The organism is Xanthomonas sp. LMG 12461 (assembly GCF_009192935.1).
Classification (GTDB): Bacteria; Pseudomonadota; Gammaproteobacteria; order Xanthomonadales; family Xanthomonadaceae; genus Xanthomonas_A; species Xanthomonas_A sontii.
Map to the genome: position 1 here is coordinate 1 of NZ_NQYT01000048.1, position 55968 is coordinate 55968.

Below are 55968 nucleotides of genomic sequence, written 5' to 3' on the forward strand. Positions count from 1 at the left end.
GTGCAGCGGCATCGGCGGTGGTGGCCGCGGGCGCGGCCGGCGTCTCGGCGGGCGCAGCGGCGGCATCGTTGCCGGCGGCGGGCGCGGCAGCCGGGGCGGCAGCGGTGCCGGAGGCAGGGGCGACGGCGTCGGCAGTGCCGTCCTGGGCCTTGCATGCCACCAGGATCGGCAGCAGGGCCATCAGGGTCAGGGCGAAGCGGGTCTTCATCGGCGACATCTCCAGCAGGATGGGGGACAAATGCCGGACGCGCCGCAAGCGCGGTCCGGCCACCCCGTCATGATGCCATGGCGCGGATGAAGCGCCGTACGCCGATTACTTGCCTGCGCGCTCGCGGGCGATCAACGCGTCGGCGATGCGCAGCATGTCCTCGAAGTTCTTGCCCTTGACCAGGTACTTGCCGTCGACGATCAGCGCCGGGGTGCCGGAGATGTCGGCGTGCACGGCGAAATCGCGCGCGGCCTTCACCTGCGCGGCGACCTGCGGGCTCTGGTAGGCGGCGATGAAGGCCTGCGGCTTGACCCCGAAGCCGGCGTAGAACGTGGCCAGTTCCTCCGGCGCCACGTTCTGCACCGGCACGCTGCGCTTGTCGTGGATGGCCTCGAACATGGCGCGGTGGCTGCGGCTCTGCACGCCCAACTGCTGCGCGGCATAGAAGGCGCTGGCGAAGTTGTCCCAGTAGCCGCCGAATGCCGCCGGCACCAGGGTCAGGCGCACGTCCTTGGCCTGCTTGCCGGCCCACTCTTCCAGCAGCGGCTCGAAGTGCGCGCAATGCGGGCAGGTATAGCCGAACACTTCCACCACCTCGATCTTGCCGGCCAGCGGCGCGAACGGCTTGGGATTGGCGATCAGCGTGTAGTCCTCCCCTTCCACCGCGGTGGCGGACTTGGGTTGCGCGCAGGCGCTCAACGGCAGCAGGGCGAGCAGGCACAACAGCAGGCGGGGCAGACGGTTCATGCGATCTCCAATGGCAAAAAACGAACGCCGGTCGTCGGGACCGGCGCGAAGAGGAAACGGGCCGGCGCCGCCGCGGCGGCGCGCGGTCAGGATTGTTGCGCGGGCGTCGGCTGCTGTGGCGTCGCCGCGGCCGGTGCGGCCTGCGCGGCGGCCGCGTCGTCGGCGCGGTCGTGCAGGCCCTGCAGGTAGCTGCCCAGCGCCTTTATCTCCTGGTCGGTCAGCGGCTTGGCCACCTGCGCCATGATCTTGAACATCGTCGGATCGCGCTCCTGGGTGGTGCCGGCCTGGTATTCCTGCAGGCGCCGCGCCACGTAATCGGCGTGCTGACCGCCCAGATGCGGATAGGCCGGACCCGGATTGCCGGCGCCGGCCGGGCCGTGACAGGCCATGCACGCGGGAATGCCGCGGGTCGCGTCGCCGCCGCGATACAGCTGCTGGCCGACCTCGTAGAACTTCATGCCCGCGTAGGGACCGTCGGCGATCACCGCGTCGTCGGCGATGCCGGCGCCGGCCTTCTGCGTGGCGAAGTAGGCGCCGATGTCGCGCATGTCCTGCGCGCTCAGCGGCTGCACGAACGGCACCATCGCCGCGACCGCGCCGCTGGTGCGCTCGCCGTGGGCGATCAGCGCCATCTGCCGCGCGCTGTAGCGCTCCACCTGGCCGGCGATGCGCGGATACATGGCGATCGCGGGGTTGCCGTCCGCGCCATGGCAGGCGGCGCAGGCCGCGGCCTTGGCCTGGCCGGCCTTGGGGTCGCCCCAGGCGGCCTTGCCGATGTCGCCCTCCAGCGGCGTGGTGCGCACCGGCGCGTGGTCGGGAATGGGAACCACCGAGGTCTGCGCGAACGCGACCGCGGCGGCGACGGAAACCGCTAGACCGGCAAAGGCAAGAACGCGAGCGTGGCGCATTGCTGAAGCTCCGTATGACCCGACCCCGCGGCTGCCGGACGGCGACCGCACTCGCGCGATTATCGGCATGCCGCGGCCCGGCGGTCAACGAAGCCCGCCCGGGGCCCTGGACGTGCGATCCTAGGGGGATGTCGCTGATCCTCGAACGTGCCCACTATCTGTTGTCCGCCCACAATGCCCGCCAGTTGCCGGACGACGGCGGCTGGGAAGTGGCGTTCGCCGGCCGCTCCAACGCCGGCAAGTCCAGCGCGCTGAACGCGCTGACCCGGCAGAACGCCCTGGCCCGCGTGTCCAAGACGCCCGGCCGTACCCAGCAGTTGGTGTTCTTCCAGGTCCAGCCCGAGCGCTACCTGGTGGACCTGCCCGGTTACGGCTACGCCAAGGTGCCGCAGGAACTGCAGGCGCACTGGCAGAAGTTCATCGACACCTATTTCCGCACGCGCGAGGCCCTGCGCGGGCTGGTGGTGGTGATGGATATCCGTCATCCGCTGAAGGACTACGACCGGCAGATGCTGGGCTACGCCGCCCAGCGCGGGCTGCCCGCACACGCGCTGCTGACCAAGGCCGACAAGCTCGGCCGCGGCCAGCAGGGGCAGGTGCTGCAGCAGGTGCGCAAGGAGCTGACCAGCGCGTTCGGCGATACGGTCAGCGTGCAGACTTTCTCCGGCGAGACCCGCCAGGGCGTGGACGAGGCGCGTGGCATCGTCGGTGGCTGGCTGGGATTGGACACGGAGCCGACCGCCGCGGAGTGAGCGCGGCGGCGCTGGCGCCCAAGCTCCGCGAGACGCTTCGCGCCGGACCCTCACCCCAACCCTCTCCCGAAGGGAGAGGGGCTAGCCGTTCCCTTCTCCCATCGGGACATGGCCCCCTTTTCGGGGGAAGGTGCCCCGAAGGGGCGGATGAGGGTACGGGCGCAGCCTCGTGCACTCGAACTACGCAAGACGCTGCGCGCCGGACCCTCACCCCAACCCCTCTCCCGATGGGAGAGGGGCTTTGGCCTCTTCCTTCTCCCTCCGGGACCATGGCCCCCTTTTCGGGGGAAGGTGGCCCGCAGGGCCGGATGAGGGTACGGGCCAATCAAGGCGCCGCCGGCAACGGCGAGAATTCGGTCGGCACCCAGGCGAATGCCTGGCCCTCGCGACGCACGTGGCCCAGTCCCGGGAACGGCAGGTGCGCGCCGGCTACCCACCAGCCGTGGTCCGCGGCCTGCGCCAGCATGCGCTTGCGCGCGGCGATCGCTGCGGCGCGGTCGCTGTCGGCCTCGAACGACGCCTGCGGCTGCGCGAACTGCACCGCGTGGTAGTGCACCAGATCGCCCCACACCAGCAGTTGCTGCCCCGCACCACCGTCGAAGCGGTACGACACGTGCCCGGGCGTGTGTCCGTGGGTATCCAGCGCCACCGCGCCGCCGGGCAGCGCGTCGCCGGGACGGAAACGGCGCAGCCGCTGCGCGGACTGGTAGGGCGCCACCGCCGCCCGCGCCAGCGGGAAGGCGAAGCGCAGTGCCTGCGGCGCCCCGGCCTCGCTGGCCGGGTCCAGCCAGTACGCCGCGTCGGCGGCGCTCAGCCACACCGTCGCCTTGGGGTAGGCGGGCTGGCCCTGTGCGTCCAGCAGGCCGCACAGGTGATCGGGATGGGCGTGGGTCAGCAGCACGTCGTCGACCTGCTCGGGCGCATAGCCGGCCGCGCGCAGGTTGGCCAGCACCTGGCCCAGGCCAGGGCCGAAACAGGTCGCGGTGCCGGTATCGACCAGGGTGAGGTGCGTGCCGTCCTGGATCAGATAAGCGTTGACCGCAGTCTGCAGGCCCTTGTCGTTCTCCGGCACATAGCGGTGGTCGAGCAGGCGTGCGATCGCCTCCGGCGGAATGTTCGCCAGTTCCGCGCGCGACAGCGCCACGGTGCCGTCGAACAGGGCGGTGACCCGCAAGCGGCCGATCGCCTGGCGATAGACGCCGGGCACCTGCGTCTGGGCGCTGGCCGGCGCGGCGGCGCGGGCGGCGGATGGCAGCGTCAGCGCCGCGCTGGCGCTCAGGGCCAGCGCGCACAGCGCGCGCAACGGGAACACGGACATGGGATTTCCTGGCAATGCGGCAGGCGCCGCGGTACCAGAATGCTGCGCCGGCACCGCTGCGCGATTCGCTCATTCCGCTGCGCGCGGCGCTCAATGCCGACGTGGATCAGTTGCCGATGCTGGCAGGATCCAGGCCATAGCGCTGCTGGAAGCGTTGGCTGAAGCTGCGCACCGAGCGGTAACCGGCGTGCGCGGCGACCGTCTTCAATGGCCAGCGCGTGGTGTACAGCAGTTGCATCGCGTGCGCCAGGCGCGCATCGGTGAGCAGTTCGCGCAACGACGTGCGTTCGCCGGCCAGGTGCCGACGCAGGGTCGCGCCGCTGAAGCCCAGGCGCTCCTCGATGTCGCGCGAACGCCAGTCGCGTTGTGGCTGCGCGGCGATCAGATCGCGCACCTGCGCGGCCACGCTCGGCGCCGGCGGCAGCAGCAGGCCACCGTGGCCGCGCCGGCACAGCGCCAGCACCAGGGTCGCCAGCGCCAGCCGCGCCTCGGTGTAGCGGCCGTCCTGCAGCGCCTGCCGCCATTGCAGCAGGGTGCTGCCGAACTCCTCGGCGCGCAGACGCGCCAGTTCCGCGCCGGCGGCGGGCAGAGGCTCGTTCCACAGCACGCGTGCCGCGCTCAGCGCTTCCTCGCACAGCGGCACCAGCACGCTCAGGTACAGGCCGCTGTGCGGATCCGGGATGTTGACCACATCGATGCGGCAGCGCCGCGTCACCAGGAACAGGTCGCCCGGTACGAAGTCCAGGGCCTGTGTCGCGGTGCGCACCTGCTTGCGTCCCTGCAGCAGGATCGCCAGGTGCGGCTGCGGGATCTCCACCGAGCGCGCGCCGTGTTTGCGGCGCGCGGTGATGCAGGCGTAGCCCTCGGCCTGCGTGCAGTCGGCCAGGCTGGCCAGGCGTGCCAGCAGCAAAGCGTCGGGGGAAGTCGTGTCGGCCATGGCCGGTGATGCTAGCGCAGCGGCGGTCGCGTCCGCTCAGACATGCACGCCGAACACATGGCCGATCGCGCCGCTGGCGAGCATCGCCGCTGCGCCCCAGAACACCACCCGCACCGCGCCGCGCAGGCCCGAGGCGCCGCCGGCACGCGCGGCCAGCGCGCCGGTCAGCGACAGGCCGATCAGGGTCGCCGCGCCGGTCACCCACAGTTGCCGGCCGTCCGGCGCCAGCCAGGCGGCCACGATCGGCAGCGCCGCGCCGGTACAGAACGCAGCCGCCGACGCGGCCGCCGCCTGCAGCGGACGTGCGCGCAGGCTCTCGGTGATGCCGAGTTCGTCGCGCGCGTGCGCGCCCAGCGCATCGTGCGCGGTCAACTGCTCGGCGACCTGGCGGGCCAGGCCGGGTTCCAGCCCGCGCTGGCGATAGATCGCGGTGAGTTCGTCCAGTTCGCTCTGCGGGTCCTCGTGCAGCTCGCGGCGTTCCAGCGCCAGGTCGGCGCGCTCGGTGTCGGCCTGCGATTGCACCGACACGTATTCGCCGGCGGCCATCGACATCGCGCCGGCGACCAGGCCGGCGATGCCGGTGGTCAGCACCGTGGCCGCCGACGCGCCGCTGCTGGCGACGCCGACCACCAGGCCGGCCACGGACAGGATGCCGTCGTTGGCGCCGAGCACGGCCGCGCGCAGCCAGCCGGCGCGGTCGGTGCGATGGCGTTCGGAGTGGGTCGGGCGCATGGCGCTGCCTGCGGCGGAGCGGGAAGGAGACCGCAGCCTAGCCGAGCCGGCGCCGCGAACGCTTGCTGCGTCTCACTCTCGACGCCGTCAGTGGCGCGGCCATGGAATGCTGCAGTGCCGCCGGTAGCGACGCGGGCCCCGCCCCCGGCACGCTATAGTGCGGGCCTTGCGATGGCTGGGGATGGTCCCCACATCGCCTCACCCGCCGTGCGAGTCCTGCCCTTGTCGAGCCCCAGCCACGTTGCCGAGACGCCGATCACCGACCGTGCCGAACTGGTCGAGGTGCTTGCCTCCGGAGAAAAACCCGAAGCGCAGTGGCGCATCGGCACCGAGCACGAGAAGTTCGGCTTCCGGCTGGACGACCTGCGGCCGCCGACCTTCGACGGCGAGCGCGGCATCGAGGCCTTGCTGCTGGGCCTGACCCGCTTCGGCTGGGAGCCGGTGCGCGAAGCCGGGCACACCATCGCCCTGCTGCGCGACGGCGCCTCGGTGACGCTGGAGCCGGCCGGTCAGCTGGAACTGTCCGGCGCGCCGCTGCCGACCATCCACGACACCTGCGTCGAAGTGGGCAGCCACCTCAACGAGGTCAAGCAGGTCGCCGACGAACTGGGCCTGGGTTTCCTCGGCATGGGCTTCCAGCCGAAGTGGCGTCGCGACGAGATGCCGTGGATGCCCAAGGGCCGCTACCAGATCATGAAGCGCTACATGCCCAAGGTTGGTTCGCTCGGCCTGGACATGATGACGCGCACCTGCACGGTGCAGGTCAACCTGGATTACGCCAGCGAAGTGGACATGATCAGGAAGTTCCGCGTGTCGCTGGCGCTGCAGCCGATCGCCACCGCGCTGTTCGCCGACTCGCCGTTCGCCGAGGGCAAGCCCAACGGCTACCTCAGCTATCGCTCGCATATCTGGACCGACACCGACGCCGACCGCACAGGCATGCTCGACTTCGTGTTCGAGGACGGCTTCGGCTACGAGCGCTACGTCGATTACCTGCTCGACGTGCCGATGTACTTCTCCTACCGCGACGGCACCTACATCGACGCCAGCGGGCAGAGCTTCCGCGATTTCCTGCAGGGCAAGTTGCCGGCGTTGCCCGGTGCGTTGCCGACGCTGCGCGACTGGTCCGACCACATGACCACCGCGTTCCCGGAAGTGCGCCTGAAGAAGTACCTGGAGATGCGCGGCGCCGACGCCGGTCCGTGGGGCCGGTTGTGCGCGCTGTCGGCGTTCTGGGTCGGCCTGTTGTACGACGATGCGGCGCTGGGCGCGGCCTGGGACTTGGTCAAGGATTTCAGCCTGGTCGAACGCCACGCGCTGCGCGACGGGGTGCCGAAGCAGGCGCTGAAGCTGCCGTTCCGCAACGGCACCGTGCAGGACCTGGCTGCCGAGGCGGTGAAGATCGCCCTGTCCGGCCTACGCCGGCGCGCGCGCCTGAACCGCGACGGCCAGGACGAATCGCGCTTCCTCGAACCGCTGGTGGAAATCCTGCATGGCGGCGAGACCGCGGCCGAGCGCAAGCTGGCGCTGTACCACGGCGCCTGGCAGGGCGACATCGACCACGTGTTCCGCGAGTTCGCGTACTGAGTGCAGCGGCGCGCCCGCAGGCCAGCAGAACGATGACCGCGATCGGTGACATGGCGGGCCTGTTCCAGGACGAGCCGAGCAGATGGGGCGGCCGTGGCGATCCGTATCTGTGGGAAGAGATGGCGTCGACCCTGGGCGGCGTGCCGTTGCCGGCGACGGCCACGCAGTGCGAGGCACTGCTCGCCGACGCCTTCGCGCGCCTGGTCGGCACGGCGCTGGACGACGCATCCGTCGAGTCGGTCTTCGTGCCGCGCCTCAGCCATGGCGGCATGTCCTCGGGATACGTCAGCCTGGTGTTCTGGCGGGCGACCGCACTGCCGCTGTTGCTGTCGCGTCATGCCGAAGCTTTGGCGCAGCGACATGCGGCTGGCATAGCGCCGCAAACGCCGCCATGGTGGCGACGGTTATGGCCTTCGCGCTAGACACCTAGCCGCCGCCCATCCGCGCCCTGGTCACGTCCCAGGCCGGGCAGCCGCGCGCCGATGGAGTGCGGCTGTACGCCGCCACTGACCTGGCCGAACGCCATGCGACCTTCGAGGTCGCGCGCTGCCTGCCGCGCCATGTGCTGATCGGCGACGACAGCGGCGGCCAAGGCGTGCTGGTCGCGTTGGCCGGACCGGCGTATCCCTCTTTCTCTGCGATCTGGGCGCCGTGGCCGAGGTAGAGCGCGTGCCGCTTGCGGCGTCGTTGCCGGAATGGATGGCGGCGGGAAGCCCGCTTTTGCCGTAGTCCGCGGGCGGGTTGCGCAATGTAAGCTGGTATCACGCGCACTATGCGTGGTGGGGGAATGCCGTCGCTATCGCTATCGCTATCGCGATCCGAGCGAGAGGCGCTTGTGGTGCCGGAGAGAGCGTCTTTGGGGGGATGCATGAAACTGAAGATCGTTGGTGTGGTGTTGCTCGTTGCCTTTGCCGTTTCCGCCTGCGGTCTGCAGGAGCAGGCCGATGCCAAGTTCGGCGACCAGCATTTCAAGACAGTGGTGTCGTTGGTTGAACTGTACAAGCTGCGTACCGGGTCTTATCCCGCGTCGCTGGCCGACCTCACCTTCACCGGTGATTGGGATCAGATTGCCATTGCGTCGGTCCACTACCGGAAGCTGGACGAGGGCTACGAACTCGATCTTGTACGGGGATGGGTGGGGCGCCCGGATCTGCACTATCCGCCGGCATTCTGGAAAGGGCTTGGCCTGCGCAAATCCAATCTCAAGCACGCGCCGTGATGGCACCAGGCATGTCTTCGCGAGCGGTCGTAGAGCGCACGAGCGTTCGACGGCGTCTTTTCGAACGCATTGCGCTTGTGATGGTGTTGCTCGGCTGCATGGCATCCGCGCATGCGACCAGCCAATGCCCCGCCGACTTTGGTCCCAAGGATCCGCTCATCGATCTGCTCGGATGGGCGGTGGTCGCCAGCGGCGTGGTGCTGGGCGGCTGGCTGTGCGTGCACGTGGTGCGGCGTTCGCGCGGGCTGCGCCGATGGCGACGGGTGGCGGTCGTGCTGGCCGGCGTCGTGGCGATGCTGCTGCTATGGGGTGGCGGCCTGGTGCTGGCGATTGCGTGGTTCTTCATGCGGTGCTAACACTGCCGGCCTCGGTGCGTGCGCGCCGGGTCCGCGGTCCGCGGAGCCACGGGCCACGCCAGCAGGGGACACCGATGACCGATCCGTACAATTCCTCGCCGCCGCGTGCGGCGGTCTCGCCACTGAACGATGCGATGGTGACCACCGCGCTGGAACTTCCCGGCCACCGGATCGTGCGCAATCTGGGCATCGTGCGCGGCATCACCGTGCGCTCGCGCTCCATCGTCGGCAATTTCCTCGGCGGGCTGCAGACGCTGTTCGGCGGCAACATCACCATTTATACCGAGCTGTGCGAGCAGGCGCGCCTGGAGACCTATCGGGACATGCTGCAGCACGCGCGGCAGATGGGCGGCAACGCCATCGTCGCGGTGCGCTACGACGCCACCGAGCTGATGGCCGGCCTGACCGAAGTGCTGTGCTATGGCACGGCCGTGGTCGTCGAGCCGAACCAGCGCTGAGTCGATCGGCGTACGGCGGAACGCGGCGCGCCCGGCTCAGCCACCGACCGCCTGGCACGGCAGCCGCACGCTGACCCGCAGGCCGCCCTCTGGGCGGTTGTCCAGGGCGATCTGGCCGCCATGCGCCAGCACGATGCTGTGCGCCACCGACAGGCCCAGGCCGATGCCGCCGGTGTCGCGGTTGCGCGAGTTCTCGCCGCGGAAGAACGGCAGGAACAGCTTCTCGCGCTGTGCGGGATCGATGCCGGGGCCGTCGTCGTCGATCCACAGCACGCATTCGCCGGCCTCGTGACGCAGTTGCAGGCGCGCACGCTTGCCGTACTTCAGCGCGTTCTCCACCAGGTTCATCACCATGCGCCGCAGCGACAGCGGGTCGCCGTCGAGGGTGATGGCGTCGCCGAGCAGCAGCACCACGTCCGCGCCGGTGTCGCTGGCGTCGTCGACCACGCTTTCCACCAGCAGGCGAAAATCCAGCGGAGAGCGGGTGCCGCGGCGGCTGTCGTTGTGGATGAAGTCCAGCGCCGCGGAGATCATCGCCTTCATCTCGTCGATGTCGGCCATGGTCTTCTCGCGCAGCGGCGGTTGCAGGGTCTCCAGGCGGAACGCCAGTCGCGCCAACGGCGTGCGCAGGTCGTGGGCGATCGCCGCGACCATGTGCGTGCGCTCGTTGATCAGCCGGTTCAGGCGCGCCTGCATCGCGTTGAACGAATCGGCCGCCTGCACGATCTCGCTGGGGCCGCTGCGCCGCAGCGGCTGCGCGTCGGGATTGCGGCCGAGCTGGTCGGCGGCCTCGGCGAAGCGCCGGATCGGCGCCGACAGTGCGCGCGAGAACCACCAGGCCAGCGGCAGCATCGCCAGCATACCGACCAGGAACAGCATCACCACCTGGGTCTTGAATTCGTTGGAGAACCGCCGTGGCGGCGACATCACGCTGCGCCAGTGTCCGTCGGGCTGGCGCAGGGCCGCGGTGAAGCCGTCCAGCAGCGGTACCGCCGGGGCGAAGCCGCGTTCGCGCCACCCCACGGCGCGCATGGTCGCGCCGAAGGCGCCATTGCGCGGTGCCTCGCCCGGCGCGGGCGGCGGCTCCGGCGGCGGCGGTTGCTGCGCGGTGGCTGGGGGTGACGTCTCCGCGGGTGCGGGGACGTCGTCGTCGGCGGCCATGGCATGTGGCGGCGGTGGCGGGCGTTCGCCCAGGCGCAGGCGCAGGCGTTCCAGGCGGCCGTCGCTGTTGCGGTAGAAGCGCACCTGGTCCGGCGCGACTTCCAGCCAGTGCGCCATCAACCGTTCCACGTTGCGGTCGCGCACCTGGTCGCGCGCCGGCAGCGGCGCGTGGGCGGTGTCCTGCACCTTGAGGGTCTGGGTGCCGGCCGGCATGCGCGTGCTGAGCAGGGCGATCACCTCCGGCGGGTGCACCGGCATCTCGTAGACCGGCGTGCGCAGCACCAGAGCGATGCCGATCAGCTGCGCGGTGAGCAGCGCCACCACCAGCAGCAGGAAGGCGCGGGCGAAGATCGGCACGCCGCGGCGGGCGCGCGTGGGCCCGCTCACAGGCGGGCGACGCTCGGCAGCAGCATGTAGCCCTCGTTGCGCACGGTGCGGATCAGTTCGGTCTGCACGCGCTCGTTGATCTTGCGGCGCAGGCGGCTGATCTGGCTGTCGATGGCGCGGTCGTAGACCTCGGTATCGCGGCCGCGCGCGTAGTCGAGCAGCTGGTCGCGGCTGAGCACGCGCTGCGGATGCTCGACGAAGGTGCGCAGCAGCGCGAATTCGCCGTCGGAGAGATTGATGAAGATGCCGGTGGGATCGCGCAGGTCGCGGCGGATCACGTCCAGCCGCCAGCCGGCGAACTCGTAGACGTTGCCGCGCGCTTCCGGCGGCAGCGTCGCCGCCTGGCTGCGCCGCAGCAGGGCGCGGACCCGCGCCAGCAGCTCGCGCGGATTGCACGGCTTGGCCAGGTAGTCGTCGGCGCCGACTTCCAGACCGATGATGCGGTCGGTGTCGCTGCCCAGCGCGCTGAGCATGATCACCGCCGGCGCGCCGCGCTCGCTGGCGAGCTGGCGGGCGGCGCTGAGGCCGTCCTCGCCGGGCATCATCACGTCCAGGATCACCAGGTCCGGCTGGCGCTCGGCCATCCGCAGGCGCATCTCCGCCACGGTCTCGGCGGTGTCCACCTGATAGCCGTGGTCGCTCAGGAACTCGCTGATGAGTCGGCGCAGATCCGGATCGTCGTCGACGACCAGAATGAAGGATTTCATGTCCACGATCTTGAAGGGCGGCCACACGGGGATTCGCCCAGTCTAGACGTGGCCGCGGCTGCCTGGAACTGGGGGCGGGCAGGGACGTGGCCACCGGCACCGGGGCCCGCGCATGAACGCGTGGCCATCATAGGCAGCACCGGCGGCGCCAACATGGCGGTTTCGTGTCCTGGGCCGACACGCATTGCCATGCGCCGGCACCCGCGCGGCGGGGCGTCCGGCCGCGCCCGGGTCGGCCAGGATGGGTGGAGTAGCGGCGCGGGCGTTTTCTTTTTTCGATGGCAGGAATACTATCCCCCAGTATAGTTCCCGAGTCCCCGCCACATGCCGCACGCCCCGCACGAAAAGAAGCGCGTCCTCGCCCGCATCCGCCGCCTGCGCGGCCAGACCGAGGCGTTGGAACGCGCGCTGGAGGAGGGGACGGACTGCGCTGCTGTGCTGCAGCAAATCGCCGCCATCCGCGGCGCGGTCAACGGCCTGATGTCGGAAGTGATGCAGGCGCACGTCCGCGATGAATTCGGCCATGCCGCCACCTCCGATGCGCAGCGCGCCGCGCGCGTGCGCGAGATGGCCATGCTGGTCCGCTCCTACCTCAAATGATTCCCACCCCACGCCCATTCCGTCAGCCAGGAGAAATCGCATGAAGTCCCGAGCCGCCGTCGCTTTCGAAGCAGGCAAACCGCTGCAGATCGTGGAGATCGATGTCGAACCGCCGCGCCAGGGCGAAGTGCTGGTGCGCATCACCCATACCGGCGTGTGCCATACCGACGCGTTCACGCTGTCCGGCGACGATCCGGAAGGCATTTTCCCGGCGGTGCTCGGCCATGAGGGCGGCGGCATCGTCGAGGCGGTGGGCGAGGGTGTGACCAGCGTCAAGGTCGGCGACCACGTGATCCCGCTGTACACGGCCGAGTGCCGCAAGTGCAAGTTCTGCCTGTCCGGCAAGACCAATCTGTGCCAGGCGGTGCGCGCCACCCAGGGCAAGGGCCTGATGCCCGACGGCACCACCCGCTTCTCCTACAACGGCCAGCCGATCTACCACTACATGGGCTGCAGCACCTTCAGCGAGTACACGGTGGTGCCGGAGATCTCGCTGGCCGTGGTCAATCCCGAGGCGCCGCTGGAGAAGGTGTGCCTGCTCGGCTGCGGCGTCACCACCGGCATCGGTGCGGTGCACAACACGGCGAAGGTGAAGGAAGGCGACAGCGTCGCGGTGTTCGGCCTCGGCGGCATCGGCCTGGCGGTGATCCAGGGCGCGGTGCAGGCCAAGGCCGGGCGCATCCTGGCCATCGACACCAATCCGGGCAAGTTCGAACTGGCGCGCAGCATGGGCGCCACCGACTGCATCAACCCCAAGGACTACAGCAAGCCGATCCAGGAAGTCATCGTCGAGCTGACCGATGGCGGCGTGGACTTCAGTTTCGAGTGCATCGGCAACGTGCACGTGATGCGCTCGGCGCTGGAGTGCTGCCACAAGGGCTGGGGCGAGAGCGTCATCATCGGCGTGGCCGGCGCCGGCCAGGAAATCAGCACGCGTCCGTTCCAGTTGGTCACCGGCCGCGTCTGGCGCGGCAGCGCCTTCGGCGGGGTCAAGGGCCGCACCCAGCTGCCGGGCATGGTGGAGCAGGCGATGCACGGCGAGATCGACCTCGATCCGTTCATCACCCACACCCTGCCGCTGGACGAGATCAACGAAGCCTTCCACCTGATGCACGAGGGCAAGTCGATCCGCACCGTCATCCACTTCTGACCGCAGGTCAGTCCGGCGCGCGGCCGTTTCCGCGCATTGCAGCGACGCAACGAACCCGGGAGGGGGCAAGATGAGTACTGTGACGATTCATCCGTCGGTGGATGCCGGCGTGCGTGCCGGCGCGGAGCAGTTCCAGGGCGGTACCCTGGAATGCCATTGCGCCAGCGACAAGGTGGTGGTGGAAGTTGGCGCGCAGACCGCGCACAACCACGCCTGTGGCTGTACCAAGTGCTGGAAGCCGAAGGGCGCGACCTTCTCGGTGGTGGCGGTGGTGGCGCGCGACAAGGTCAAGGTGACGGCGCACGAGGAGAAGCTGAAGGTGGTGGACGAGAGCGCGACCATCCGCCGTCACGCCTGCACCGGCTGCGGCGTGCACATGTACGGCCGCATCGAGAACACCGAGCATCCGTTCTACGGCCTGGATTTCGTGCATACGGAACTGTCGCCGCAGCAGGGCTGGTCGGCGCCGGGGTTCGCCGCCTTCGTGTCGTCGATCATCGAGAGCGGCACGCGTCCGGAGGCGATGGACGGGGTGCGCAACCGCCTGCGCGAACTGAAGCTGGAACCGTACGATTGCCTGTCGCCGCCGCTGATGGACGCGATCTCCACCCACGTGGCGCGCAAGAACGGCGTGCTGCACTGAAGCCCGCTGCCGCGCGCGTCGCCGGTCGACGCGTCGCGGCACCCCGCCTGCGGCCGGTCGCGGCCGCAGGCCCTCTTCCCGGAACTGCCCATGGAACGTATCGAACACCACGCCTGCTGCGGCGGCTGGCAGGACGTCTATCGCCACGACTCGGCTGTGCTCGGCTGCCCCATGCAGGTGGCCGTGTACCTGCCGCCGCAGGCCGAGCACACCACGCTGCCGGTGCTGTACTGGCTCAGCGGCCTGACCTGCACCGAGCAGAACTTCATCACCAAGGCCGGTGCGCAGCGCTATGCGGCCGAGCATGGCGTGATCCTGGTCGCGCCCGACACCAGCCCGCGCGGCGAGAGCGTCGCCGACGCCGAGGGTTACGACCTGGGCAAGGGCGCCGGCTTCTACGTCAACGCCACCCAGGCGCCGTGGGACGCGCACTACCGCATGTACGACTACGTGGTGCAGGAACTGCCGGCGCTGATCGAGGCGCAGTTCCCGCACAACGGCCGGCGCGCGATCAGCGGGCATTCGATGGGCGGCCACGGCGCCCTGGTGATCGCGCTGAAGAATCCCGGCCGCTACCGCAGCGTGTCGGCGTTCTCGCCGATCGTGGCGCCCACGCAGGTGCCGTGGGGCGAGAAGGCGTTCACCGCCTACCTGGGCGAAGACCGCACGCAGTGGCAGGCCTACGACGCCAGCGTTCTGATCGGCAGTGCCAGCGAGCGCCTGCCGTTGCTGATCGACCAGGGCGGCGGCGACGAGTTCCTCGAGAAGCAGTTGCGCCCGCAGTTGCTGCAGGCCGCCGCCGAGGCCGCTGGCTACCCGCTGACCCTGCGCGTGCAGCCCGGCTACGACCACAGCTACTACTTCATCGGCAGCTTCATCGGCGAGCACATCGCCTTCCACGCGCGCGCCCTGCAGGGCTGAGCGCGCTCCACCGGCGGCCGCGCGACGCGGCCCGCCGGGCAGGGGGCCGCGCGTTGCGCTGCCGGTGGCACAACCAGCCTTCTCCGCTGTCGTCCCTGGCATTGCTTTTCGGTGCAGGTGCGACTGCACTCTAGTGACGCAGGCAGCTGCTTGCCTGCCGCGCACATGACAGGCCGGTGACCACGACGGCCGCGGCGTGGCCGGTCTCGTAAACAAACACGGGTGCCGCAGCGCCCGACCCGCGGTTGTGCGATCGCGTTCGCGCCTGCTGAGACCGGCGCTGGCTAGATTCCGCAGGGTTCGCCCTCGCCACGTCCCTGGATCGGAGCCGCGCCATGTCTTGCCGTCGCATCCTGCTGCTCCCCTGGCCGCGCTGGCGCAGCCCGCTCAGCCCCGTGGCGATGCTCGCGTGCACCCTGGTCGGCGCCTGCGTGGCGCTGGCGATCGGCGCGGCAACGCCGTAGCGCACGCCGCTCCTGGCTGACGTCGATCGCGGTCACGCCGTTGCGTCGGATGCGGCCACCGCGGTCGTGTCGCATGCGGGGCGATCGCCGCGGCCGGTTGGCGCGCATGTGGAGTTGCATGCACGGCGTCGCTCGGAGGCGGACCAGGGCGCCTTGCAGGCGCGGTGCGAGCAAGCGCTGGTAGCTAACTTCGCATCGGGACCGCGGTGCGGCGCTGGACGCGGCGCTAGCGCGGCAGTCGCGCGGCCAGTTTGCCCAGCCGCCGCATCGCATCTTCCAGCGTCTCGCTCCACGGCTGCCCGCAGCTCAGCCGCAGGTGGTCGGCATAGTCGCCGCGGCTGGAGAACAGATGCCCGGGCGAGGTGCCGATGCCGGCGGCGAGAGCGGCCTCGAACAGCGCCTGGCCGCTGCCGGCGTCGGCCAGTTGCAGCCACAGCGACAGGCCGCCGGCCGGGTCGCCGATGCGGGTATCGGCCGGCCAGTGCCGCAGCACCGCCTCGCGCAGGCGCTGGCCGTTGTCGGCCAGGGTGCGGCGCAGCTTGCGCAGGTGGCGTTCCAGGTCGTGCCGCTGCAGGTAGTCGGCCAGGGCCAGTTGCGGCAGGCTGGCGCCGCCGATGGTCGAGAAGTACTTGGCGCGCACCAGCGCGTCGGTCCAGGCGCCACCGAGCAGCCAGCCCACGCGCAAGCCGGGCGCCAGCACCTTGGAGAAGGCGCCACAGGTGATCACGTTGCCGTGGGTGTCGAAATGGCGCAGCGGCCGCGGGCGCTGCCCCGACCAGTCGAGTTCGCCGTAGATGTCGTCCTCGATCACCACCATGCCGTGGCGCGCGCAACTGTCCAGCACGGCGCGCTTGGCGGCATCGGGGGTGAGGCTGCCCAGCGGATTGTTGAAGTTCGGCACCAGCACCGCGGCGCGCGCCGGCGTGCGCTGCAGCAGCGCGTCCAGGCGTGCGGCGTCGATGCCCTGGCCGGGCCGGTTCGGGACCTCCAGCACCTTCAGCCGCAGCGCCGCGACCGCCTGCAGGATGCCGTGGTAGGTCGGGGTCTCGACCAGCACCACGTCGCCGGGGGCGGTGAGCGTGCGCAGCGCCAGGCTGATCGCCTCCATCGCGCCGGCGGTCACCACCACCTCGTCGGCGGCAACGACCGTGGCGCAGTGCGCGTAGCGCTGCGCGATCTGCCGGCGCAGCGCGGCGTGGCCCTGCGGCGGTGCGTAGTCGAGCGCGGCGCTGCGCTGGCGGCGCAACTGCCGCGCCAGCGCGCTGGCCAGGTGCGCGCCGGGCAGCAGCGCCGCCGCCGGCGTGGCGGTGTGCAGCGGCACCAGATCCGAGCGCGCGAGCATGTCCAGCACGCCTTGCAGCGCGGGATTGGCGACTGCGCCCGGGGCGCGCCGCCGGGTAGCGGCGCCTGCGCCGGCCGGTTGCGGTGTGGCCGCGGCGCGCACGAAGTAGCCCGAGCGCGGGCGCGCCTGCACCCGGCCTTCGCGTTCCAGTTGCAGGCAGGCCTGCACCGCGGTGGCGGCGCTGATGCCGTGGCCGGCGGCCAGTTGCCGGATCGACGGCAGGCGCTCGCCGGCACGCAGCGTGCCCTGCGCGATCTGGTCGCGCAGCTGGCTGGCGAGAGCTTCGTACAGGCGCATGCGGCGGCCTCATCTGTATCGGTCGATTTGCAGCGTATCTGACTCTGTGCTGGTCGCCCACCCCGGCGCACACTGGCCGTGTCCTTCCCCATTCCCGAGGCCGCGCGTGCAACTGCCGCTGTTCATCGTCGATGCCTTCGCCACGGTGCGGTTCCGCGGCAACCCGGCTGCGGTAGTGCCGCTGCAGGCGTGGTTGCCGGACGCGCTGATGCAGGCCATCGCCAGCGAGAACAATCTGTCGGAGACCGCGTTCTTCGTGCGCGAGGCCGATGGCGCGTTCGCGATCCGTTGGTTCTCGCCGCTGCGCGAAGTGGGGTTCTGCGGCCATGCCACCTTGGCCAGCGCCTTCGTCGTCGCCACCCAGGGTCTGGCGCCGCTGCCGTTGCGGTTCCGCGCCGCGGCGGTCGGCGAACTGGGGGTGGACCGCGAGGCCGACGGGCGCTTCGTCCTGCGCTTTCCGAACCAGGCGCCGGCCGCGCTGGCGGCGGTGCCGCAGGCGCTCGCGCAGGCGTTGTCGATCGCGCCGCAGGCGGCGTACCGCAACGACCAGGCCTACATCGCCGTGTACGCGGATGAAGCCCAGGTGCGCGCGGTGGTGCCGGACCTGGCGCGGATGCTGGCGCTGGCACCGCGCGATGTCGCGGTCACCGCGCCCGGCCGCGAGCACGATTTCGTCTCGCGTTATTTCTGGCCGGCCAACGGCGGCGCCGAGGATCCGGTGACCGGCTCGATCCACGCCGCGCTGGCGCCGCTCTGGGCGCAGCGCTTGGGCAAGCAGGACCTGCGTGCGTGGCAGGCGTCTGCGCGCGGCGGCGAACTGGACTGCCGGGTGACGCCGGACCACGTGCAGGTGCGTGGCGCGGCGGTGCAGTACCTGCACGGAACGATCGCGTTATGAGCGCGGTGCACGCAGCGCCTGCGGGCGCGTCACGGCGGGCACTGTGGCAGTTGCTGCTGGCCGAGGTGCTGATCGGCTCGATCGGCGTGTTCGTGCACGAGAGCGGCCAGGATCCGGTGACCGCGGTGTTCTACCGCTGCCTGTTCGGCGCGCTGTTCCTGACCGTGTGCGGCCTGCTCGGCGGGCAGTTGCGCGGCCTGTGGCGCGAGCGCGCGCTGTTGCGCGACGCGGCGCTCAGTGGCGTGTTGCTGGTGCTCAACTGGGTGGCGCTGTTCGCCGGCATGGCGCGTTCGTCGATCGGCGTGGCGACCATGGTCTACCACGTGTTCCCGTTCGTCATGCTGATCCTGGCGGCGTTGCTGCAGGGCGAACGCAGCCGCCGTTCCGACCTGGGCTGGACCCTGCTGGCCTTCGTCGGCGTGGCCTGTTCGGCCGACCCGCTGCGGCTGTGGTCCAGCGCCGACCGCGGCTATCTGGGCGGGATCGCGTTGACCCTGCTGGGCGCGCTGCTGTGCGGCGCGTCGTTGCTGATGTCGCGGCGGATCAGCCGCGAGCGGCCGCTGGCGGTGGTGACGGTGCAGTGCTGGGTCGGTGCGGCGATGCTGGCCGGCTTCTCCAGCGGCGCCGCGCTGCACCCCGGCCGCCACTGGTTCTGGCTGGTCGGCCTGGGGGTGATCCACAGCGGCGTGGTGTACGTGCTGTTCTACAGCGCCTACCGGCACCTGCACGTGGCGGCGATCGCGGTGGTCGCCTTCGTCTACCCGCTGGTGACGCTGCTGCTGGACTACCTGCTGTACGGCCACCGGCTGGTGCCAGTGCAGTGGCTGGGCCTGGCGCTGATCGTGCTGGGCACGCTGGCGGTCAATCTGCGCTGGTCCTGGCCACGCCGGGCGGTGGCTGTGTCCTAGCGCGGCACCGCAGAGCGTCTCGGCCACCGCAGTGCGGTGGCCGTGCCGTTCGGCTCAGCGCACGTCGCGCAGTTCCCAGCCGCTGCCTGCGAGCAGGCGCAGGCGCTGCTTGAGGATGTCGCCGGGGATGCTGGTGGTGGCGGACAGGTCGATGCGCAGATCGTCCTGGCGGCCGGTCACCCGTGCTGCCGGATCGGTCACGCCCAGCGCCGGATCGACCTCGTCCGGCTCCGGCTGCAGCGCGCGCCAGCGCTCGAACCAGGCCGGGTCGCTCAGCGCGGCCTGCAGTTGTTCGGCGAAGGCGTCGGCGCCGTGCGCGGTGAAGCTCAGCGACGGCTGGCTGCCGCGGGCACGGGCGGGATCGGGCAGGCTGATCGAGTAGGTGACGGCCATGGGCATCTCTTGTGGGCGGTACGAAGCGGCGCAGCCTAGCAGAGCCGGCGCCGCGCCGCCGTCGACGCGGCCGGATCAGCCGAAGCGCAGCGCCTCGCCGGCGAAGCCCAGCACCAGCGCGCCCTTGCCGACATTGACCATGCCGGTCAGGCTCATCACGCTTTCCTGCAGCTCCACACCGTGGCCGTCGCAGGCCTGGCGCAGCGCCGCGTAGCCGGGCAGGGCGCGCAGTTCCGCCAGCTCGCCGCCATAGCTCAGGCACAGCGTGGGCGTCATCAACCCGGCGGCCACGCGCTTGGCGGCCAGGCCGAACAGGGTCTGCACGGCGTGGTCGAAGCCCTTGAGCTTGGCCACCGGCGCGGTCTCGCCACGGTGGCAGTGCAGCACCGGCTTGATGTCCAGGGCCGAACCGAGCGCGGCGCTGAGCAGGCCGACGCTGCGGTCGCCCTTGCTGCGCGCGCGGCTGCGCAGGTAGTACAGGTCGCGCGCGATCATGTAGCCATGGGTGTGCTCGGCCAGCGTCTCTAGCCGCTCGCGGATGGCCTGCACGCCGGCACCGTCGGCACGCAACCGCACCGCCTCGACCGCGATCACCGCCTGTGCGGCGAACAGGTTCCCGGTGTCGATCACGCGCAGCGCGAACGGCGAGGCGTGGCCGGCTGCCTGACGGATCGGCTTGTAGTCGTTGAGGATGGCGAAGCCGGCCTGCTGCGCGTGCTCGTGGATCGGGCTGCGGGTCTTGGCGATGGTCAGGCAGAACACGTGGTCGTAGTCGATGACCAGCCGGCTCAGGAACAGCTCGCGGATCTGCGCCACGCTGTACGGCACGGTCTCGGCTTCGGCGCCGTGCGCGCTGACCTGTGCGTGCAGGAACTCCAGCGTCGCCGCTTCGTCGCGGCGATCGGCCAGGACGGTGCCGCCGAGGCGCACGCTGATCGGCAACACCACCAGGTCGTGCTGGGCGATGTAGTCCTGCGGCAGGTCGCAGGCGGAATCTACGACGATGCCGATGCGCATCCGCTGAAGCTCCAGTGATTGGGGAGATCGATGGACATGGCGACCGCTCAGGCGTTGCGCTGCACCGCGACCGGCAGCGCGCTCAGGCGCGCCATGTCGCCGCGCTGCAGCAGTTGCGGGTCGGCCAGCACCGCGCGCATCAGCGGGTGCGCGTCGTTGCCCCACAGCAGGGTGTCGTCGATCTGCAGGGTCGGCACGCCGAACACGCCGGCCGCCAGCGCCTGTTCGGTGTTGGCGCGCAGTTGCGCCTTGACCTGCGCATCGGCGGTGGCCGCGGCCACGTCGGCGATCCCCAATGCCTGGCCGACCGGCGCCAGGGCCGCGGCGTCGTCGCCCGCGTGGCCATCGCGCCACAGCCAGTCGAAGAGCGCATCGATGGCCTGCGGCGTGGTGCCGGCGGCGATGCACAGGCGCAGCGCCGTCAGCGGGTTGAACGGATGTGCCGGCGGGAAGCGCAGCGGCACGCCTTGCTGCTGCGCCTGCCACTGCACGAAGCGATAAGTGAACTCGCGCTTGTGCGGCACCTCGGCCGGCCCGCGCGTCTGCAGCTGCGCCAGCACCGCGGCGAACACGATCGGCACCGGCTGGATCCGGGCGAACTCCGGAAGCGCTTTCACCTGCTGCCAGTGCAGATAGGAAAACGGCGAGATGAAATCGAAATACCAGCGCAGCGTCATCGTGCTTCTCCGCAATGACCGATCAGCTTAGCGCGACCTCGCGCGCGCTGCGACTGCGTACATCGGCATGCTGCAGTGCGAGATGTCGCCGCCGACCGTTCGCCCGGCGACCGCAATGCGTAGACGATGCCGTGGCGGAAATCTCGCTGGCACGCGATATCTGTGAAGCGCCGCGCGGCCGTGGCCTGGATCGCGGTAGCGCTATTGCGCTGGCGCATGGCATGCGCGGGTCTTGTCATAGCTCGCGGTACGCGCACCTTGCTAGCGTCCGCCGCGGCAGCAGCTTCGCTGCCCCTGCACGCTCAGGAGAGACCGCCATGCACGCTTCCGCTTCCGTTTCCGCCGCTGCTTCGCCGCGCCTTCCCGCCACGGTCGTCAGGTCGCCGCGCGGCTGGGCGCGGACCCTGCGCGCGCTGTTCGCCACCGCCCTGCTCGCCATCGCGCCGATGGCGCTGGCCGGGCCGTACCAGGTGTACGGCAACCAGTACGCCTGGGTGAACAACTTCAACGACCCCAACAACGTCATCCAGGGCACGTTCCACAGCGGCAGCACGCCGAGCATGACCGTGACCTTCAATTTCCCCAACGCCAGCCTGTACGGCTATCCGGCGATTCTGCGCGGCTCGCACTACGGCTTCAATCCCACTGCCGACCGCACCTTCCCGCGGCAGGTCTCGGCGCTGCGGTCGTTGCCGTCGACCTTCGCGTACTCGTCCGGCGGCAGCAACCTGGCCGGCGACTTCGCCTACGACCTGTTCTTCCGCTGGGACAGCACGGTGTCCTCCAGCGCGATCCCGCAGGCCGAAGTGATGATCTGGGGCGGCCACAACTCGTATCCGATCGGCACGCTCACCGACAGCAACGTCATCAGCGCAGGCGGCTACACCTTCGATCTGTGGGAAGGCATGAACAGCGCCGCCGGCTACTACGTCTACACCTTCATTCCGCACAACACCGCCGGCCAGCCGACTCTGCCGAGCAACGGCAATCTCAACATCGACATCAAGCCGTTCCTGAGCTGGCTGCACACCCATCGCGCGCAGGACGGGCGCTTCAGCAACGCGATGTACCTGCACGTGGTCGAGGCCGGTTTCGAGGTGGTGCGCGGCAACGGCTGGGCCTGGATCCAGGCCAATATCGGCGCCAACTGACGGCGCCGCACGGGCGCCGCCGTTCCTGCCTGGCTCAGTGCGGCGGCGCCTTGCACAGTGCCGCGTTGTGCCAGGCGGCGCGGGCGATCGGCAGGAACCCGTCGGCATCGCTGGGCGGCAGGGTGTTGCGCACGTCCTCGGCATCGTTGCCGGCGCGTTCCAGCACCGGTGCCAGCGTGCGCAGGCAACCGGCGCGGTCGCCCAGGTGATACTGGGTCAGCGCCAGATCGGTGCGGACCTGCGCGGCGTCCAGCCAGAACAGGGTCTTGCCGCAGCCGTCCAGCAGCGCGGCCAGAGTGCGTTCGGCATTGGCGTAGTCCTTGGCCTGGTACTGGCGCAGGAAGCGCGCGCGGGTGGCCTCCGCCGCCTCGGGCACGCAGGCCGGCGCGGCGCGTCGGTAGTCGCCTTCGAACCAGGCGCGTGCGCCGCAGTAGTCGCGGCAGGTGTCGGGGGTGAGCGCCTCGACCCGGATGGCGTCGCCCTCGGCGTGCAGGCGGGTGCGGCACAGCGACGCGGGATCGTCGTCGTGCGCGCGGGTGAAGCCGAGTTCGCCCTGCAGCGTGCCGTCCAGCGCACAGGTATGGCCGTTGGCGCCGGTGACGTCGAGCGAGAAGCCCAGACCGTCGGCGTCGCGCGCCACGTCGAGGCGGTCGCCGCCATCGGCGAGATAGACGCCGGGTGTGGGCGGCGCGGCGCCGGCGCCGCAGGCGAGGGCCAGCAGCGCCAGCGGCAGCAGGCGCTGGAGGGACAGCGAACCGCGCATCGGGATGTCTCCGTCGGGCCAGGGGCGCAGCGTAGCAGCGTGGCGACGTCCTCGCCGGCGCGTGTGGCGCGTCTGCCCGCAGCGCCTCACGGCGCGAGCCATTGCACGCTGTCGAAGACGATGCCCGGGCCGAGGAACCCGTTGTCCGGCGAGCCCGAGGCGACGTCGATGTCCAGCGTGTTGAGGCCGGCCTGCAGCGCGCTGGCCGGAATGTCGAACAGATAGACGGTGTTGTTGCCGCGGTAGGTGCCGCGGGTGATTCCGCGGCTGTCCGGCTGCTCCGGCCGCGGCGGCACGGGTCCGCTCCAGCGATCGTTCACCCGCAGCTGCGGGCGGCCGCCGGCCTGGGTCAGGGTGACGAACAGACGCAGGCGGTAGGCGTGGACCTGCTCGGGCGAGAGCACGAAGGCGATGCGCGTGGGCGTGTTGACGCCGCGCCATTGCGCCGCCGGGAATGCGTCGAGACGGTCGTGGCCCACGCGATAGGTCAGCGGTCCCCATGGCGCCATGCGCCGGTCGGAGGGATGCGCGCGCGCCAGCAACGCGGCGTTGCGGAGACCGGCCGGCGTGCCATCGGGATCGCCGATCTGCCAGATCACCTGGCCGGGCAGCGGGACCGCATGCAGGGCGGCCTGCGCGGTGGCTGCGGCTGCGATCTGCACGGTGGCGTGGGCCACTTCCAGCTCGTTCCGATACAGCGCGATGCGGTACGCGCCGGGGCGAATGCCGGCGATGCGGAAGCGGCCTTCGGCATCGGCCCTGGCCCAGTACTGCGCCTGCGCGTTGCGCAGGGCGACCACCGCGGGTTGCCCCGCGGCGATGCCGGAGACCTGGCCGGTCACCGCGCCGCGCGCTTCCGCGCCCAGAAAGCCTAGCAAGCCCAGCGACGCGTCGATGAAGCGCAGGTCCGGCGGCACCTGCGCTGCCGCGCCGCCGCGGCTGAACTGCAGCACGTACACCCCGTGCAGGCCGCCGCGGTACGGCTCGGTCTGGGTGTGGTTGGAGAACATGTAGTTGTACAGCTCGTGGGTGCGCGCGGTCCGCTGCGTGGCGATGTCCTTGAAGAACGGCCCGCCCGCGCTGTGCTCGCGATCGCCCATCCACATCCGCACCGCGAGGCCGGGGCCGCTGACGCCATGCACGCTGTCGTCGATCGCGCGCCGTGCCGAGTAGAACTTGGAGCTGGTGCGGCCGTCCGGCAGCAGGAATACGTCCTTGCCCTCGATCGCGGTACCGACGTTGGAATCCGGCTCGCGTTCGGCGTCGGGCAACTTCGCCGCGTCGAGCCGGGCGATGAAGCGCAATTCGCCGACCGGCAGCAGGGTCGGCGCATAGGTGGCCAGGTAGAGCGCGTCGCGGCCCTTGCGCGCCATGTAGTACTGCACCAGGTCGCCAGCGCTGGCCGAGACCACGATGGTGTCGCCGACAGTGCGTGCGGCGACGCGGGCGCTGCCCAGGCCCGAGGCGATCTGCGAGTGCTTGGCTTCCGGACTCTCCAGTTCGACGCCACGGTAGCGCAGGGAGACCACGTCGCCGGTGCGCGCGTCCACGCTGAACTGCAGATCGGCGCCGCTGTCGACGACGACGCGATCGCCGACCCTGGCGACGCCGAAATCGGCTGCGTCTGCCAGCGCGGGTGCCGCGGCGTACAGGGCGAGGCAGCACAGCAACAGGCGAAGCAAGCAGGGCATGGCGGCGCGGGCGACGGCAGCGAGGCGCACAGCCTACTGCGCGCGGACGCGGACGCGATGCCGTTTCCGCGCGGCGGTGGGGCAGCGCTCAGGTGCGCATTGCGGGGCGTCGCCACCGGCGGGACGGCATCGTCAGTGCGATGCCGTCCCGGCGTGCTCGACGCGGTTTAGTGCGTGTACGCCTTCGGCAGCGCGCCGTTCTGCTGCATGTAGCGGTCGCGCAGTTCGGTCTGCCGCGAGCGCATCGGCATGGCGCGGCCGCCCAGCCAGACCTGCTCGGCGTAGTGCGCCACGTCCAGCGGGTCGCCTTCCCACAGCACCAGGTCGGCAAGCTTGCCCGGGGCGATGCTGCCCAGGCGATCGCCCACGCCGAAGGCCTCGGCCGGGACCCGGGTCAGGCCGGCCAGGGCGGCGTCCCACGGCAGCCCGTGCGCGACCGCGTTGCCGGCCAGCTGCCGCTGCTTGCGCGCGTTGTGCGCGCCGTCGCCGCCCTGGGTGAAGCTCACCGCCACGCCGGCGGCGTTGAGGCGCGCGGCGTTCTCCAGGGTGGCGCCGATCTGGTCGAAGCTGGCCGGCAGGTCGTCCAGCGCGTTGACGAACACCGGCACCTGCGCCTTCGCCAGTTCCGGCGCCAGCTTCCAGGCCTCGTCGCCGCCGGCGATGGCGATGCGCACCTTCTCGCGTTGTGCCCAACGCAGCAGTTGGCGGATGTCTGCCGCGCGGTTCACCGTGACTACGATGCGGCCCTGGCCGGCGAGATAGCGCGCCAGCACCGCGCGTCCGGCCGGGGTCAGCAGCGCATGCGGCGAATCGGCGGGCATGCGCCCGCGCGCTTCGGCCACCAACTGGTCAAGCAGCATCCACTGCGCCGCGCGCGACTTGCCGCTCAGTTCCAGCGCATCGCTGCCCAGGTGCAGGTACAGCGCGCGCGGGCCGATCGGGTCGGCGCCGCCGTCCAGGCGCATCACCGCGCCCTGGCCGGCGACGAAGGCGCCGCCGGTGTTGGCGCCGAGCGCGGTGAAGCCGATGCCTTCCACCCGTGCGACCGGGATCAGCACCGATTCGGGGTTGTAGGCCAGGGTCACGTCGAACTCCGGGCGCATCGGCTGCTCGTGCGGCAGTGTCAGCGTGCTGTCGACGGTGGAGGCCTCGCCGGAGACTTCCTCGATGCCGATCTCGGTAATGCCGCCGAACAGCGCCGGGGTCAGCGGCCGGCCCTTGGCCTCGACCACGGCGACGCCGGTCGGCGCGCTCAGGCCGGGGCCGACCGCGCGGATCACCCCGCCCTGGACCAGCACGTCGGCATTGGCGAGGGTGCCGCGGGCGCTGGCGGTGTGCACGGTGGCGCCGCGGATCAGTACGTCCTGGGCGAACCCGGGCGCGCTGCCCAGCAGCAGGCAGGCGGCCAGGGCCAGGCGCAGCGCCAGGCGGTGGGGCGAGGGTAGGGCGCGGCTCATCGGGCAGCCTCCTGGCCGAGCATGAAGTCGGAGGTCGGTTGCAGGCGGCGGTCGGCGCGGTCGTAGACCTGCGCGCCGTCGATGTAGACCTTGTCGGCCAGGGCGTAGGAGCTGAAGGGGTTGCCGTTCCACAGCACCACGTCGGCCATCTTGCCCGGCTCCAGCGAACCGGTCTGCCTGTCGATGCCCAGCGCCTTGGCCGGGTTGCTGGTCAGCCAGCGGATCGCGCGTTCGGGCGGGATGTCCATGCCGGCGCGGCGGCCGGCGGCCATCGCCTTGGCCGCTTCCTGGTTGAGCCGCTGGATGCCTTCCTCCGAATCCGAGTGCACGATCGCGCAGCCGTTGGCGGGGCGGTCGACCAGGGCGATGTTCTCCTGGATGCCGTCGAAGGCTTCCATCTTGAAACCCCACCAGTCGGCCCACAGCGCGCCGCAGACGTTCTCCTGGGCCAGGCGGTCGGCGATCTTGTAGGCCTCCACGCCATGGTGGAAGGCGGCGATCTTGAAGCCGAACTCCTTGGCCAGGTCGAGCATGGTGGTCATCTCGTCGGCGCGGTAGCAGTGGATGTGCACGCGGATGTCGCCATTGATGGCGCCGGCCAGCGTGTCCAGCTTGAGGTCGCGCTTGCCGCCGCTGTCGCCGCTGCTGTCGTTGTCGCCGTTGCCGCGGCTCCACCAGTGGCGCTTGGGCGGGCTCTTCTGCTTGGGCGCGTTCTTGCGCAGGTATTCGCTGGCGTCGATGAAGGCGGCGCGGTAGCCGGCGACGTTGCCCATGCGCGTGGACGGGCCGCCCTTCTCGCCGTACACCCGCTTGGGGTTCTCGCCGCAGGCCATCTTCAGGCCCCATGGCGCGCCGGGAAACTTCATCGCCTGGTAGGTGGTGGCCGGCACGTTCTTGAGGGTGACGCCGCGGCCGCCGACCAGGTTGGCCGAGCCGGGCAGCACCTGCAGCGCGGTGACGCCACCGGCCAGCGCGGTGCCGAAGCCGGGATCCTGCGGCCAGATCGAATGCTCGGCCCACACGTTCGGGGTCACCGGTGCGGTCGCCTCGTTGCCGTCGCTGTGCGCGCTGACGCCCGGGCTGGGATACACGCCCAGGTGCGAGTGCACGTCGATGATGCCGGGCGTGACCCACTTGCCGTGGCCGTCGATGCGGGTGGCGTTGGCCGGCGCGGCCAGCGCGCGGCCGACCGCCTGCACGCGGCCGTCCTGCAGCAGCACGTCGGCATCGTCCAGGCGCTCGCCGGTGCCGGTGAGCACGGTGGCGTGTTCGATCAGCACCGGCACCGACGCCAGCGCGCGATAGGTGCTGGGATAGGGATCGTCGACGAAACGCGAGGCCGCGGCGGCCGGGCCGCACAACGCTACGCCCAGGCAGGCGAGCAACAGATGACGCATCGAATTTTCCCCGGAAGATGAATCCGGCCCTTGCGGCCGTGCCCGCACGCTAGCCCGAGCCGGCGCGCTTGCCAAGTGCGGGTGCGGCATCGGCACGCCTTGCTGCACCGAATCGCGACGCGGAACCTGTTATGCAGCGCGATTCTCGCCCATGGACACCGCAATGACCGACACCCCTGCGCGCACCGTCGTGGACTTCTGGCGCAGTGCCGGCCGCGAACGCTGGTTCGCCGCCAACGACTCCTTCGACGCCAATGTCCGCCAGCACCTGCTGGAGGCGCATCACGCCGCCGCGCGCGGCGAACGCAGCGACTGGCTGACCGACGCCGAAGGCGCGCTGGCGCTGCTGCTGTTGCTCGACCAGGTGCCGCGCAACGTGTTCCGCGGCAGCGCGCACGCCTTCGCCACCGACGGCCTGGCCTGCCGCTATGCCGACCAGGCGCTGGCGGCAGGGTTCGACCAGGAGACCGACGCGGAACTGCGGATGTTCTTCTACCTGCCCTACACGCATGCCGAGGACGCGGCGCGGCAGCGCCAGGCGGTGGAGCTGTTCAGCGCGCTCGGCGATGCGGAGTCGCTGCAGTGGGCGGTGGTGCACGAAGACGTGATCCAGCGCTTCGGTCGTTTCCCGCACCGCAATATGGCGCTGGGGCGCACGACGACAGCCGAAGAGCAGGCGTTCCTGGATGCGGGTGGGTTTGCCGGGTGAGGGAAGGGGGCCTGCGCGTTCGCTGCGTCATGGCAGCGTAGCCAGTGACGCATCGGATGTCATTGCAGTCGGGACTGAAGTCCCTCCCACAGGGAGTCACCAGGCAGTTGGCGCGGCCGCCAGCATTCGCCTGGTACGCGTACCGGAGACAAGGAGTGTGTCTCTTGTGGGAGCGGCTTCAGCCGCGACGAGCCATCGGTGCATTCGACCTCATTGCAGTCGGGACTGAAGTCTCTCCCACAGGAGATCGCCGGAGTTCATGTTGCCGCCAGCACGCCAAGCTTCTACGTGTTTGCGCTCCTGTGCCGATCGCGGCGTGCAGGCACAAAAAAGGGCGATCGCTCGATCGCCCTTTCGGCGCGTCCGCACGGGACGCAACCCACGAGGTGCGTGGCTCAGTACTTCGGCACGCTGCCGTCGACCTGGTCGGTCCAGGCGTCGATGCCGCCGACCACGTTGTGCACCTTGCTGAAGCCAAGCGAGCGGAAATGCTCGGCCGCCTGCGCGCTGCGACCGCCGCGGTGGCACAGGAAGGCCAGCGCGGTGTCCTTCGGCAGCGCTTCCAGTTGCGCGCGCTGCTCGCCGTCGAGGGTGCGGAACGGCACATTGACCGCTGCCACCGCGCGCTCTTCCGGCGGACGCACGTCCACCAGGAGCAGGCCGCCGGCGCGTACCTGGTCGTCGGCGTCGCGCGGGCTGAGGTCCTGCACCGGCTTGGGCGCATTGGGGTTGTCGATGGCCAGGCCGCGGCCGCGGATGTCGTCCACCCAGTCGATGGTGATGCCGTCGGCGCGGCGCGCGCTGCCCAGGTCGAACTGCACGCGCAGGCCGTTGGACTCGGCAGCGATGGCGTTGGGATCGGTCGGCGCCAGCTGGAAGTTCGGCTGGAACTGCGCGTCGATCGCCAGCGCCAGGCTCGCGCCCGGGGCGTCGGCCAGCGCGCCGCGCAGCATCTCGGCGGCGGCGTCGGTGATGGTGATCGACGGCGGGGTGCGGTCCGGCGCGGCCACGCCGAGCAGTTCGCTCAGCTCGCCGCTGCCGGCCATCTGCAGGATGATGTCGCTGCCGCCGATCAGCTCGCCGTCCACGTACAGCTGCGGGATGGTCGGCCAGTCGCCGTAGACCTTGATGCCCTCGCGGATGTCCTGGTCGGCCAGCACGTTGACGTGGGCGAAGTCGACGCCGAGCTCGTTCAGCGCGCCCACCGCCTTGGCGGAGAACCCGCACTGCGGCATGCTCGGCTGGCCTTTCATGAACAGCACGACGCGGTTGGAGCTGAGCAGCGTTTCGATACGGGAGCGCAGGGCGGGGTCGAGGGACATGGCAGGCAGTCGTCGCAGAGTCGGACCGGTCATTCTACGCCGCATGGCATCATGGGGCATGACAGTTCCGGAAACGCTGCATCGCATCCCGCGCCACCCGTACCGCTGGCTGCCCTGGGCGCTGGCCTCGCAGGCGCTGGTGGCGGGGCTGTGGTGGGCGTATGGCTGGCCAGTCGGCCTGCCGGCGCTGCTGCTGTCGCACGCGGCGCTGGTGTTGCCGGTGTTCCTGCCGCGGGCGCGGCTGTACGCGCCGGTGCTGGACCGCCTGCCCGGCAGCGCGCCGCGGGTGTGGCTGACCATCGACGACGGCCCCTCCGACGACACCGTGGCGATCCTGGACCTGCTCGACCGCCACCAGGCCAAGGCCACGTTCTTCCTGGTCGGTGCCCGCGCCGCCGCGCGCCCGCAACTGGTACGCGAGATCCTGCGCCGCGGCCACGGCATCGGCAACCACAGCCAGCATCATCCGCAGGCGTGGTTCTGGGCGCTGGGACCGCGACGCATGGCGCAGGAAATCGGCCAGGCGCAGCAGACCCTGGCCGCGATCGCCGGTACCGCACCGCGCTGGTACCGCTCGGTGGTGGGCATGACCAACCCTTTCGTCGCCGCACCGTTGCGCCGGCATGGCCTGACCCGGGTGGCCTGGAGCGCGCGCGGCTTCGACGGTGTGCGCTGCGACCCCGCGGTCACCGTCGCGCGCATCGCCCGCGACCTGCAGCCCGGCGCCATCGTGCTGCTGCACGAGGGCGCGGCGCACGGGCACAATCCGGCGATCGTGGAGGGGGTGTTGCAGGCTGTGCAGGCGCGCGGGCTGGAGACGATCTGCCCAACCTGAGGCTGGACGCGCTTCCCCGCTTGCGCTGTGGCGTGGTGCCGATGCGCATACACTGCGGCGGCCGTGTCCATGCACGGGGCGGCATGCCGACAGGCCCCCGAGGGGTATCTGTCGCTCGCTGCACGGAGTAGTCGGCGCATGCGGCGAAGGCATGACCATCCGGCGCGTGCAGATGTAGTGCAGGCAGCATGGCGCAAGGCCTGGCTGCGCTTTCATCTGGTGCGCTTGTAACTGCGCACCTCCCAGCCGTCTCGCAGGCGAGTGACGAAGCAGTCGTAGCCTGCCGCGTGCTGCGCGTCGAAGTACTGGTGCATCTCGGTGCGGTCCGCGAAGACGCGTCGCACGTCCGCGGTCTGGCGCCGCGACGGTGAGCGAATAGCCGCAGCTATTCCTCGCAATGTTGCCAGTAGTGGCGCAACATCCATGTGTCCCTCTGCCGAGTCCATGGCTGGTCGGGCGGACTATCGCACACCTAAAAACCGTCCGCCAGGAATCGCCAGAGGCCGTCTTTCACGCACTGCAACCTTCAGTGCATGGAGGCCATCTCCATGCCGCTGTGCGGCGGCATGGCAGCTTGCAGCGGGGAACGCGCCGACGCGGAGGGCGCTCGCTGTCGCGCGCGCTGGGCCACGATCGGCGAGAAGGTCGTGCAGACCGGGAGTTCGCGCGACAGCTGCGACGTCAACGCGGTTCCGCCACGATCAGCCAGTTGTTGAACGGCGTGTTGCCGTACAGCGGCGCGAAGCTGGCGCGCAGGCCGGCGGCGTCGAGCTGGGCCTGCAGGCTGTCGCGGGTGGGGTAGGCCTTGGGCAACTCCTGCATCCAGCCGGCCAGGTGCGCGAGCACGTCGGTGATGCGGCTGGTGCGGCCGCGGCCGCTGGCATCGCCCAGGCCGCTGCGAATCACCAGTTTGGCGCCGGGCGTGAGCATGCGCGCCACGCTGCGGATCAGGTTGGACTGCATGTCGCGGTCCAGGTACTGCAGCACGTCCAGGATCGCGACGCTGCCGTGGTGCTCGGGCCAGGACTGGCCCAGGTCGACCACCGCGAAATGCGTGTCCTGCAGCCCGTTGCGGGCGGCGATGGCGCCGGCGCGGCGGATCTTGGCCGCGTCGATGTCCACGCCGTGGTAGCGCTGGCGCTGGCCGTCGGCGCGCAGCGCATGCGCGAGCAGGCCCAGCCCGCAACCCAGGTCCAGCACCGGCGCGTCGGTGCCGCGCAGCGCGGCGAGCACGCCGGGGTACAGCGGATCGGTGCGCAGCTTGGTGCGTGTGTAGTAGTAGTCGTAGCGGTTGCCAAGCGGATGCGTGGGCAGGAAGGCGCGGGCGATGGCCAGGGCCTGCGGGCGGGTCATGGGCTGGGTGGTGCTGGCGTCGCGCAATGTCGGTCCTTGGCAGCGGGCGTACGCCAGCTAGGCTAACGCATCGCGTGCCGCCGGCAACAGCCGCGCGCTCCAGCGCGCATACATCGCCGCCGACGGATGCAGCCCGTCCGCGGCCAGCATCGCCGGGTCGCCGCCGCCATCGCGGCTGCAGCCGGTGATATCGACGAAGCGCACCGCGCGCGCGGCGCAGCAGGCCTGCGCGGCGGCGTTGAAGGCGTCGATCTGCGCGGCGATGCGTGCCGGATCGTGGGCGGGCGGCTGTGCGAACGCGGTCACGCCCCAATCCGGGATCGACACCGCCAGCACCCGCTGCGGGCGCGCGTCGGCGAAGCCGATTGCGCGCTGCAGCAGCGCGTCGAACTGCGTGCGGTAGTCGTCGAGCGGATAGCCGCGGTACTGGTTGTTGACGCCGATCAGCAGCGTCACCAGGTCGAAGGGTCCCTGCGGTGCGGCCGTGTCGATGCCGGCGTCCAGTTCGTCGGTGGTCCAGCCGGTGGTGGCGACGATCTGCGGATCGGCCAGGGCGATGCCGTCGCGGCGCAGCGCCGCCGCCAGCTGCATCGGCCAGCGTCCGTCGGCATCCACGCCTTCGCCGATCGTGTAGGAATCGCCCAGCGCCAGGTAGCGCAGCGGTGTGTGCTGGACAGCGGCGAAACGCGCCTGGCTCATCTACGCGGCGCCAGTGGCAGCCCCATCACCGGGACGCGCGCTCGCAGGAACGGCGCACGCACGCTTTGCCATTCCCCCTTCCCCATTCCCCACTCACCGCCCCACAGCCGCCCGCGGCTTCAGTGGCACCACCTTGGTGGCATCCTCGGCGCGGCGTGCCAGCACGCGGTCGATGCGCGCGAACACCTCGCGCATCGTCGCCGCCTCCGGCAGCAGGGTGACGCGGAAATGGTGCCGGTAGGGCACGTTGAAGCTGGAGCCTGGCACCACCAGCACGCCTTCCTGTTCCATCAGCTCCAGGGCGAACGCGTGGTCGTCGAACCCGCGCGCGGCGGCGCCGACCACGGCCGGGAACGCGTACAGCGCGCCGGCCGGCTGCACAAGCGACAGGTGCTCGCTGGCCGCGCAGGCCTCGAGTACCGCGCGGCGCGTTTCGTACAGGCGTCCACCCGGGGCGCACAGCGGCGAGATCGTGTCTGGGCCGTTGACCGCGGCATCGATGGCGAACTGGCCGGGGACGTTGGCGCACAGGCGCAGCGCGCCGAGCAGGTCCATGGCGTTGCGGAAATCGCCGACGCGCTCGGCGTCGCCCGACAGCAGCGCCCAGCCCACGCGCCAGCCGCAGGCGCGGTGCACCTTGCTCAGGCCGCCGAAGCTGATGCACGGATGCGCGCCGGCCAGCGGTGCCACCGACACGAACTCCGCCTCGTCGTACAGCACCTGGTCGTAGATCTCGTCGACCATCAGCAGCAGGTTGTGCTTGACCGCGATGGCGACGATCTTCTCCAGCAGCGCCCGCGAGTAGCTGGCGCCGCTGGGGTTGTTCGGGTTGATCAGCACGATGGCGCGGGTGCGCGAGGACACCAGCGTCTCGATCTCCACCGGGTCGGGCTGGAAGCCGTTCTCCGGCGCGCAGCGGTAGTACACCGGGCGGCCGTCGTTGAGGATGGTGGCGGCCGACCACAGCGGGTAGTCGGGCGAGGGCACCAGCACTTCGTCGCCGGGGTTGAGCAGCGCACGCAGCGACAGGTCGATCAGCTCGCTGACGCCGTTGCCGACGAAGATGCGGTCCGGGTGCGCGTCCGGATGCTGGCGCCGGGCGTAGGCCGCGGCGATCGCCTCGCGCGCCTCCGGCAGGCCCTGCTGGTGGGTATAGGGATCGGTGCGGCCCATGTCGTCGGCGATCGCGCGCTGCAGGTGCTCGGGCGCACGGAAGCCGAACGCGCCGGGATTGCCGATGTTGAGCTTGATCAGTTTGCGCCCCTGGGCCTCCAGCTCGCGGGCTCGCCGTGCCAGTTCGCCGCGGATCTCGTAGCGGACTTCGGACAGGCGTTCGCGGATCGCGAGCGGCTTGATCGGCAGGGTGGGCATCGCATTGGCCGGTGGGGCGTGGGACCTGCATGGTAGCGGAAATGTGACACCGCGGCGGGGCGGTGGGGCGCCGTGGTAGCGGGTCGTCTACGGCGCCCGGCCGCCACGCTTGGCGCTGCGACGGGCGTGGCGCGATGGCTGGCCCGTGTGGCGGCCACACACGTGTCGCGCGGGTCATACGCTGCTGCTGGCGACTCCCGGGGCGCCGCCTGCGGCGCGGGCCAACCACGCAAGGCGCCGCCCTGCGCGTGTCCCAGTGGCCGCCCTGCGCTCACCTCTGGGCGCGGCGCACCCTCTAGAATCCGCTCATGACCACCTCCCCGATCGACTTCGACGCGTTGCGCCCCATCGGCTGGCCCTGGCCCGGATTGCCCGAGGAGCCGGCCTGGCGCGCGCTGTTCGACGCGCATCCGCAGGCGCGGCCGGCGCGGGTGGTGGAGCAGCACCGCACCGGCTATGTGGTCGCCGATGCGGTGGACACCGGATTCAAGGTCGAATCGCTGCCGGACTGGCAGCGGCCGCGCTTTCCCAGCCACGAGCGCGCCGCGGTCGGCGACTGGGTGTTGCTGGAGGACACGCGCATCGTCGCCTTGCTGCCGCGGCGCACCGCGATCAAGCGCGGCGCCGCCGGCGAGCACTACCACCAGCAGGTGATCGCGGCCAACATCGATACGGTGTTCATCGTCTGCGGCCTGGATGCGGACTTCAATCCGCGCCGGATCGAGCGCTATCTGCTGCTGGTGGGCGGCGGCGGTGCAGCGCCGGTGGTGGTGCTGACCAAGGCCGACCTCACCGAGTACGCCGCCGACGCGCTGGCGGTGCTGGAGGAACTGGCGGCGCAGTCGATCCCGCTGCTCACGGTCAACGCCCGCCAGGCCGACAGTGTCGACGCGCTGCGGCCGTGGCTGGGGCCGGGGCAGACCGCGGTGCTGGTCGGCTCGTCCGGTGCCGGCAAGTCCACCCTGACCAACACCTTGCTCGGCGTGCAGAAGATGCGCACCGCGGCGGTGCGCGCCACCGACTCGCGCGGCCGCCACACCACCACCCATCGCGCGCTGCTGCCGCTGCCGTCCGGCGCCTGCCTGATCGACACGCCGGGCATGCGCGAACTCAAGCCCACCGGCGAGGAAGACCTGGCCGAGGGCGGCTTCGCCGACATCGAGGCGCTGGCGGCGCAGTGCCGCTTCAACGACTGCGCGCACCAGGCCGAGCCGGGCTGTGCGGTGCAGGCGGCGATCGAGCGCGGCGAGATCGAGGAGGCGCGCTTGGCCAATTACCTGAAGCTGCGCGACGAGGTCGCCGGCGCCGCCGGCAAGCTGGCGCAGCGCCAGGCGCAGAACGCGGCCGCCGGCCGCGGCGGCAAGCCTAGCGGTAGCAAGCCAAGTGGTGGCAAACCTGGCGGCAAGCGTCCGCCGCCGCGCACCCTGCGCCGCTGACGCCGGCCGTGGCCAAGCGCGCGCTGCCGGCCGAGATCCGCCACCACGCCGCGCTCGACGCGCGGCTGGTCAAGGCGGTGCGCGGCATCCGCCTGCTGGCCCTGGCGAGCTGGCCGGTGGCGCTGCAGGCGCCGTTCCTGGAGAGCGTGGCGCGCGGCCAGCCGCAACTGCCGCAGGTGGACTACCCCAGGCTGGATTTCGCCGACACCCGCCGCGAGCTGGCGGCGATCGCCGAGGCCGCCGATCCGGCACATCCGCTCGGCGCCTACCTGCAGGCCTCGGTGCACAGCTGGGATCTGGCCGCCGCCCTGCTCGAAGCGCTGGGCACGCCGGCAGTGGGCACTTATTCGGCGCAGTTGTTCGGCGTGCCGGACGACCCGATGCCCGGCCACGGGCCCACCACCCGCGAGGCCGCCGGCCATTTCATCCGCATCGCCCAGGAGCTGGACCGCGAGTTGTTTTCGGCCGAGGAGCAGGTGCCGGTGTCGGCCACCGCGTTGCGCCTGCTGCTGCAGCGCGACCTGGACGAGTTCTTCGGCGCGCGGGTGATCACGGTGGAACTGGATCCGGACCTGCTCGCCAAGGCCGCCGCCGGCGCGCAGCGCATCCGCCTGCGCTCCGGCGCGCACTTCAGCGATTACGACCGCGCGCAACTGTTCCACCACGAGGCGCTGGTGCATTCGCTGACCGCGCTCAACGGCCGGCAACAGGCGCAGCTGCCGAGCCTGGCGTTGTCCTCGCCACGCACCACCGCCACCCAGGAAGGCCTGGCGACCTTCGCCGAGCAGATCACCGGCAGCATCGACATCGAGCGCATGAAGCGGATCAGCCTGCGCATCGAGGCGATCGCGCTGGCCCGCGACGGCGCCGACTTCATCGAGGTGTTCCGCTACTTCGATGCGGCCGGGCAGGCGCCTGCGGAGAGCTTCTCCTCGGCGCAGCGCGTGTTCCGCGGCGTGCCGACCACCGGCGGCGCCGCATTCACCAAGGACACGGTGTACCTGCGCGGGCTGGTGTCGGTGCACACCTTCTTCCGCCAGGCGCTGCAGCGCGACCGGCTGCCGCTGTGCCGCTGGCTGTTCGCCGGCAAGATGGCGCTGGAGGACGTGGCCGCGTTCGCGCCGCTGTTCGAGTCCGGCGTCCTGGCGCCGCCGCGCTGGTTGCCGACGTGGGTCGCGCGCGCCAGCGGTCTGGCCGGGATGCTGGCGTTCTCGCTGTTCGCCAACCGGATTCGCATGGATCAGGTGGAGTAGAGGCGCTCCAGAAGGAAGTAGCTGCCGCTGCGGGAGGTCGGCGGCATTCGCAGCGACCAGTCGCGTGGACGATCCAAAGCGGCTAATGCGACTGCAGTGTTCCTGTGGCTATCGCAAACTTGTAGTGCGGGCTGTCGACCGTTTGGTTTTTTGAAGAAACGAAAAGAAGTCCGAGGCATTTCTCTGGCAAGAAAGATGGTTCGCTCATGTCCGTCTTGCTTGCAGGGAGAAGAATCAAGTGCCTATGCTGGGTCGCGCATTTATCGCCAATAAGGAGGCTCGCGTGTCGACGACGGAAGGTAGGGGTGGGGACGTGGGAGCGGCTGGCGTCATCGCGCAGTTGCGCAGGCAAAATCGAATTCTGAAGATTTTTTCGGCTGTGGCGCTCGCCCTTCCTTTGACGCTCATGCTGATGGGGGCCCGAGGCGCTGGCAGCAAGCAGGTATTTTCCGAGATCGATGTCAAGCGCATCAATATCGTCAACGAGGACGGGTCCAGGTCCATGGTGTTGGCCGCCCGCGGTTTGCTGCCCGATCCGGTGATGGGCGGGAAGGTCATGAAAACCGAGAGAAGCAATATGCCCGGAATGCTGTTCTATAACGGCGTGGGCGACGAGGTCGGTGGGCTCATCTATGACGGCAGTCTCGGTCAAGATGGAAAGCCCAGTGGCGGCGTGCATCTTTCGATGGATCGGTTCGGCGGAGATCAGCAAATCGCCCTGCATCACTACGAGGAGGGCGGCTTCATGGAAACCGGCCTTTCCGTATTCGATCGCGGACTTTCCAAGCAGTACGAAGGGCTGTATGAAAAGTATCTGGCGGCCCCGAATGGGCCGGAGAAGGATGCGCTGTTGAAGCAGTGGAAGGACGCGGGTGGTGAGCAGACACAGAGGCTCTTTGTCGGGCGTACTCGCGGAAAATCGTCTGCGGTGATTCTCGCGGACGATTCAGGAAATCCCAGGATCATCATGTCCGTCACGCCTGCTGGAAAGGCATCGTTGGATTTTATTGATGACAAGGGTGACGTCGTCCAGAGTCTCCCGGAAACCCCCGTCGTGAAGAAGTAGTGGCATGGTCGATACCGGCCATGGAGTTGCCGGAGTGGTCTGGTGTCTGGCTGAAGTACGTCGGGTTCGATGCCTGGTCGCGTGCGTATGGGGTGGCGGCGCATCGGCATCGCGCCGCCCGCCTTATCGGCATCCACGCCATCATTCGGTGGATCTGGGTAGCCGCGAATTCCAGGGCGCGCTGCCGTTCGGCCTGCAGTTCTATTTCACGTCGAACAGGGCGCGCACTGCATGCAGCGTAGCCCGGACACGCATGGACTGACCCAGGACGCGGGCGACTTCGTCTGGTGTCTGGAGGCCGCCTGCATGTGGTTCGCAGGCTGCTCAACTGGCAGCTATCCGCTTTCTTACAAAATGGGCGACCCACCGCAGCGGCTGGGCTGCCACCGTAGCGACTGGCTTCGGCCGCCTTGCAGGATCGCGTGTGTGAACTGAACCGCAGTGCGCGATGCTCACCCGCCGCGAATGTACGGCTGCCGATACTGCGGCGCCCGGCCTGCCCCCGCATGGCCGCTTTCCCCTCACAAGGAGATCCGCATGAAGATCCTGATGGTGCTGACGTCGCACGACCAGCTTGGCGACACCGGCCACAAGACCGGCTTCTGGCTGGAAGAATTTGCCGCGCCGTACTACACGTTCAAGGATGCCGGTGCCGAACTGACCCTGGCGTCGCCCAAGGGCGGGCAACCGCCGCTGGACCCGAAGAGCGATGCGCCGGACGCGCAGACCGAAGCGACTCGCCGCTTCAAGGGCGACCCGGCGGCGCAGCAGCAACTGGCGAGCACGCATCCGCTGGCATCGGTGCGCGTGGACGACTACGACGCGCTGTTCTACCCGGGCGGCCACGGCCCGCTCTGGGACCTGGCCGACGAACGCGATTCCATCGCCCTGATCGAAGCGTTCGCACGCGCCGACAAGCCGATCGGCTTCGTCTGCCATGCGCCGGGCGTGCTGCGCCGGGTGACGGCGGCCGATGGCTCGCCGCTGGTGAAGGGCCGTCGCGTCACCGGCTTCACCAACAGCGAGGAAGCCGCGGTGGGCCTGACCGACGTGGTGCCGTTCCTGGTGGAGGACGAACTGCAGCGCCTGGGCGGCCAGTACAGCAAGGTCGCCGATTGGGGCGTGCACGTGGTCGAGGACGGCCGCCTGGTCACCGGGCAGAACCCGGCCTCGTCCGAGGCGGCGGCCGAGGCATTGTTGGTGTTGCTGCGCGGGAAGTGAGCACTCATCGAGCGCGATGATGGCAAGGCTAACTTGCCATTTTCGGTACGCGAGGTGCTTCGGTTTGCGCTGGGGTGATGACGTAGCGGTTGAAGCGCAACCTCGTGCCGCTTTTGTAGCCTTCGCCGTTTGTCCTCTATAGGAGCGGCTTCAGCCGCGACGGGCGTTCGCACTGATGCCGGTCGCGGCTGAAGCCACCCCTACGAGGCCTAGTAGATGTGCCGCCGCGTGCCAGCCAGGGTGCGCGCCTGTGGAAGGGACTTCAGTCCCGACTGCGGGCACTCAGGAGCGTGCGCAGATGGCGGCAGTGGCGCGTGCAGCGACCACGGCTGTTTTCGGCTCAGTTGCGCCGCCACCAGCGCAGGCCGTACGCGGGCAGGATGCCGCTCCAGTTCGCCAAGGTGGCGGGGTCGTTGCCGCCATCGGCGATGGTGGACCAGTCATCTCCTTCAAGTGCATCGGTGACGTCGACCGCCATTGGTTGTGCGCTGAAGTTGTACACCGCCACGAACGCCTCGCCGCGCGCCAAACCGAGCAGGGCGGGATCGCCCAGCGGCACGGCACGCAACGGCTGGTCGGCGGCCAGTGCCGCAGTGGCGGCACGCGCGGCGATCAACCCGCGCAGGCGGGTGTAGACCTGGCCGGGCAGGCTGTCGGGGTCGTGGCGTTGCGCCGCGCGTGCCCAGTCCATGTCCGGGCGATGCAGCCAACGGCCTTCGTGCTGGCGCAGCGGGTCGTTGCGGTAGGCCTCGTCGTTGCCCAGGGCCAGTTCGTCGCCCATGTACAGCAGTGGGATGCCTGGCATCGCCAGCGCCACCGCGTACAGCAACACCAGGCGGCGCACGCCCAGTTCCAGCGCATCGGCATCATCGGTGGCCAACGCTGCCGTGATGCCGGTCAGTGCCGCGCTCATGCCGTTGCTGCCGTGCACGCCCTCGCCGCTGCTCTGGAAGGCTTCGCCGCGCGCGTAGCTGTCCGCTGTGTCGCCGGCGTAGAACTGGGCGATGCGCGCCAACGCGAACGGGGCGACGCCATCGCCACCGGCGGCCTCGCGCTGCAGCACGTTCCAGCCGATATCGTCATGGCAGCGCACGTAGCTGAGCCAGCCACAGGCTGGCGGCAGCGCGGGCGTCTGCGCGATCGCCGCCTGCACGATGTCGCCGCGCTGCTCGGCCAGCGCCACCCAGCCGGCCGCCATCAGTGTGCTGTGGTAGGCCAGGTGGCATTCGTGGCCGCGCGCGGCGCCGTCGCCAAAGTAGGGCGGCAACTGTGCCATCGGCACGATCGCCTCGGCCTTCAGCAGCACCGCTGGGGCCAGGATGTCGGTGAGCGCGCGCAGCGCCTGCAGGATCGTGTGCGCCTCCGGCTGGTTCATGCAGTCGGTGCCGGGACGCTTCCACAGGTAGGCGGTGGAATCCAGGCGGAACACCTCCACGCCCAGGTTGGCCAGGCGCAGCAGCGCCAGCGCCATCTCGCCGAACACCGCCGGATTGCTCCAGTCCAGATCCCATTGGTAGGGGTAGAACGTGGTCCACAACCAGGCGTCGGCGTCCTGCACCCAGGTGAAGTTGCCCGGGGCGGTGTGCGGGAACACCTGGCCCAGGGTGCGCTCGTAGGCATCCACCGCGTCGCGGTCGCGGAAGTGGTGGTAATAGTCCAGATGCCGCGCATCGCCGCGCTTGGCTGCCAGCGCCCAGGGATGGTCGTCGGCGGTGTGGTTGAGCACGAAGTCGGCGCACAGGCTGATCCCGGCCGCACGCAGCCGCGCGGTCAGCGCCGCCAGATCGTCGGTGTCGCCGAGCCGCGGTTCGACCTGGCCGTAGTCGCTGACCGCAAAGCCGCCATCGTTGTCGCCGGCGCGCGCGCGCAGGAACGGCAGCAGGTGCAGGTAGCGAACACCCAGTTCCTGCAGGTAGGGCACGCGTTCGCCGACGCCATGCAAGGTCCCGGCGAAGCGGTCGACATAGGCGCTGTAGCCGAGCATCGCCGGGGTGGCGAACCAGTCGGGCGCGCGCTCGGCATCGAGCTGGCGCAGCGCCGACGGCCGCGCGTTGGCGGTGGCCGCCAATTGCGTCAGCCACTGCGGCAACCACTGCGCGAAGGCCGGATGCGTGCCGTACAGCGCATGCAAAGGCGCCAACAGACGTTCGCCGTGACGCTGCAGGCGTGCCAGCACTGCGTCGGCGGCGTCCGGTTGCAGATGCGCCTGCCACAGGGTGTGGGCGAGCGCGGACAGTGCGGAAGGAGCGGGTGCGGTCATGGGGGGCTTGGCCGCGCCCCCGGTGGGGCGCGGATGTGCGGTCCTCGTCAGAAGTCGTAGCGCAGGCTGATGCTGGAAGTGCGGCCCGGGATCGAGCGCGCGCGGATCACGCCGGAAGCCGCGTCGGCGATCGACGCTTCCTCCGCTTCGGTCAGGCCGAAGGTGTTGAACAGGTTGTTGACGTTGAGCGAGACGGTCAGCGCATCGGTGATGCGGTAGTCGCCGAACAGGTTGACCTGGGTGTAGCCGGGCATCTTCAGCTGGTTGCTGTCCTGGGTGTAGGCCGAACTGGTACCGATCGCGTTGACCCCGACCTGGTAGCGCTCGCCGCGGTAGCTCGGCGTCAGCTGCCAGACGAAGCGCGCCTGCCGACGCGGGGTGTTGCCGGCGTTGGCCGGGGTGATCTGGTCCTTGTCGATGGTGGCGTCGGTCCAGGTCAGGCCACCGTTGAGGGTGAAGCCGCCGGTGCGGTACGCGGCTTCCAGTTCCAGGCCGTGCGCCTTGTAGGTGCGGTCGAAGAAGCGCTGGGTGGTGGCTTCGTAATTCTGCTCCTGGGTGCGCGCGGCGAAGGCGGTGGCGAACAGGCTCAGCCCGCCGCTGCGCCACTTCAAGCCGCCCTCAAGCTGCTTGACCACGTTCACCGCCTCGTTGGAGGACACCGAGCCGTCGTCGCGGACCACGCCGAACAGCAGGCGGTCGGCGTTGGCGCGGGCGCCGCGGCTGTAGCGCGCGAATGCGGCCAGGTCGTCGTTGAACATGTAGTTGCCGCCGAACGAATACGACAGGTAGTTCCAGTCATAGCGCACCGGCTTGGGGTTGGCATAGTCGATGGTCGCCACGCGTTGCTCCGGCGCCTCGATCACGCCGTCGCCGTTCACGTCGACATTGCTGGCCAGCACGCCGCCGGCGGTGTTGCCGCGCGCGCGGCCCATGTCGTAGCGCAGGCTGCCGTCCACGCTCAGCGGGCCCTGGTCCCAGCTCAGCGCCAGGTACGGCGCGTTGATGTCGTAGCGCACGTCGTAGTGGCGGGTATTGTCCAGCCCCCAGTACGGCACGCCGTAGGCGTACAGGCCTTCCTGCGAGCGCAGGCTGCCGTCGGCGGCGACCACGTCCAGCAGCCGCGCACGGTGGCCCAGCGACTGCACGTAGGAGTTCCAGGTCCAGTCCACGTCGATGGTCTGCCGCGAGGTGTACCAGCCGGCCTTGAGGTTGAGGTTGCCGCCGTCGCCGCTGGCGAAGTCGCGCGCCAGGCTGAGGTCGTTGACCGCGTTGCCCAGGTCGTTGAGGTGCACGTTGAACAGATGCGTGCGCAGCGCCAGCCCGGTGTAGGCCTGGCCTGCGTTCGGGCCGTCGACGTAGCGCAGGCCGGCACCGGCGCCGCCGATGCTCGCCGCCAGCGCGCCGGCATCGGCCACCTGCGCGGGGAACGGCGAAACGAAGCGGCCGGAGGTATCGGCGATGCGGAACTTGTCGGTCAGGGTCCAGCCGCCGCCGATGTCGAATTGCGCCTCGGCGCCGAACGCGCGCGACAGCGGGTGCATGCCGTCGCTCAGTTCCACCCGCGAGGGTTTGTTGCCGCCATCGAGGGTGGCGCTGCTGCGGAAGTACGGGCTGTACAGCGTGTCGGTGCCGGGATCGAAACCGTCGATGCTGCCGAAGTGCGGCGATCCGTCGCGGCCGCTGACCCGGGTCGGCACCGGCAGGTAGCCGGCGGCGCGGTCGTTGAGGTACTTGGCGTAGACGCGCACGTAGCCGTTGTCGAACAGCCGGGTCAGGTTGGCCTTGAGCTGGCCGCCCTTGTCGGTGGTGTAGCCGGCGTCGCGGATGCCGTCGCCGCGGCGGTAGAAGCCGCCGACGTTGAACTGCCAGTGCTCGGCGAACGGTGCGCCGTAGTCGAAGTCCAGGCGGGTGTTGTCGTAGCCGCCCAGGCCGCGGGTGAGGCCGGCGCTGCCGCCGGCGGTGTCGCCGGTCTTGCTGATGAAGTTGATGATGCCGCCGGGCGAGTTGCTGGCGAAGGTGGAGGCCGAGCCGCCGCGAATCGCTTCGATGCGCTCCAGGCTGTAGTCCGCGCGCAGGAAGATGTCGGCGTTGCCGAAGGCGATGTCGCCGAACTCCAGCACCGGCAGCCCGTCTTCCTGCAACTGCAGGAACTTGGCGCCGCCGGAGGCGACCGGCAGGCCGCGCACGGCGATGTTGGCGTTGCCTTCGCCGCCGCTGGATTCGGAGCGGATGCCGGGGATGTTGCGGAAGATCTCGGCGGTGCTGCGCGGCGCCGACTGTTCGATCGCCTCGGCGCCGACCGTGCTCACCGAGACGCTGGACTTGAGCTTGCTCTTGGGCGTGGCGGTGCCGGTGACGAAGACCGAGTCCAGGCTGACCACGTCGCCCTGCGCCGCCGGGGCGTCGGCAGCGGCGGGCGTGGCTTGTTGCGCGAGCGCAGCCGGTGCGGACAGCGCCGCGGCGACGGCCAGGGCCAGGGTCTGCAGGCGGATCGAAGGGTGATGCATCGCTGTCTCTCCCGAAGCGAGTGGTGCAGTGGGTGGCGGCGCGTCGCTGCCGGAACGGGCAGGGCGCGGCGCGGTCGGTGGGTGCGGCGGCGTACAGATACGGCCGTCCGCAATCGATTGCAATTTGCAGTGCAGCAAATCCACCAATGGCGCTTACGCCAATCTTATCGCTGAGAGATCGAGGCATTCTGCATGGTGCGGCGCAGCGTTACAAACGATTGCAGGCGCGGCGACACTCCGCTCCGCCGCTGCGGCACGCCTCCCGCGTGCCCGACCCGCCCAGGCCGATGCCGATGCTCATGCGTTCCGATCGTCCCCTGCTTCCGCTCTCGCGCGTGCTGGCGCTCAACGCCGGTTTCTTCGGCGTGCAGTACAGCTTCGGGCTGCAGCAGAGCAACATGAGCCCGATCTACAACTACCTGGGCGCCGACCACGCCAACCTGCCCTACCTGTGGCTGGCCGGCCCCATCACCGGGCTGGTGCTGCAACCGGTGGTCGGCGTGCTCAGCGACCGCACCGTCACCCGCTGGGGCCGACGCATGCCGTACATGGTGGTGGGCGCGCTGGTGTGCAGTCTGTGCCTGCTGACCATGCCCTTCAGCGTGGCGCTGTGGATGGCGGTGGCGCTGCTGTGGATGCTGGATGCGGCCAACAACGTGGCGATGGAGCCGTACCGCGCGCTGGTCAGCGACGTGCTGGCGCCGCCGCAGCGGCCGCTGGGCTACCTGACCCAGAGCGCGTTCACCGGCCTCGGCCAGACCCTGGCCTATGTCACCCCGCCGTTGCTGGTGTGGCTGGGCATGAACCAGGACGCGGCCAACGCCCACCACATTCCCTACGTTACCATCGCCGCGTTCGCGATCGGTGCGGGCTTCTCCGCCGCCTCGATCCTGCTCACCGCGCGCAGCGTGCGCGAGCCGATGCTGCCGGCGGCGGAGCTGCAGCGCTTGCGCAGCGCCGCGGCCGGGCCGCTGGCGACGCTGCGCGAGATCGTCGACGCGGTGCGACAGATGCCGCCGACGATGCGGCAGATGGCGCCGGTGATGCTGTTCCAGTGGTATGCGATGTTCTGCTACTGGCAGTACATCGTGCTGTCGCTGTCGACCACGCTGTTCGGCACCACCGCGGCCGATTCGCATGGCTTCCGCGAGGCCGGCCTGGTCAACGGGCAGATCGGCGGCTTCTACAACTTCGTCGCCTTCCTGGCCGCGTTCGCGATGGTGCCGGTGGCGCGGCGGTTCGGCCCCAAGGCCACCCACGCCGCCTGCCTGGTCGCCGCCGGCATCGGCATGTGCGTGCTGCCGTCGATCCACGATCGCTGGCTGCTGCTGCTGCCGATGCTCGGCATCGGCCTGGCCTGGGCCAGCATGATGGGCAATCCCTACCTGATGCTGGCCAACAGCATCCCGCCCGAGCGCACCGGCGTGTACATGGGCTTGTTCAACCTGTTCATCGTGCTGCCGATGCTGATCCAGATCGTGACCCTGCCGCTGTACTACGACCGCCTGCTGCAGGGCGACCCGCGCAACGTGATTCGCCTGGCCGGCGCGCTGATGCTGGCAGCCGCGGTGGCGATGTTGTTGGTGAAGCATCGGGAATGGGGAACCGCGAATGGGGAATCGGAAAAGCGCGGCGCGGCGCACTGAAGCGCCGGCGCAGCGGCGATCTCCGATCTCGCACGGCGCGGTCCATTCCGTTGCATGAACGCCGCTGGCCTGGCGACGTGTCGCTCATGCCATGGACGCCACACCGATCCGATTGCCACCGGCCTTCTTCGCGCGGTACATCGCCCCATCGGCATGCACCAGCAGGCTGTGGGCGTCGTCGCCGTGATCGGGGTAGAACGCCACGCCGATGCTGGGCAACACGTGCAGGTGGTGGCCGTCCAGGTCGAACGCCTCGCCGAAGACGGCCAGGATCCTGTCGGCCGTTCCCGTGGCATGGTCGGCCGAGTGGCCGCCTTCGATCAGCACCACGAATTCGTCCCCGCCCAGCCGGGCGACCGTGTCCGATGCGCGGACGCAGTCGAGCAGGCGCCCTGCCACGCGCTGCAGCAGCAGATCGCCGACCGCATGGCCGAGGGTGTCGTTCACGTCCTTGAAGCGATCCAGGTCGATGAACAATAGCGACAGCCGTCTGCGCGCGCGCCGGGCCTGCGCCAGGGCGGTCTCGAGCCGGTCCAGGAACAGCTGGCGATTGGGGAGCTGGGTCAGATGGTCGTACTGGGCCATGTGCTGCAGGCGTTCCAGCGTCTGCTTGCGCTCGACGGCGGCTGCCACCTGGGTGGACACGAACTGCAGCAGCGCCTGGTCCTTGTCGGTGTAGCGGGACTGTTCGGAGTAGCCGAGCAGCACCAGCAGGCCGAGAACGCCCTTCGGTGTCTGCAGCGGAACGCCCAGCCACGAATGGGGCTGCGGTGCGAGCGCGGACTGCTCCAGTCCACCTGATGCCGGCGTGATGGGGGCGTAGGGTGCGCGCAGGAGCGTGCAGCCGGTGCGGATCACCTCGGCATGCAGCGGCGCCTCGGCCAGCAGCAGGCAGGGCGGTGCGGCATGGTGCTCATCGGCATGGTAGGGAAAGCGCAGCGTCTGCGATGACGCGTCGTACAGCGCCACGGAAAAATTGGTGGCAGGCAGCAGTTCGCCGATGATCTGGTGGATGCGGCTGCACAGCGACTCCAGCGTCTGCTCGGTATGGGCCGCCTCCGAAATGCCGTAGAGCGCCGCCTGCAGCGCCTCGGTCGACTTGCGTTCGGTGATGTCGTGCGCCACGGCCAGGCGCATGCTGTAATCGGCGACCCAGCGCGCGGTCCAGCGAATGTGCGCGATGCGCCCGTCCTTGCGGATGTAGCGGTTCTCGAAGTGGAGCTGCAGCGCGCCCTCGGTGATGCTGTCGGCCTGCGCGCGGGTGGCCGGCAGGTCGTCGGGGTGCACCATGTCGAGCATGCGCTTGCCTGTCACCTCCTGCGGCGTATAGCCGAAGATGCGCTCGAAGGCGGGGCTGACGAACACGATGGTGCTGTCCGGTTCGACGATGCAGACCGCATGAGCAGCAGGTCCACGATGTTCAGGGGCGAAATGCGTTGCATGCGGCACGAGTCGTCGGAGCCTGGTGACCCATTTTGCCGCGATTTGCGCTGGCATCGCGGGGGAGGGCGCCAGGAGGTGATGCAGCTGGGGTCCGGGTGCGCTGGAGGCGCGCTCCGCAGCAACCGGCACAGGTGCGCGTCCTTGCCGCGTTCTCGACGGCGCTATCCCCGCCTCAGGCCGATTCCCGCACGACCAGACTCACCGGCAGCTCCACCGATTGCACCGGCGTGCCGGCGACCAGGTTCAGCACGCCGTCCACCAGCAGGGTGGCGGCCTGGGCCAGGTCCTGGCGCACGGTGGTCAGCGGTGGCTGGCTGTAGGCGGCCAGGGGGATGTCGTCGAAGCCGACCAGGGCGATGTCCTGGGGGACGCGGTGGCCGGCTTCGATCAGGGCGCGGATCGCGCCCAGGGCGATCACGTCGGAGGCGGCGAAGACCGCGTCCGGCGGGTCGGTCTTCTTCAGCATCGCGCGGGTCAGGCGGTAGGCGTCCTCGCTGAGGAAGTGGCTGCGCGCGTGCAGCCGCGGGTCGAACGCCAGGCCGTGCGCGTCGAGCATGCGCCGGTAGCCGGCGAAGCGCGGCGCCACTTCCGGTAACTGCTCGTCGCCGAGGAAGGCGATGCGCCGGCGGCCATGTTCGATCAGGTGTGCGGTGGCCAGTTCGCCGCCGCGCAGGTTGTCGCTGCCCACGCTGGCATAGGCCTGGCCGTCGATGCGGCTGCCCCACACCAGCATCGGCAGGCCGCCGCGCGCGGCGGCGTCGAGCGAGGCGTGCTCGTGGCTCTGGCCGAGCATGATGACGCCATCGGCGCGGCTGTTGCGCGCCAGATCCTCGACCCAGTGGTCCTGGTGCTGGTCCAGCTTGGACAGCAGCGTGCTGTAGCCGCGCGCGGTCAGCGCGTCGGCGAGCAGCGCCAGCATGGTCATCATGAACGGGTCCGACAGCGGCTGCTCGTGCGCGTGCATCAGCGGCACCGCCACGCAGACGATGTTGGAGCGCCGCGAACGCAGGCTGCGCGCGACCGGATCGACGCGGTAGCCGGCGTCGCGGGCCAGTTGCTTGATGTAGGCGCGGGTGCGTTCGGCGACCACCGGGTTGTCGGCCAGCGCACGCGACACCGTGGATTCGGAGACGCCGGCCATGCGCGCGATGTCGGCCATCTGCAGGCGCGCGGCGGGCGCGCCGGGTTCGGGTTTGTCGGACATGCGGAGCGGGCGCGACGGACGAAGCGGAACCGGCAGTGTATGCCAGGCGGGCGTCGCGGCGCTTTGCACGCCGCGGCTGCATTGCCGCGGCGATGGCGCGCTGCATGCCTGTTCGCGTATGCCGCGGCGTGCCTGCCTGCCGAATCCGGCGGCTGCGCGCGGGCGCATCCGTCGCGGTCGAGCGCAGGTCCACGTCTCGCGTCTCCGCTGCATGCACGCGCAACCGTGGCGCCATGCGGGGCAGGCGAGGCGCTAGGCCATGTGCAGGCCGCCGTTGACCGCGTAGTCGGCGCCGGTGACGTAGGCGGCCTCGTCCGAGGCCAGCCAGGTGCACAGCGCTGCCACTTCCTCGGGCTTGCCGAGCCGGCGCAGCGGCACCGAACTGGCGAGACGATCGAGCACGTCCGGCGGGAAGCCGCTGATCGCCGCGCTGGCGATGTAGCCGGGCGAGACGGTATTGACGGTGACCCCGCGCGAGGCCACTTCCTGCGCCAGCGCGCGGCTGAAGCCCTGCATCGCCGCCTTGGCGGTGGCGTAGTTGATCTGCCCGATCTGGCCCTTCTGCGCGCTGACCGCGCCGATGTTGACGATGCGGCCCCAGCCGCGCGCGGTCATGCCGTCCACCACCTGCTTGGTGATGTTGAACAGCGCATGCAGGTTGCTGGCGATCACCGCCTGCCAGTCCTCGCGGCCCATCTGCCGGAACAGCATGTCGCGGCTGCCGCCGGCGTTGTTGACCAGCACGTCGATCTCGCCGACCTCGGCCTTGACCTTGGCGAACGCGGCCACCGTGGAATCCCAGTCGGTGGCGTTGCCCTCGGAGGCGATGAAGTCGAAGCCGAGCTCGCGTTGTTCGCGCAACCACGCCGACTTGCGCGGCGAGTCCGGCCCGCAGCCGGCGACCACGGTATGGCCGTTGCGCGCCAGCTTCTGGCAGATCGCGGTGCCGATGCTGCCCATGCCGCTGGTGACGTAGGCGATTCTGAGGGTCATGGCTTAACTCCTTCGGAGTTGGGAATGGGGACTGGGGAATCGGGAATGGTGGGAAGCGGGGCCGCTCTTGCAATTCCCGATTCTCGATTCCCCATTCCCGGCAGCGCTCAAGCGGCCAATGGATACAGCGCGAATAACAAGCTGCCACCCATCAACACCAACGACACCAGCACCGCCCACTTCAGGGTGAAGCGCTGGTGGTCGGCGAAGTCGACCTTGGCCAGGCCGACCAGCAGGTAGGTGGACGGCACCAGCGGGCTGAGCAGGTGCACCGGTTGCCCGGCCAGCGAGGCGCGGGCCATTTCCACCGGGGTGATGCCGTAGTGGCTGGCGGCGTCGGACAGGATCGGCAGCACGCCGAAGTAGAAGGCGTCGTTGGACATGAAGAAGGTGAAGGGCATGCTCGCCAGTGCGGTGATCACCGCCAGGTACGGCCCCCAGGCGTCGGGGATCACCGCCAGGAAGCTGCGCGACATCGCCTCGACCATGCCGGTGTTGGAGAGGATGCCGGTGAACACGCCCGCGGCGAAGATCAGCGACACCACCGACAGCACGTTGCCGGCATGGTTGACCAGGCGGCGGCGCTGCTCGGCCAGGTTCGGGTAGTTGATCAGCAGCGCCAGCGCGAAGCCGATCATGAACAGCACCGGCATCGGCAGCACGCCGATCACCAGCGCCGCCATCAGCGCCAGGGTCAACGCCAGGTTCACCCACAGCAGCCGCGGCCGCTTGATGTCCTCGGCATCCTCCACGGTGGGCAGCGCCTCGCCGTCGTCGGCCACGCTGCCGTCCATCCAGGCATCGCCGGGCAGCGTCACCACGCCGAGGCGGCGGCGTTCCTTCATGCCCAGGTACCAGGCCAGCAGCAGGATGCCGACGATCGCCAACGCCATCGCCGGCACCAGCGGCACGAACACGTCGGCCGGGTCCACGTGCAGCGCGGTGGCCGCGCGTGCGGTCGGGCCGCCCCACGGCGTCAGGTTCATCACCCCGCCGGCGAGGATGGTCACGCAGGTCATGTTCAGCGCGTTCATGCCCAGCCGCCGGTACAGCGGCAGCATCGCCGAGACGGTGATCATGTAGGTGGTGGAGCCGTCGCCGTCGAGCGAGATCAGCAGCGCCAGCACCGCGGTGCCGACCACGATCTTCATCGGGTCGCCTTTGACCAGGCGCAGGATGCGCCGCACCAGCGGATCGAACAGGCCGGCGTCGATCATCACCCCGAAGTACAGGATCGCGAACATCAGCATGACGCCGGTGGGCGCGATCTTCTTGATCCCCTCCAGCATCATCTCGTTGATGCCGGTGCCGAAGCCGCCGGCCAGCGCGAACGCGATCGGCACGATGATCAGCGCGACCAGCGGCGACAGCCGCTTGCTCATGATCAGGTACATGAAGGTAATGACCATTCCGAAACCGAGCGCGGTCAGCATGGAAGTTCCTCAGGGCAGTGCATGAAAGAAGATGGACCCCGCATCAGGGATCCGAAAAGAGGCCGACCAGACGTCACATCGCACGATCCCGCCGTTGCGAATCCCGAATCCCCATTCCCCAATCCCGGCACTCAGAAGTCATACTGAAAGCGCCCGGTGATCGCCCGCGTGTGATCCAGCGTCACGCCCGCCAGGTGATCGCGGTTGCGGCTGTCGATCAGGTTGAGCATCAGCCGCAGGTTCGGCTTGAGGTACCAGTTGCCGGCCAGCGTCCAGGAGGCGGTGGAAGCGTCGAGCAGATCGGGCTGCCCGTCGCGGTGCTGCGCGCCCCACATGCGGTCGTAGCGCAGCGCCAGTTCGAAGGCGCCATATTTGTGGTTGACCTGCTTGATGCGGGTGAAGCGGCCGGTCTTGCTGTCGTAGCGGCGCGATTCGCCGGTGGCGAACCAACTGACGAAGCCGTAAGCCGCCATCACGTCGGCGCGCTGCGCGCCGTCGTCGAACAACCCGCCGCTGAACTCGCCCTGCCACGACAGCGCCCCGCGCACCTGCGCGTATTCCAGCGACCACTTGTCCACGTCGGTGTCGCGGCCGTCGGCGAAGCGCGCCAGGGTGACGCGGCTGTCGTCGGACAGGTGCCCGGCCGGGCGCGGGCGGATGCTCAGCGCCGGCGCGCCGCCGGCACCGGGATGGTCGTAGTGCTCGTGCGCCAGCGACAGGCCCAGATGCAGCACGTCGCCGTCGCGCGCGCCCGGCGCCCAGGTGCCGCGGCCGCCGAACGCATGGCCGCGGACGTTGGAGACATCGATGCTCTGCAGGCTGTAGACGCTGGCCGCCCAGGTGTAGTCGGTGCCCGCGGCCTGCCACGACACCGCCTTGCGGTACAGCGGCGCCAGCGTACTGGCCGCGCCGCTGCGCTCCAGGAACTGGCCGAAGTTGGAGCCGGTGCGGTCGTCGAGCGTGAAGTACTGCTTGAACTGGCCGACGGTGAGCGTGCCGGCATCGAATTTACGGGTGATGTAGACGTCCTTGGCCTCGATGCCCTTGCCGTTGAAGTCGTCCTGCAGCCCGGCGAAGTCGCCTTCGACCTTGTAGCCGAAGCCGAAGACCTTGCCGGACACGTCCAGCCACAAGCGGCGGATCTCGGTGTCGTCGGGATTGGGCGTGCCGCGCCGGTCGTTGTCGAAGTGGGCGAAATCCCAATGCAGCCGCCCGCCGAGTTCGGCGGTGACTGGACCGTCGTCGTCGCCATCGGCGGCGCGCGCCAGCGCGGGCAAGGACAACAGGGCGCAGGCGCAAGCGCCGCACAGGCTCAATTTCTTCAGGTCCACGTACCCTCCCAGGTGCGCGCAGTGCGTCGATGAGTCGGTAGCCCGCAGCGGAACGCGCAGGCCAGCGTGGCTGCAGCCTAGTGCGGCGTAGCTGTCATCGACCTGTCGGTGGGGAGCCAACTGTTTCGGGCGCGCCCGGTCGCCCGCTGCCGGCGTGTCGGCCCCGGCGCGCTGGCGACGATGGCGGACGCTGCAGCGCGCGTCGTTGTGCAACCGGCGCAGCCTAGGTAGGTTATCGGCACTGGACTTTCGGCCAGCCGGAGACCGCGTTCCCTCGCGTCGCGGCATCTGCCTGGCCTCAATCGCGCGTCATCGGAGTCGCCATGCGTAGAGTGTTCGCGGGCCTGTCGGTCCTGCTTCTCGCGGTCGGAGCGTTCATGCTTTGGCAGCGGCCGCCTGCCGCCACGCGCTCGCAGCCAGGCACCGTCGCCTCTGCTGCCGCCGCTGAGGGCGAGGCGCGCGCCGCCGGCGCCAAGGCGCGCTCAGGGACGGACCTGCCTGGAGCCGAGGAAACCTCACCCGACACTACCGAAGCGTTCCCTGCACCGCAGGATCGCCCGCCGGCAGCGGCGGCGGAGATGGCGTTTCTCACCGGGAAGTCGATCGACGGCGACACGGCGATGCATGTCATCGGCGGCAAGGACTTCGACCTGATCCTGCAAAAGGTGGCAAGCCAGGCCGAGTCCGACGGCATGGCCAAGTCAAGGACCTACAGGAGGAATTTCAGCGACTATCTGCGCGAGGCCGATCCCGGTTTCGCTCTCAAGGATGTCGCATGCGGAACCCATGTCTGCATGGCATCGGCCTCGAACGCGCATCTCAGCGATGCGCAATTCTCCACCGCAATCCAGGCCATGGCCGGCGCTGTCGATACGCCGATGTATTCCATCGTCATGCAGACGTTGCCGGATCCGGCCATGCCAGGCGCTTACCTGTACCGCCTCATCTTCACCACGGATCCGAGCATGGCGTCGATCAGCATGCAATCGCAGTGAACGCGCCGTCGGTGGGCGCAGCGGCGGTGGCCTTGATCTGCGATCTCGATGCTGCGCGTCTTCCCAACCTTGATCGCCGGCGGCCAACGCGAAGCAAGCGGGTTGCCATCCGCCGGCAGAATGGCATTTGCCGATCCCCAATCCCGGCTTTCCACAGCCGCACGACTGGTCATCCCGAATGCGCCTTTTATTAGTAGAAGACAACACCGATCTCGCCGATGCGATCGTGCGGCGCATGCGCCGCAGCGGGCATGCGGTGGATTGGCAGCGCGATGGCTTGAGTGCGGCCGGGGTGCTGCGCTACCAGCGCTTCGATCTGGTGGTGCTGGATATCGGTTTGCCCGGGCTGGATGGGCTGCGCGTGCTGGCCGGGCTGCGCGAGCGTGGCGACACCACGCCGGTGCTGATGCTGACCGCGCGCGACGGCATCGAGGATCGGGTGCAGGCGCTGGACGTGGGCGCCGACGATTACCTGGGCAAGCCGTTCGACTTTCGCGAGTTCGAGGCGCGCTGCCGGGTGTTGCTGCGGCGCAATCGCGGCCAGGCCAGCGAGGTGGTGCAGCTCGGCGGTTTCGCCTTCGACAACGCCGCGCACAGCGTCAGCCTGGACGGCACGCCGATCGAACTGCCCAACCGCGAGTACCGGCTGCTGGAGATCCTGATCGGCCGGCTCGGCCAGGTGGTGGGCAAGGACGAGATCGGCAACGGCCTGTTCGGCTTCGACGACGAGGCCGGGCCGAATGCGATCGAACTGTACGTCGGGCGCCTGCGCAAGAAGCTGGCCGACGCGCCGCTGCGCATCGTCACCGTGCGCGGCGTCGGCTACAAGCTGGAGGCGGCCGCGTCGCCGCCGGACCCGGCGGCAGCGGACGGCGATGGCTGAGGCCGCGCCGCCGGCGCCATCGATCCGGCGCACGCTGCTGCGTTACCTGGGCGCGCTGTCGCTGCTCGGCGCGGTGGCGCTGTTCTTCGTCGCCCGCGACTACGGCCAGCGTGCCGCCAACCGTTCCTACGACCACCTGCTGGTGTCCTCGGCGCTGTCCATCGTCGATTCGGTGGCGCTGGCCGGCGGCCAGTGGCAGGTGGACCTACCGTATGCGGCGCTGGACCTGCTGGCGATGGCGCCGGAGGACCGGGTGTTCTACCGCGTGTTCGATGCGCGCGGGCGCACCATCACCGGCTACGACGACCTGCCGGCGGCGCCGTCGCTGCCGCGCGCCAGCGCGCCGCCGCGCTTGTTCGATGCGGTCTACAGCGGCGAGCCGGTGCGCTTTGCGGTGGTGTCGCGGCGGGTGTCCTCGGCGGCGGCGCAAGACCAGGTGTGGGTGCAGGTGGGGCAGACCCGGCGCGCCCGCGAGGCGCTGGCGCAGGACGTGGTGCTGCACGCGCTGGTGGCGATCGCGCTGTTGTCGCTGCTGGCCTTGGCGCTGGTGTGGCTGGGCGTATCGCGTGCGCTGCGGCCGTTGCGCACGCTGGAGCGCGAACTGTCGCGGCGCGAACCGTCCGAACTGAAGCCGGTGGCCGCGACGGCGCCGCAGGAGATGCAGCAGATGGTGGCGGCGCTGAACCGCTTCATGGCGCGCCTGGCCGGCAGCAACGAGACCCTGCGTGCGTTCATGGCCGAGGCCGCGCACCAGATGCGCACGCCGCTGGCGGCGCTGCGTGCGCAGGCGCAACTGGCGCTGGACGAGGACGACCCGCACGAGATGCGTCGCAGCCTGGAGGCGATCGAGCGCAATGCCACGCACATGAGCCGCCTGCTCAACCAGTTGCTCAGCGACGCCAGCGTGATCCACCGTTCCAACCTGCAGCGCTACGCCAGCGTCGACCTGGCCGAGGTGTTGCACCAGGCGCTGCACGAGGCCGTGCCGCAGGCTGCGCCGCGGCCACGCGTGCAACTGGCCGTCGCCAGCGAACCGGCGCTGGTGCGCGGCGATGCGCTGCTGTTGCGCGAGGCGATCAAGAACCTGATCGACAATGCCTGCAAGTACGGCGGCGATGGACCGCTGCAGGTGGCGCTGACCAGCAGCGCGCGCGATTGCGTGGTGACCGTGGCCGACCATGGCCCGGGCATCGCCGCCGCCGAGGCCGAACGCGTGTTCGAGCGTTTCGTGCGCGGCGAGGGTGCGGCCGCCGGCGGCGCCGGGCTGGGCCTGGCGATCGTCAAGCGCGTGGTCGAGGCCCATGGCGGGCGCATCGACCTGTCCAATCGCGTGGGCGGCGGCCTGATCGCCAGCCTGCACCTGCCGAGGTTGCATCCATGAGCCTGCTCGCACTGCTGCGCGGTCTGCCGCTGCTGCTGACCGCGCTGCTTGCCAATGCCGCGCTGGCCGCGCCCGGCGACGTGCGCCGCTTCCCGGCGCAGGGCGTGGCCACCGCACAACTGTGCATCCAGGGTTCGACCGACATCGAGGTGTTCGCCGCGGTGATCGGCGACTACCAGCGCCTGCATCCGCAGACCGAGGTGGTGTATCAGGACGTGATCGCCGGCGATATCTACCGGCGCTACCTGCATCCAGGCCCTGGCCCGCGCTGCGCGGATCTGCTGATCAGTGCCAGCATGGATCTGCAGACCAAGCTGGTGAACGACGGTCACGCACTGGCGCACCGCTCGCCGCAGACCGAGGCGCTGCCGGCGTGGGCGCAGTGGCGGCACGAGGTCTTCGGCATCAGCTACGAGCCGGTGGCGATCGTCTACAACACCGCACGGCTGCCGGCCGCGCAGGTGCCGCGCACCCGCCGCCGGCTGCTGGAACTGCTGCGCGCGCCAGGCTCGCCGCTGCGCGGGCGTATCGGCACCTACGACGTGGAGCGCAGCGGCGTGGGCTACCTGTTCGCGACCCAGGACAGTCAACTCGGCAGCATGGCCGGCGCGTTGCTGGCGGCAATGGGCGACAACCAGGTGGTGCTGGAAGAACGCACCGGCGTGCTGCTGGACAAGGTCGCGTGCGGCGACCTGCTGCTGGCCTACAACGTGCTGGGTTCGTACGCGCAGGCGCGCATTGATGCCGGCGCGCCGCTGGCGATCGTGCAGCCGGAGGACTACACCCTGGTCGCGCTGCGCACCGCGGTGATCCCACGCGACAGCCCACACGCGGCCGAGGCGCGCCGTTTCCTGGATTACCTGCTGTCGCCGCGCGGGCAGCAGGGGCTGTCGCGCGAGGCGCGGCTGCAGCCGATCCTGCCGCAGCCGGGCGTGGCGGTGCAGGGTGGGCCGGCCGCCGCCGCGGCGTTCCGCCCGATCGCGCTCGGGCCCGGGTTGCTGGTGTACCTGGATGCGCTGAAGCGACGTCAGTTCCTGGACGCCTGGCGCAGCAGCATGCAGCAGGCGCCGCCGCGCTGAGCCGCCGCGCCGGCGTCGCTCAGCGCGCGAAGCGCGGTTGGCGCCCGGGCGAGCACAGCACGCGTACGCTGTCGCCCAGTTCTTCCGGTGCGCCGCCGGCCAGCAGCGCATGCAGGCGCGGCCGGTCCGGCGCCGCGCCCGGCGCCAGTCCCACCCAGGCGTCCTTGCCGGCGCCCTTGGCGGCGTAGAGGCAGCGGTCGGCCAGGCCTACGCTCTGTTCCCAGTCGCCCAGCGCCGGCCACGCTGCGACGAACGGCCACGGGGCGAAGCCGATGGAGCAGGTCAGGGTCAGTTCGCGCTCG

53 protein-coding genes and 1 pseudogene (1 of these 54 only partly in view) are annotated in these 55968 nt (G+C 70.1%); 26 read left to right on the plus strand and 28 right to left on the minus strand.

The genetic code is table 11. From position 1 onward, the window contains the following. The 3 genes and pseudogenes from CEK68_RS21265 to CEK68_RS12955 form a co-directional block, all read right to left on the minus strand. A pseudogene (locus CEK68_RS21265) lies at window positions 1-208 on the minus strand (thiol:disulfide interchange protein DsbA/DsbL); the annotation flags it as partial. Window positions 209-313: 105 nt separating this feature from the next. Then, on the minus strand, window positions 314-955 hold the full coding sequence (locus tag CEK68_RS12950) for a thiol:disulfide interchange protein DsbA/DsbL (protein WP_152239619.1): 642 nt from the start codon (window positions 953-955) through the stop codon (window positions 314-316). An 86-nt stretch (window positions 956-1041) separates the two neighbouring features. After that, window positions 1042-1863, minus strand: a complete 822-nt coding sequence (locus CEK68_RS12955) for a c-type cytochrome (protein WP_043094760.1) — start codon at window positions 1861-1863, stop codon at window positions 1042-1044. A 128-nt stretch (window positions 1864-1991) separates the two neighbouring features. Between CEK68_RS12955 and yihA the strand changes: the two genes are divergently transcribed. Beyond that, window positions 1992-2615 carry a ribosome biogenesis GTP-binding protein YihA/YsxC gene (gene yihA, locus CEK68_RS12960; protein WP_017915080.1) on the plus strand — a complete coding sequence of 208 codons (624 nt, stop codon included), beginning with the start codon at window positions 1992-1994 and terminating at the stop codon, window positions 2613-2615. A 325-nt stretch (window positions 2616-2940) separates the two neighbouring features. Here the strand turns inward: yihA and CEK68_RS12965 are convergent, their stop codons facing one another. The 3 genes from CEK68_RS12965 to CEK68_RS12975 all read right to left on the minus strand — a co-directional run bounded on the left by CEK68_RS12965 (window position 2941) and on the right by CEK68_RS12975 (window position 5602). Beyond that, window positions 2941-3933, minus strand: a complete 993-nt coding sequence (locus tag CEK68_RS12965; protein WP_152239620.1) for an MBL fold metallo-hydrolase — start codon at window positions 3931-3933, stop codon at window positions 2941-2943. Window positions 3934-4039: 106 nt separating this feature from the next. Next, window positions 4040-4870 (minus strand): AraC family transcriptional regulator, encoded by an 831-nt coding sequence (locus tag CEK68_RS12970; RefSeq protein WP_152239621.1) that lies wholly within the window; start codon window positions 4868-4870, stop codon window positions 4040-4042. Window positions 4871-4906: 36 nt separating this feature from the next. Then, window positions 4907-5602 (minus strand): VIT family protein, encoded by a 696-nt coding sequence (locus CEK68_RS12975; RefSeq protein ID WP_152239622.1) that lies wholly within the window; start codon window positions 5600-5602, stop codon window positions 4907-4909. 222 nt (window positions 5603-5824) lie between these two features. On the opposite strand from CEK68_RS12975, the gene CEK68_RS12980 reads away from it, so the two are divergent. The 6 genes from CEK68_RS12980 (at window position 5825) to CEK68_RS13000 (ending at window position 9222) form a co-directional block, all read left to right on the plus strand. Further along, the gene (locus CEK68_RS12980) at window positions 5825-7189 is read left to right on the plus strand and encodes a glutamate--cysteine ligase (RefSeq protein WP_152239623.1); all 1365 of its coding nucleotides are present in this window, start codon (window positions 5825-5827) and stop codon (window positions 7187-7189) included. A 50-nt stretch (window positions 7190-7239) separates the two neighbouring features. Continuing rightward, on the plus strand, window positions 7240-7611 hold the full coding sequence (locus CEK68_RS12985; RefSeq protein WP_226977874.1) for a hypothetical protein: 372 nt from the start codon (window positions 7240-7242) through the stop codon (window positions 7609-7611). Between the two features lie 65 nt (window positions 7612-7676). After that, window positions 7677-7853, plus strand: a complete 177-nt coding sequence (locus tag CEK68_RS21035) for a hypothetical protein (RefSeq protein WP_193314197.1) — start codon at window positions 7677-7679, stop codon at window positions 7851-7853. Between the two features lie 204 nt (window positions 7854-8057). Next, window positions 8058-8408, plus strand: coding sequence for a hypothetical protein (locus CEK68_RS12990; protein WP_017908640.1), 351 nt, complete (start codon window positions 8058-8060; stop codon window positions 8406-8408). Between the two features lie 80 nt (window positions 8409-8488). Continuing rightward, a complete protein-coding gene (locus CEK68_RS12995) occupies window positions 8489-8764 on the plus strand; it encodes a hypothetical protein (protein WP_152239651.1) in 276 nt (91 codons plus the stop codon). 74 nt (window positions 8765-8838) lie between these two features. After that, window positions 8839-9222, plus strand: coding sequence for a YbjQ family protein (locus CEK68_RS13000; protein ID WP_017912004.1), 384 nt, complete (start codon window positions 8839-8841; stop codon window positions 9220-9222). 36 nt (window positions 9223-9258) lie between these two features. Here CEK68_RS13000 and CEK68_RS13005 read toward each other — a convergent pair whose 3' ends face one another. Both CEK68_RS13005 and CEK68_RS13010 read right to left on the minus strand, forming a co-directional pair. Beyond that, complete coding sequence (locus CEK68_RS13005; RefSeq protein ID WP_152239625.1) at window positions 9259-10770, minus strand: ATP-binding protein; 1512 nt, start codon at window positions 10768-10770, stop codon at window positions 9259-9261. After that, complete coding sequence (locus CEK68_RS13010; protein WP_026143454.1) at window positions 10767-11483, minus strand: response regulator transcription factor; 717 nt, start codon at window positions 11481-11483, stop codon at window positions 10767-10769. Before CEK68_RS13010 ends, CEK68_RS13005 begins: the two co-directional genes overlap by 4 nt. A 318-nt stretch (window positions 11484-11801) precedes the next feature. Between CEK68_RS13010 and CEK68_RS13015 the strand changes: the two genes are divergently transcribed. The 5 genes from CEK68_RS13015 (at window position 11802) to CEK68_RS21405 (ending at window position 15255) form a co-directional block, all read left to right on the plus strand. Beyond that, the gene (locus tag CEK68_RS13015; RefSeq protein ID WP_017908003.1) at window positions 11802-12077 is read left to right on the plus strand and encodes a metal/formaldehyde-sensitive transcriptional repressor; all 276 of its coding nucleotides are present in this window, start codon (window positions 11802-11804) and stop codon (window positions 12075-12077) included. Window positions 12078-12117: 40 nt separating this feature from the next. Beyond that, window positions 12118-13227, plus strand: a complete 1110-nt coding sequence (locus CEK68_RS13020) for an S-(hydroxymethyl)glutathione dehydrogenase/class III alcohol dehydrogenase (protein WP_017912530.1) — start codon at window positions 12118-12120, stop codon at window positions 13225-13227. A gap of 70 nt (window positions 13228-13297) precedes the next feature. Continuing rightward, complete coding sequence (gfa, locus tag CEK68_RS13025; RefSeq protein WP_043090701.1) at window positions 13298-13870, plus strand: S-(hydroxymethyl)glutathione synthase; 573 nt, start codon at window positions 13298-13300, stop codon at window positions 13868-13870. A gap of 90 nt (window positions 13871-13960) precedes the next feature. Next, window positions 13961-14791, plus strand: a complete 831-nt coding sequence (gene fghA, locus CEK68_RS13030) for an S-formylglutathione hydrolase (RefSeq protein ID WP_017912532.1) — start codon at window positions 13961-13963, stop codon at window positions 14789-14791. A gap of 335 nt (window positions 14792-15126) precedes the next feature. After that, a complete protein-coding gene (locus CEK68_RS21405; RefSeq protein ID WP_017908007.1) occupies window positions 15127-15255 on the plus strand; it encodes a hypothetical protein in 129 nt (42 codons plus the stop codon). 226 nt (window positions 15256-15481) lie between these two features. On the opposite strand, the gene CEK68_RS13035 is transcribed toward CEK68_RS21405, so the two are convergent. Next, on the minus strand, window positions 15482-16894 hold the full coding sequence (locus tag CEK68_RS13035; protein WP_152239626.1) for a PLP-dependent aminotransferase family protein: 1413 nt from the start codon (window positions 16892-16894) through the stop codon (window positions 15482-15484). 106 nt (window positions 16895-17000) lie between these two features. Here CEK68_RS13035 and CEK68_RS13040 point away from each other — a divergent pair, with 106 nt between their 5' ends. Further along, on the plus strand, window positions 17001-17792 hold the full coding sequence (locus CEK68_RS13040) for a PhzF family phenazine biosynthesis protein (protein WP_152239627.1): 792 nt from the start codon (window positions 17001-17003) through the stop codon (window positions 17790-17792). Next, window positions 17789-18700, plus strand: coding sequence for a DMT family transporter (locus tag CEK68_RS13045; protein WP_152239628.1), 912 nt, complete (start codon window positions 17789-17791; stop codon window positions 18698-18700). Before CEK68_RS13040 ends, CEK68_RS13045 begins: the two co-directional genes overlap by 4 nt. A 54-nt stretch (window positions 18701-18754) precedes the next feature. Here CEK68_RS13045 and CEK68_RS13050 read toward each other — a convergent pair whose 3' ends face one another. From CEK68_RS13050 to CEK68_RS13060, 3 genes are all read right to left on the minus strand, one after another. Then, complete coding sequence (locus tag CEK68_RS13050) at window positions 18755-19093, minus strand: hypothetical protein (protein ID WP_193314198.1); 339 nt, start codon at window positions 19091-19093, stop codon at window positions 18755-18757. 75 nt (window positions 19094-19168) lie between these two features. After that, the gene (locus tag CEK68_RS13055) at window positions 19169-20110 is read right to left on the minus strand and encodes a DegV family protein (protein ID WP_152239630.1); all 942 of its coding nucleotides are present in this window, start codon (window positions 20108-20110) and stop codon (window positions 19169-19171) included. 47 nt (window positions 20111-20157) lie between these two features. Beyond that, the gene (locus tag CEK68_RS13060; protein ID WP_152239631.1) at window positions 20158-20787 is read right to left on the minus strand and encodes a DsbA family protein; all 630 of its coding nucleotides are present in this window, start codon (window positions 20785-20787) and stop codon (window positions 20158-20160) included. 317 nt (window positions 20788-21104) lie between these two features. Here CEK68_RS13060 and CEK68_RS13065 point away from each other — a divergent pair, with 317 nt between their 5' ends. Next, the gene (locus CEK68_RS13065; RefSeq protein ID WP_152239632.1) at window positions 21105-21938 is read left to right on the plus strand and encodes a cellulase; all 834 of its coding nucleotides are present in this window, start codon (window positions 21105-21107) and stop codon (window positions 21936-21938) included. 34 nt (window positions 21939-21972) lie between these two features. Here CEK68_RS13065 and CEK68_RS13070 read toward each other — a convergent pair whose 3' ends face one another. The 4 genes from CEK68_RS13070 to CEK68_RS13085 all read right to left on the minus strand — a co-directional run bounded on the left by CEK68_RS13070 (window position 21973) and on the right by CEK68_RS13085 (window position 27246). After that, window positions 21973-22701, minus strand: a complete 729-nt coding sequence (locus CEK68_RS13070) for a hypothetical protein (RefSeq protein ID WP_152239633.1) — start codon at window positions 22699-22701, stop codon at window positions 21973-21975. Window positions 22702-22787: 86 nt separating this feature from the next. After that, window positions 22788-24392, minus strand: a complete 1605-nt coding sequence (locus CEK68_RS13075) for a rhamnogalacturonan lyase B N-terminal domain-containing protein (protein WP_152239634.1) — start codon at window positions 24390-24392, stop codon at window positions 22788-22790. Window positions 24393-24559: 167 nt separating this feature from the next. Continuing rightward, the gene (locus CEK68_RS13080) at window positions 24560-25849 is read right to left on the minus strand and encodes an amidohydrolase family protein (RefSeq protein WP_152239635.1); all 1290 of its coding nucleotides are present in this window, start codon (window positions 25847-25849) and stop codon (window positions 24560-24562) included. Then, window positions 25846-27246, minus strand: a complete 1401-nt coding sequence (locus tag CEK68_RS13085; protein ID WP_017913208.1) for an amidohydrolase — start codon at window positions 27244-27246, stop codon at window positions 25846-25848. Before CEK68_RS13085 ends, CEK68_RS13080 begins: the two co-directional genes overlap by 4 nt. Before the next feature lie 163 nt (window positions 27247-27409). On the opposite strand from CEK68_RS13085, the gene CEK68_RS13090 reads away from it, so the two are divergent. Further along, the gene (locus CEK68_RS13090; RefSeq protein WP_152239636.1) at window positions 27410-27955 is read left to right on the plus strand and encodes a DUF924 family protein; all 546 of its coding nucleotides are present in this window, start codon (window positions 27410-27412) and stop codon (window positions 27953-27955) included. A 395-nt stretch (window positions 27956-28350) separates the two neighbouring features. On the opposite strand, the gene grxD is transcribed toward CEK68_RS13090, so the two are convergent. Next, complete coding sequence (gene grxD, locus CEK68_RS13095) at window positions 28351-29277, minus strand: Grx4 family monothiol glutaredoxin (RefSeq protein WP_152237755.1); 927 nt, start codon at window positions 29275-29277, stop codon at window positions 28351-28353. A 43-nt stretch (window positions 29278-29320) separates the two neighbouring features. Here grxD and CEK68_RS13100 point away from each other — a divergent pair, with 43 nt between their 5' ends. Further along, window positions 29321-30112, plus strand: coding sequence for a polysaccharide deacetylase family protein (locus CEK68_RS13100; protein WP_193314199.1), 792 nt, complete (start codon window positions 29321-29323; stop codon window positions 30110-30112). A 681-nt stretch (window positions 30113-30793) separates the two neighbouring features. Here CEK68_RS13100 and CEK68_RS13110 read toward each other — a convergent pair. The 3 genes from CEK68_RS13110 to CEK68_RS13120 form a co-directional block, all read right to left on the minus strand. Next, window positions 30794-31465, minus strand: a complete 672-nt coding sequence (locus tag CEK68_RS13110; RefSeq protein WP_017910897.1) for a methyltransferase domain-containing protein — start codon at window positions 31463-31465, stop codon at window positions 30794-30796. A gap of 57 nt (window positions 31466-31522) precedes the next feature. Further along, window positions 31523-32164, minus strand: a complete 642-nt coding sequence (locus CEK68_RS13115) for an SGNH/GDSL hydrolase family protein (protein ID WP_152239637.1) — start codon at window positions 32162-32164, stop codon at window positions 31523-31525. 93 nt (window positions 32165-32257) lie between these two features. Then, window positions 32258-33535 carry a pyridoxal phosphate-dependent aminotransferase gene (locus tag CEK68_RS13120; protein WP_148830455.1) on the minus strand — a complete coding sequence of 426 codons (1278 nt, stop codon included), beginning with the start codon at window positions 33533-33535 and terminating at the stop codon, window positions 32258-32260. A 308-nt stretch (window positions 33536-33843) separates the two neighbouring features. Between CEK68_RS13120 and rsgA the strand changes: the two genes are divergently transcribed. From rsgA to CEK68_RS13145, 4 genes are all read left to right on the plus strand, one after another. Then, the gene (gene rsgA / locus CEK68_RS13125; RefSeq protein ID WP_152239638.1) at window positions 33844-34971 is read left to right on the plus strand and encodes a ribosome small subunit-dependent GTPase A; all 1128 of its coding nucleotides are present in this window, start codon (window positions 33844-33846) and stop codon (window positions 34969-34971) included. A gap of 8 nt (window positions 34972-34979) precedes the next feature. Further along, window positions 34980-36224 (plus strand): flavohemoglobin expression-modulating QEGLA motif protein, encoded by a 1245-nt coding sequence (locus CEK68_RS13130; protein ID WP_152239639.1) that lies wholly within the window; start codon window positions 34980-34982, stop codon window positions 36222-36224. Window positions 36225-36507: 283 nt separating this feature from the next. After that, window positions 36508-37290: a hypothetical protein gene (locus CEK68_RS13135; RefSeq protein ID WP_152239640.1), complete on the plus strand. Its 783-nt coding sequence runs from the start codon at window positions 36508-36510 to the stop codon at window positions 37288-37290. Between the two features lie 537 nt (window positions 37291-37827). After that, window positions 37828-38511, plus strand: coding sequence for a type 1 glutamine amidotransferase domain-containing protein (locus tag CEK68_RS13145; RefSeq protein ID WP_152239642.1), 684 nt, complete (start codon window positions 37828-37830; stop codon window positions 38509-38511). 340 nt (window positions 38512-38851) lie between these two features. Here CEK68_RS13145 and CEK68_RS13150 read toward each other — a convergent pair whose 3' ends face one another. Together CEK68_RS13150 and CEK68_RS13155 are read right to left on the minus strand one after the other, a co-directional pair. Further along, the gene (locus tag CEK68_RS13150; protein ID WP_193314200.1) at window positions 38852-40771 is read right to left on the minus strand and encodes an alpha-amylase family glycosyl hydrolase; all 1920 of its coding nucleotides are present in this window, start codon (window positions 40769-40771) and stop codon (window positions 38852-38854) included. Between the two features lie 47 nt (window positions 40772-40818). Then, window positions 40819-43278, minus strand: coding sequence for a TonB-dependent receptor (locus CEK68_RS13155; RefSeq protein ID WP_152239643.1), 2460 nt, complete (start codon window positions 43276-43278; stop codon window positions 40819-40821). A gap of 299 nt (window positions 43279-43577) precedes the next feature. Here CEK68_RS13155 and CEK68_RS13160 point away from each other — a divergent pair, with 299 nt between their 5' ends. Then, complete coding sequence (locus CEK68_RS13160) at window positions 43578-44924, plus strand: MFS transporter (protein ID WP_152239653.1); 1347 nt, start codon at window positions 43578-43580, stop codon at window positions 44922-44924. 84 nt (window positions 44925-45008) lie between these two features. Here CEK68_RS13160 and CEK68_RS13165 read toward each other — a convergent pair whose 3' ends face one another. The 5 genes from CEK68_RS13165 to CEK68_RS13185 all read right to left on the minus strand — a co-directional run bounded on the left by CEK68_RS13165 (window position 45009) and on the right by CEK68_RS13185 (window position 51328). Next, window positions 45009-46496 (minus strand): diguanylate cyclase, encoded by a 1488-nt coding sequence (locus CEK68_RS13165; protein ID WP_226977875.1) that lies wholly within the window; start codon window positions 46494-46496, stop codon window positions 45009-45011. A gap of 43 nt (window positions 46497-46539) precedes the next feature. Beyond that, the gene (locus CEK68_RS13170) at window positions 46540-47571 is read right to left on the minus strand and encodes a LacI family DNA-binding transcriptional regulator (RefSeq protein ID WP_152239644.1); all 1032 of its coding nucleotides are present in this window, start codon (window positions 47569-47571) and stop codon (window positions 46540-46542) included. Window positions 47572-47823: 252 nt separating this feature from the next. Continuing rightward, window positions 47824-48564: an acetoacetyl-CoA reductase gene (gene phbB, locus CEK68_RS13175; RefSeq protein WP_152239645.1), complete on the minus strand. Its 741-nt coding sequence runs from the start codon at window positions 48562-48564 to the stop codon at window positions 47824-47826. A gap of 107 nt (window positions 48565-48671) precedes the next feature. Then, window positions 48672-49997: a CitMHS family transporter gene (locus tag CEK68_RS13180; RefSeq protein ID WP_152239646.1), complete on the minus strand. Its 1326-nt coding sequence runs from the start codon at window positions 49995-49997 to the stop codon at window positions 48672-48674. 131 nt (window positions 49998-50128) lie between these two features. Next, complete coding sequence (locus CEK68_RS13185; RefSeq protein WP_152239647.1) at window positions 50129-51328, minus strand: porin; 1200 nt, start codon at window positions 51326-51328, stop codon at window positions 50129-50131. 323 nt (window positions 51329-51651) lie between these two features. On the opposite strand from CEK68_RS13185, the gene CEK68_RS13190 reads away from it, so the two are divergent. From CEK68_RS13190 to CEK68_RS13205, 4 genes are all read left to right on the plus strand, one after another. Further along, window positions 51652-52323: a hypothetical protein gene (locus tag CEK68_RS13190; RefSeq protein ID WP_017915983.1), complete on the plus strand. Its 672-nt coding sequence runs from the start codon at window positions 51652-51654 to the stop codon at window positions 52321-52323. A gap of 178 nt (window positions 52324-52501) precedes the next feature. Continuing rightward, entirely contained in the window at window positions 52502-53206 is a 705-nt protein-coding gene (locus CEK68_RS13195; protein WP_152239648.1) for a response regulator transcription factor, read from the plus strand. After that, complete coding sequence (locus tag CEK68_RS13200) at window positions 53199-54587, plus strand: sensor histidine kinase (RefSeq protein ID WP_152239649.1); 1389 nt, start codon at window positions 53199-53201, stop codon at window positions 54585-54587. Before CEK68_RS13195 ends, CEK68_RS13200 begins: the two co-directional genes overlap by 8 nt. After that, window positions 54584-55666 (plus strand): ABC transporter substrate-binding protein, encoded by a 1083-nt coding sequence (locus tag CEK68_RS13205; RefSeq protein WP_043094794.1) that lies wholly within the window; start codon window positions 54584-54586, stop codon window positions 55664-55666. Before CEK68_RS13200 ends, CEK68_RS13205 begins: the two co-directional genes overlap by 4 nt. A gap of 19 nt (window positions 55667-55685) precedes the next feature. Here the strand turns inward: CEK68_RS13205 and CEK68_RS13210 are convergent, their stop codons facing one another. Next, window positions 55686-55968, minus strand: partial view of a ligand-binding sensor domain-containing diguanylate cyclase gene (locus CEK68_RS13210; RefSeq protein ID WP_043094795.1) — the 3' end only. The gene runs 2852 nt beyond the window's last position; 283 of the gene's 3135 nt are visible here — the last part of the coding sequence; the start codon falls outside the window, past its right edge; the stop codon is at window positions 55686-55688.

Coding starts and splice junctions, on each gene's coding strand:
- CEK68_RS12950 (WP_152239619.1), bottom strand. CDS start 955: ATGAACCGTCTGCCCCGCCTGCTGTTGTGCCTGCTCGCCCTGCTGCCG.
- CEK68_RS12955 (WP_043094760.1), bottom strand. CDS start 1,863: ATGCGCCACGCTCGCGTTCTTGCCTTTGCCGGTCTAGCGGTTTCCGTC.
- yihA (WP_017915080.1), top strand. CDS start 1,992: ATGTCGCTGATCCTCGAACGTGCCCACTATCTGTTGTCCGCCCACAAT.
- CEK68_RS12965 (WP_152239620.1), bottom strand. CDS start 3,933: ATGTCCGTGTTCCCGTTGCGCGCGCTGTGCGCGCTGGCCCTGAGCGCC.
- CEK68_RS12970 (WP_152239621.1), bottom strand. CDS start 4,870: ATGGCCGACACGACTTCCCCCGACGCTTTGCTGCTGGCACGCCTGGCC.
- CEK68_RS12975 (WP_152239622.1), bottom strand. CDS start 5,602: ATGCGCCCGACCCACTCCGAACGCCATCGCACCGACCGCGCCGGCTGG.
- CEK68_RS12985 (WP_226977874.1), top strand. CDS start 7,240: ATGGCGGGCCTGTTCCAGGACGAGCCGAGCAGATGGGGCGGCCGTGGC.
- CEK68_RS12990 (WP_017908640.1), top strand. CDS start 8,058: ATGAAACTGAAGATCGTTGGTGTGGTGTTGCTCGTTGCCTTTGCCGTT.
- CEK68_RS12995 (WP_152239651.1), top strand. CDS start 8,489: ATGGTGTTGCTCGGCTGCATGGCATCCGCGCATGCGACCAGCCAATGC.
- CEK68_RS13000 (WP_017912004.1), top strand. CDS start 8,839: ATGACCGATCCGTACAATTCCTCGCCGCCGCGTGCGGCGGTCTCGCCA.
- CEK68_RS13015 (WP_017908003.1), top strand. CDS start 11,802: ATGCCGCACGCCCCGCACGAAAAGAAGCGCGTCCTCGCCCGCATCCGC.
- CEK68_RS13020 (WP_017912530.1), top strand. CDS start 12,118: ATGAAGTCCCGAGCCGCCGTCGCTTTCGAAGCAGGCAAACCGCTGCAG.
- gfa (WP_043090701.1), top strand. CDS start 13,298: ATGAGTACTGTGACGATTCATCCGTCGGTGGATGCCGGCGTGCGTGCC.
- fghA (WP_017912532.1), top strand. CDS start 13,961: ATGGAACGTATCGAACACCACGCCTGCTGCGGCGGCTGGCAGGACGTC.
- CEK68_RS21405 (WP_017908007.1), top strand. CDS start 15,127: ATGTCTTGCCGTCGCATCCTGCTGCTCCCCTGGCCGCGCTGGCGCAGC.
- CEK68_RS13035 (WP_152239626.1), bottom strand. CDS start 16,894: ATGCGCCTGTACGAAGCTCTCGCCAGCCAGCTGCGCGACCAGATCGCG.
- CEK68_RS13045 (WP_152239628.1), top strand. CDS start 17,789: ATGAGCGCGGTGCACGCAGCGCCTGCGGGCGCGTCACGGCGGGCACTG.
- CEK68_RS13050 (WP_193314198.1), bottom strand. CDS start 19,093: ATGGCCGTCACCTACTCGATCAGCCTGCCCGATCCCGCCCGTGCCCGC.
- CEK68_RS13055 (WP_152239630.1), bottom strand. CDS start 20,110: ATGCGCATCGGCATCGTCGTAGATTCCGCCTGCGACCTGCCGCAGGAC.
- CEK68_RS13060 (WP_152239631.1), bottom strand. CDS start 20,787: ATGACGCTGCGCTGGTATTTCGATTTCATCTCGCCGTTTTCCTATCTG.
- CEK68_RS13065 (WP_152239632.1), top strand. CDS start 21,105: ATGCACGCTTCCGCTTCCGTTTCCGCCGCTGCTTCGCCGCGCCTTCCC.
- CEK68_RS13070 (WP_152239633.1), bottom strand. CDS start 22,701: ATGCGCGGTTCGCTGTCCCTCCAGCGCCTGCTGCCGCTGGCGCTGCTG.
- CEK68_RS13075 (WP_152239634.1), bottom strand. CDS start 24,392: ATGCCCTGCTTGCTTCGCCTGTTGCTGTGCTGCCTCGCCCTGTACGCC.
- CEK68_RS13080 (WP_152239635.1), bottom strand. CDS start 25,849: ATGAGCCGCGCCCTACCCTCGCCCCACCGCCTGGCGCTGCGCCTGGCC.
- CEK68_RS13085 (WP_017913208.1), bottom strand. CDS start 27,246: ATGCGTCATCTGTTGCTCGCCTGCCTGGGCGTAGCGTTGTGCGGCCCG.
- CEK68_RS13090 (WP_152239636.1), top strand. CDS start 27,410: ATGACCGACACCCCTGCGCGCACCGTCGTGGACTTCTGGCGCAGTGCC.
- grxD (WP_152237755.1), bottom strand. CDS start 29,277: ATGTCCCTCGACCCCGCCCTGCGCTCCCGTATCGAAACGCTGCTCAGC.
- CEK68_RS13100 (WP_193314199.1), top strand. CDS start 29,321: ATGGCATCATGGGGCATGACAGTTCCGGAAACGCTGCATCGCATCCCG.
- CEK68_RS13110 (WP_017910897.1), bottom strand. CDS start 31,465: ATGACCCGCCCGCAGGCCCTGGCCATCGCCCGCGCCTTCCTGCCCACG.
- CEK68_RS13115 (WP_152239637.1), bottom strand. CDS start 32,164: ATGAGCCAGGCGCGTTTCGCCGCTGTCCAGCACACACCGCTGCGCTAC.
- CEK68_RS13120 (WP_148830455.1), bottom strand. CDS start 33,535: ATGCCCACCCTGCCGATCAAGCCGCTCGCGATCCGCGAACGCCTGTCC.
- rsgA (WP_152239638.1), top strand. CDS start 33,844: ATGACCACCTCCCCGATCGACTTCGACGCGTTGCGCCCCATCGGCTGG.
- CEK68_RS13145 (WP_152239642.1), top strand. CDS start 37,828: ATGAAGATCCTGATGGTGCTGACGTCGCACGACCAGCTTGGCGACACC.
- CEK68_RS13150 (WP_193314200.1), bottom strand. CDS start 40,771: ATGACCGCACCCGCTCCTTCCGCACTGTCCGCGCTCGCCCACACCCTG.
- CEK68_RS13155 (WP_152239643.1), bottom strand. CDS start 43,278: ATGCATCACCCTTCGATCCGCCTGCAGACCCTGGCCCTGGCCGTCGCC.
- CEK68_RS13160 (WP_152239653.1), top strand. CDS start 43,578: ATGCGTTCCGATCGTCCCCTGCTTCCGCTCTCGCGCGTGCTGGCGCTC.
- CEK68_RS13170 (WP_152239644.1), bottom strand. CDS start 47,571: ATGTCCGACAAACCCGAACCCGGCGCGCCCGCCGCGCGCCTGCAGATG.
- phbB (WP_152239645.1), bottom strand. CDS start 48,564: ATGACCCTCAGAATCGCCTACGTCACCAGCGGCATGGGCAGCATCGGC.
- CEK68_RS13180 (WP_152239646.1), bottom strand. CDS start 49,997: ATGCTGACCGCGCTCGGTTTCGGAATGGTCATTACCTTCATGTACCTG.
- CEK68_RS13190 (WP_017915983.1), top strand. CDS start 51,652: ATGCGTAGAGTGTTCGCGGGCCTGTCGGTCCTGCTTCTCGCGGTCGGA.
- CEK68_RS13195 (WP_152239648.1), top strand. CDS start 52,502: ATGCGCCTTTTATTAGTAGAAGACAACACCGATCTCGCCGATGCGATC.
- CEK68_RS13200 (WP_152239649.1), top strand. CDS start 53,199: ATGGCTGAGGCCGCGCCGCCGGCGCCATCGATCCGGCGCACGCTGCTG.
- CEK68_RS13205 (WP_043094794.1), top strand. CDS start 54,584: ATGAGCCTGCTCGCACTGCTGCGCGGTCTGCCGCTGCTGCTGACCGCG.